Raw genomic sequence first — 54,781 nt, forward strand, 5'->3', positions numbered from 1 at the left:
CGCGTAGGTCCGAACTGCCGCAGCCGAACGCATCGGGCAAAATATCTGACTATCGCTATCGAAGGAGAAACGAGAGTGAGACTCGTGTTGTTAGGGCCCCCCGGGTCCGGGAAGGGAACTCAGGCGGTCCGCTTGGCGAAACAGTTGGACATTCCTGCATTGTCGACGGGGGACATGCTGCGCGCTGCTGTCTCGGCAGGGACACCGGTTGGCATGCAGGTGAAAGCGACCATGGAACGCGGTGAACTCGTTCCCGATAAGCTCGTCGTCGCCATAGTTGCCGAACGTATTCGCCGTCCCGACGCGAGATTCGGATTTATTCTGGATGGTTTTCCACGCACCGTTGCCCAGGCCGAAGCGCTGGACGATCTCTTGCAGGCGGACCGTCTTAGGCTTGACTGGGTATTGCAGTTGAAAGTCGACGAAGCATCGCTTCTGGGACGCATTCTCAACCGAGCAACCGAAGCGATGGCCAGCGGCAATGTGAGGGCGGATGATAACGAAGCCGCGCTGAGAGTTCGTTTGGCGGAATATCGTGCACAAACTGAACCGCTGATTACCTACTACCGCGCACAGGGAATTCTGAGGGACGTCGACGGCTTGCGATCGATGGACGAGGTGACGGCATCGCTCAACGAAGCGCTTGATGCGTGAATGGTATCAAGCGCGAACTAGATGAAGCGGGTCGGCGGGAACGGCCCGCGCCACATGAGACCGAGATACGTGATGGTTCCGGGGGAGCTGCCGCTTCAGCCGACGAGTTGCCTCATACAAATCATGCCGATGCGACGAGCTGACACGCTTCGTCGATCTGATCGTCTGGAACCATGCCGAACTTCCTGAGCACAGTGGTCTTGCGCTCTGGGTAGCCGGTGCTCACCAATGCGACGGCGCCGGCATGCCCGATAGTTTTCCAAAGATGCTTCGCGTGCTCTATCGCTGAGGAAGGAGTAGCGCACTTGAGCTGTTGACCCGCGACCAGCTCCTGATCGGCGCGATCATACGGTATAACAATAAAATGGGTGATTTCATCCATGGACGTTCCTCCGAGAATATTTTCCGCTGATCACGAAACGATCGAGAAGAGCAGGCGGTACTGCAAAACTCGCGTGCCGACAGATCTCGCCGTGATCACTCTTATGATTTTAATGCTATGAGCGAATTCGCGAGCAGATATTGACTTAACTCAACGACCCGGCTTCGGCGGCCAGCAGCCGATGCTGCGCGGAAAAGTTGGCCGGTGAGGCAGCGTCCTGGAGAGATCCAGGTAATAGCGGAGCGCCTCGATATTCTGCGGGATGCCGGATTCCGATAGGCGAGTTTACCGACCTTACATTTGAGCCAATAGATACTCCGCTTCATGGCACGCGCCTCGGATGCGCGCAGTCCCAGCGATACCATGCACGGCCAAAGCCGGGGCGCCTGATCAAATCTGGTGATACTGCAGAATGAAGCTAAGAATCTCTCTTGCACATCGCATATACGCGATCATTGGACTCAGCTTTTGCGGACTACTAGGCCTCGCCGTCACGCAGACAGGCAACCTGGCGACATCATTGCGCGAGCAACGTCAGAGCGAGCTGAAACATCTTGCAGAGGTCGCGTTGAGTATCGCCCGCGAGGAGCACGAGGCGGCGGCGCGGAACGTCGTATCCGACAGCAAGGCTCGCGAGAATGCCGCAGCCAGAATTGGAAAGCTGAGGTACGGGAATGGAGATTACTTCTGGATCAACGATCTCCGTCCTGCCATGATCATGCACCCAATCAAACCAGAGCTGGATGGGCAGGATCTGCGCGACATAAAGGATCCTGCAGGCAAGAGGCTTTTCGTCGAGTTCACTGAGGTCGTTAAGCTCAAAGGCCAAGGCTTTGTGGACTATCAGTGGCCGAAGCCTGGGAAGGATGCTCCTCAACCCAAGCTATCGTACGTCGCCGGCTTTCTGCCTTGGAATTGGGTCATTGGGACCGGTGTCTATATCGACGATCTCCAAGCTCAGATATGGGATCAAGTTCGGAGTGTGCTGATAGTTGCTGCAGTAATCCTGATCACTCTAGGCGCAGTGACGCTGTTGCTTGCCAGGCGCGTCTCTAGGGCGCTCCTGGCGATGACCAGCGGGCTGAATAGATTGGGTGAGGGCGACTTCGATATGAAGCTCCCTGGCATCGGCCGCGGAGACGAGCTGGGCGATATGGCGCGCTCGATCGATCAGTTCAGGGTCAAGGCTGCCGAAAAGGCGCGCCAAGAGATTGAGCAAGATCACGAAAGACGACACCTCGCTGAGATCGCCAAGGCCAGGGCACTGCAAGACATGGCGGAGAATGTCGAGAGTGCGACGAATGTTGCGGTCGGAGAGGTCGCTGCCGGCACGGATCGGATGGCGAGGAACGCATCAATGATGACCGACACGGCGATGACCCTGGAAAGAAACAGCAGCAGCGTCGCGGCGGCGGCTGAGGAGGCGTTGACCAACGCGCAGACCGTGGCGAGAGCTTCATCGCAGCTTGCTGCGTCTATTGCGCAGATCGCCGACCAGGTAGGAGCGTCACGATCATTGACGTTGGAGGCAGTGACCGCATCAACGAAAGCTCAGGCGACGATGAGCAAGTTGTCGGAGGCTGCGTCGAAGGTTGGCGTGGTAACAAATCTGATCAGCGAGATCGCTGGCCAGACGAACCTCCTGGCATTGAACGCGACGATCGAGGCCGCCAGGGCAGGCAGCGCAGGCCGGGGATTTGCCGTCGTCGCCGCGGAGGTCAAATCGCTTGCGGAGCAGACTGCAAGAGCGACCAGCGAAATTGCGCAGCAGATCTCCGAGATCCAGGAAGCGACCCACGCTTCCGTGATGTCGATGTCTACGATCGGCGAGGTCATTCGGAATGTCGAAACGGTGTCTTCGACGATCTCGTCGGCGATTGAAGAGCAGAACATAGTTACCGCGGATATCTCGCGAACGGTTGCGGAAACGTCGCATGCCGCGCGCGAGGTCGCGTCGCAAATTGCGTCCGTTTCGGCTGAGGCAACGGAAACGGGGCGCCGAGCTGCGGAGATCCGCGATGGCTCCATGACCATATCGGAAAAGGTAGACGAATTGCGCGCTACTCTCATCCGGGTCATTCGCACCTCCACTTCCGACGTGGATCGTCGGCATTCCTCCCGGCTGGAGCTGCATTGTCCTGGCAACCTGTTGCTTCGAGGTGAGAGAAAGCCAGTCCGTGTTCGAGACATTTCGCTCGAGGCAACGCTCATCGAATGTGCGTTACCAAATGCGGAGATCGGCGAACCAGTTCGACTAACAATTGATGGGATACCGGTCGAACTCGTCGGCGCCATTGCTCGTAAGGACCACGAGACCGCGCTCATTAGCCTCGATCTGGCTGGCGATGCGAAACAGAGGCTAAGTTCGTTACTTTCGACAAGGCAGCCTATGATGGCCGTGGCCTAAGCCAGTGGCCTTCGTGACCCACCGCGCTGCCGCCCACAAAGCATGTCTAGAGGCCCGCGGCGATGGCGATCCGCATGAGTTCCGACATGCTTCGGACATTGGTCTTGGCCATCAAGTTGGCCCGGTAGACCTCGACCGTCCGCGGGCTGATGCCGAGGTCGTGGGCGATCACCTTGTTGATCTTCCCTGCCAATAGCCCCCTGAGAACGTCGCGCTCGCGCGGCGTAAGGTCGACGAGACGAGCCTCGGCCTGGCGCTTGGCGGCGTCGTCCGCCGGTTTGGCCGGCTGCGTCTCCAGGGCATCGCGGATTGAGCGCAAGAGGACCTCATCCTCAAACGGCTTCTCGATAAAATCGACCGCGCCGGCCTTCATTGCCTCGACCGCGAGCGCGACATCGCCATGGCCCGTCATCAGGATAACGGGACACGCTACTGCGTCGGCCTTGAGCTTGCGGACCAGTTCGAGCCCGGTCATGCCGGGCATGCGGATATCGGATACGACGCAGTCGACCGCGCCGCTCCCCAATTGATCGAGAAAATCAGCCGCCGTCTCAAAAGCCGTCACGGCAAAGCCGTTGACGTCGAGGAGAAACGCGAGTGAATCCCGCATCGCGGGGTCATCGTCGATAACAAGGATTGTGCGACGCATCGTCATGCTTCTTCTCCATCCTCCGCAAACGGGAGGGTAAACTGAAAAACCGTGCCGCCGCCGGCATTCGGCGACGCAACGATGCGTCCACCGTGTGATTCGACAATCGTCCGGCAGATCGAGAGGCCTACGCCCATACCGTGTTCTTTCGTCGTGATGAATGGCTGAAACAAGCGGTCTGCAATATCAGGGCTGATACCAGGGCCCGTGTCGGCGACGATGAATGTCGCAACGCCATCCGTCTTGGTGACTCCGACCGTCAGCTCGCGGCGTGGACTGGAAGCCATCGCCTCGATCGCATTGCGAACCAGATTCAGCACCACCTGCTGAATCTGGATCTTGTCGACGATGATCGGCGGTATGTCACGGTCGCTGCGGATCGTCACCCGGACCCCTTGCTCCTTGGCACCAAGCAGCGCCAGCGCGACGGCCTCCTCGAGGAGCGTGACCGGGCTCTCCACGGAGTGCTGTGTTTCACCCTTGGCAACGAACTCGCGCAGGCGCTTGATAATGTCGCCGGCCCGCAGAGCCTGCTGTGCGGCGCGCTCGAGCGCGTCTCGAATTCGCGTCGCGTCCGGCATCTCCGGGACCAGTAGCGCCTTCGCGCCGCGCATGTAGTTGGTGATGGCTGACAGCGGCTGGTTGATCTCATGAGCGATGGACGATGCCATCTCGCCCATTGCGGTCAATCGCGATACGTGGACCAGCTCCGATTGCAGTTCCTGGAGCCGCCGCTCCTGCGCACGGCGTTCGGTGAGATCCCGGATAAAGCCGGTGAAGAAGCGCTCACCGCGTACTTTGGCCTCGCCGACGGCGAGTTCCATCGGAAAGGTCGAGCCGTCACTTCGCTCTCCGACCACGATGCGGCCGATGCCGATGATGCGTCGCTCGCCAGTTGTAAGGTAGCGTTCGAGATACCGGTCGTGCTCGCCGCGGTAAGGCTGCGGCATCAGGCTCGAAATGTTCTTTCCGATGACTTGGTCCGTTTTCCAGCCAAATAGACGCTCGGCCGCCGCGCTGAACGAACGAATGCTGCCGTGGTCGTCGATCACGATCATGGCGTCAGGGACCGTATCCAGGATCGACTGCAGATGGGCTTGGCGATTTCGGGCCTGATCGCTCTCCCTCATCAGCCGGTCACCCATGAAGCCAAGGATCGGACCAAGGATTGCAAAGCAACCGATATCGATCAGATTTCCGGGCTCGGTCACCAAATCTTTGCCCAGAAATTCGGCGCTGATGAGGAGGCAGAGAAGCGTGGTCAGGATCGCCGGACCGCGGCCACCGGCAAAAGCGGCAAACAGCACGGCAGGAACATAGATGATCGTGAAGGTGCGATCCTCGAAATAGTTATTCATGCCCGCGCGCATCGCAAATACGAGGGCGGCCGCTGCCGCGGCAGTGCCATAGCGGTACCAGATGCTATCGGACATATTCCCCCGGGCAAAGCCCTCGAACCGTTCGACATTACAACGTTCGAGCGCTGGAAGCCACTGGCCGCTCGGCCCAACGCGGTAGCGGCCTAACCTATCTGGCCCAAGGGCGCCAATGCGTCGGCTGCACCACGATGCGCTCAGCGGTCCCTGACTTTACCCAGCCACCCAAGGTGCGACGGCAGGGAAAGACGAGCTTGTGAATGGCGTTGCCTTCGATGACGGCGAGCTCAAGGTCTCGATCGAAGGGGGCGACGGCGACCCCCTCCCATGTCTCGCTGGCGCCGGCCTCCGGGCGCTCTGGAGCATCGCGTGCTGGCACGTCAGGCGACCTTCTGAGCCGTTTGGTCGGCGCCACCGGTCCGTCGTCCAAACAGGTTGAGCTCGATGATACCGAGCGAACGCGCGGTCTCGATCGCGTACGTTGCATCCTGTGCGGTGCGCGCCGTGACGCCTTTGGTCCAGTCCTGCAGAGCCGTGATCTTCTCTGCCACTGAGGCGGTGGAGTAGAACTTGCGGAACAGCTCCCAAGCTTCGTTTGATTCGATCTGGATCTGCTCGAACCAATGCTGGTTCGCCTCGATCAGCTTTTCCGAGAATTCCGACTGGACGGTCATCGCCCGATTTGCGGTGCTTTGGATGGCGTCGGCGATGGGACGGGTTTCGCTACGGTCTGTCATATTCGACGTCCTTCGTTGAGGGAGGTTCTGCTTCCCATGCCGACGGCGCTTGTGTGTTGATATGTGTCAACTCGATAAGCACCCAGCCTTCACCCGCTGGCCAACAACCTAAGCTCGCTTGGATCCGACAACCGCACCGGTTCTCAAGTTGATGAAATGGACACCGTCGCACGCTGCGCAGGAGATCGAATGCAGATCGTCCGCTGCGGCTTCGGATGCGTCGCCGGGAAGCAAGCCCTGAACTCGATCACCGGTATTTGGACACAAAAATAGAACTGGGCGCCACGCCCCTGAGTCTGCCATTTGCACGATCCCGACGAATGACAACTGTCTAGCGGCAGCGCACCGCTCCGCATTGATGCAGGTCAACCATTTCGGGTGGGCGGACCAGCCGGCACGCGCGGGCTAAAAGGGCCGGCGGCGACGGGATGGCAGGTTGCCTGATCTTGCAGGCTGCCTGAGCAGGGGGCGCCGTGCCTGCCGGGCCATTCGGGCGAAGGTCACGACAACGATCGCGACGACGCCGATCGAGGCAAGCAGGTTCTGCAGCATGATTTTCTTCTCCTGATGGCATGGTCATATCTCAGACCAGGAGTTGCTGTGCCTTGATCTCCGTCAACCGCAAGCGTTGAGGAAGATCAAAGCGAATGGATCGATTTGATGTCAGCTTGCTGCCCGGCCTTGAAGGGAGAACGGCAGATGCGCGCACATCAGATCATGGCGAGACATGTCATCACGGTCGGAACCGAAGCGTCGATTCTCGATGCCGCCAAGTTGATGATGGATCACCATATCAGCGGCTTGCCGGTGGTCGATGCGGCCGGAAAGTTGGTCGGCATCCTGTCGGAAACTGATTTCTTGCGCCGGAGCGAGATCGGTACGCAGCGCAGCCGTCCTCGCTGGCTTCGATTCCTTCTCGGCTCGGGGAGCGCAGCGACGGATTTCGTCCACGAGCGCGGGCGGAAGGTCGGAGAGATCATGTCGTATGATCCCATCACCGTGACCGAGCAAACGCCTCTGCCGGACCTGGTTGAACTCATGGAAAAGAAGAGCATCAAGCGGCTGCCTGTGATGCGCGATAGGCAGCTCGTGGGCATTGTTACACGTTCTGATCTGCTGCGGGCGGTTGCATCTGTCGCTCACGAGATCCCTGATCCCACGGCGGATGACAAGCACATCCATGATCGCATCGTGCGTGCGCTTGACGCGGCGAACTGGTGCCCGCTGGGACTGCAGGTCTCGGTGCGCAACGGCGTGGTGCATCTTCGCGGGATTATCATGGACGAGCGAGCAAGGCAGGCGGCCATCGTTGCCGCGGAGAATGCTGCCGGCGTCAAGGAAGTGCACGACCATCTGTGCTACGTCGACACCTATTCCGGGTTCTACATCCAGTCAGCCGAAGACGAGCGGGCGGCTGCCGCAAAAGCAACGCGCGAGACGGCAAGTTGACCATTCGCCTCGTATACGTGCTGATTCCCTTGGCTGTGATCACGGCAATCGGTGCGGATACCCTGGGGGTAGCTGCAACGCTGCTCACGATCTGCGTGATCGTGGGCTTTGCGGTTGCGGCGTCGGCATGGACCGTTAGCGGCGGTACGGCATGGCCGCCGTCAGCCCGACCGCCATCCCCCGACGAATAATCTCTCCGCAAATAGAGCAACCTGATCCGTCATACCCGTCGATCTCTCCCGCCTTCATCGCAATAGAACTATCTCGGCACTCATGGACGGGAGTTCCGCGGGGACGGCGCGTGATTTCGATGCGTTGCTCGCGATGCGAGATCTGCATTCCGTTGCGGCAGATCAATGCGGGATCCTCGCCTCAATAGCAGCATTAGCGATCAAAGGATCAGCCCGTATGCGAGGGTGCCATGCCATCATTTGACATTCGTTTCATCAAGACCGTTTGCGACGACACCGGCCATGAACATCGCGCCTGCCAGGCGGCGTTCAAAGTCGATGCTGCGTCGCTCTCCGCCGCGGCGCAGCTGGCCGAGGCCGACTTCTGCAGACAGAAGGGTATCCGCGATTGGACGATCTTCGCGGATTCCATGGAGCTTCGCATGCCGTCAGCATCAGCCACCGCGTGGGGCGGCTGATCATCCAGACGACACGTCAACCGGTCTGACGGCGCTTGATCCATGTCAATCAACGTTCGCGGCGATCCACTTAAAGCTTGGCCGAAAGAGGTGCGGAAATGGCCGATCGACCAGACAGCAACAGCTCGCCACAATTCGAGAGTCTCCTAAGCCGCTTGCGAGCGTTTCTCAGCCGACAACGCGAATTCGATCTGATGAGCGCGCGGGAAGTCGATGAGATTGCCCACGAGCTCAATCTTCCTACGTCGGATCTTCGAGCTCTCGCCCGCCGCGGGGGCTCTCCCGAGCTGCTGAAAAAGCGTCTCGAGCATGCAGGCTTGTCGGAAGAAGCGCTCGCATTATCGAACAGCGATGTGCTGCGCGACCTGCAGCGGGTGTGCGGCCTTTGCCGCGAAACGGCGCGCTGTGCCGCGGATATTGCGCGCGAAAGGCGAGCCAGTCCGGCCAAATACTGTCCGAACGAATTCACCCTGGTCGCGCTGACCCGCGACGTCAGCGTAGAGCGGCGTGGCGCGGGTATTGATGCCGATCAAGCGGCCGCCCGCGAGATCGTGATTTCCATGGCGTCATCGCCCCCAAAGAAAGCCTCCACATGACAAGTCCACCTTCTGTTGCAAAGTCCATGACGATGGGTGAGGCCGGCTTGGCGTCGGGGCTCGCGGTCTTTGCGTTCGTTAGCCTTCTCGGCGCGGCAATGGGGCACGACACGGCGTTCAGCTTCCATGCGGCGCTTGCTTGCGTCGCCAGTCTGGTTTCCGTGGTTGTGATCGGCAATCGCTATCTCGATCGTCCGGCCGAACTGCCGCCGGCGGAGATCGGTGGACGCCCCAACTATAATCTCGGACCGATCAAGTTTGCCTCCGCGATGGCGATGTTCTGGGGCATCGCCGGCTTCACCGTGGGTTTGATCATCGCAACGCAGCTAGCGTGGCCAGTGCTCAACCTCGATCTGCCGTGGACGACGTTCGGCCGGCTGCGGCCGCTGCACACGTCTGCCGTGATCTTCGCCTTCGGCGGCAATGTCCTGATCGCGACCTCGTTCTATGTCGTGCAGAAGACCTGCCGCACGCGCCTCGCCGGCGACCTCGCGCCCTGGTTCGTGGTGGTAGGCTACAACTTCTTCATTCTGATCGCTGGCACCGGCTATCTGTTGGGCGTCACGCAGTCGAAGGAATATGCCGAGCCGGAATGGTACGCCGATCTCTGGCTGACGATCGTCTGGGTGACCTATCTGCTCGTGTTCCTGATGACGCTGGTGAAGCGCAAGGAACCCCACATCTTCGTCGCCAACTGGTTCTATCTCGCGTTCATCCTCACCATCGCGGTGCTCCATCTCGGCAACAACCCCGCATTGCCGGTCTCCTTCCTCGGCTCGAAGTCCTATATCGCCTGGGGCGGCGTGCAGGACGCGATGTTCCAGTGGTGGTACGGCCACAATGCGGTCGGCTTCTTCCTGACCGCCGGCTTCCTCGCGATCATGTATTACTTCATCCCGAAGCGGGCTGAGCGTCCGGTCTATTCCTACCGGCTGTCGATCATCCATTTCTGGGCGCTGATCTTCCTCTACATCTGGGCCGGCCCGCATCATCTGCATTACACGGCGCTGCCGGACTGGGCGCAGACCCTCGGCATGACCTTCTCGATCATGCTCTGGATGCCGTCCTGGGGCGGCATGATCAACGGCCTGATGACGCTGTCGGGTGCCTGGGACAAGCTGCGCACCGACCCGGTGCTCAGAATGATGGTGGTGTCGGTCGCCTTCTACGGCATGTCGACCTTCGAAGGCCCGATGATGTCGATCAAGGTCGTCAATTCGCTCAGCCACTACACTGACTGGACCATCGGGCACGTGCATTCGGGTGCGCTTGGTTGGGTCGGCTTCGTCTCGTTCGGCGCGCTCTACTGCCTGGTGCCTTGGCTGTGGAATCGCCAGCTTTACAGCTTGAAGCTCGTCAACTGGCACTTCTGGATCTCGACCATCGGCATCGTGCTTTACATCTCCGCGATGTGGGTGTCGGGAATCCTGCAGGGCCTGATGTGGCGCGCCTACACCTCGCTCGGCTTCCTCGAATATTCCTTCATTGAATCCGTCGAGGCCATGCATCCCTTCTACATCATCCGTGCCGCCGGCGGCGCGCTGTTCCTGGTGGGGGCCCTGATCATGGCCTTCAATCTCTGGATGACGGTCAATGCCGGCCAAGCCAGCGAAACCGAGGGGGCCGGTGCCCTCCAGCCTGCCGAATAGGTTAGCCAATGTCCCTCTGGAATCGACACAAGGTCTTTGAGAAGAACTCGATCATCCTGATCGTGGGCATTCTCGTCGTCATTGCGATTGGCGGGCTCGTCGAGATCACGCCGCTGTTCTACCTGAAGAGCACGATCGAGGTGGTCGACGGTGTGCGGCCCTATACGCCGCTCGAGCTTGCCGGCCGCAACATCTATGTTCGCGAGGGTTGCTATCTCTGCCATTCGCAGATGATCCGTCCTCTGCGCGACGAGGTCGAGCGCTACGGCCATTATTCGCTCGCTGCGGAGAGCATGTACGACCACCCGTTCCAGTGGGGTTCGAAGCGCACCGGACCGGATTTGGCGCGCGTGGGCGGCAAGTATTCTGACGATTGGCACGTCACGCACCTGATCAATCCGCGGTCGATTGTCCCGCAATCGGTGATGCCCGGATATCCTTCGCTGGCAAAGACGGAACTCGATCCGTCCGATATCGTGGCCCATCTGCGGACGAGCCGCGCGGTCGGCGTGCCCTATACCGAGGACCAGATCGCCAACGCGGTGGCCGATCTGAAGGCGCAGACCGATCCTGACAACCCCGGCTCGGACGCGTTCCAGAAGCGCTATCCGAAGGCCCTGGTCCGCAACTTCGACGGCAAGGCCGGCAATCCGACCGAACTCGACGCGCTGATCGCCTATCTGCAGATGCTCGGCACGCTCGTCGACTTCAAGCTCTACAACGAAAAAGCCAATTTGCGCTGAGGTGACGAGCATGAAAGCGATCATTCAAATCGAGAGCTTGGCATCGAGCCTGATCAGCACGCTTTGGACGCCGATCTTCGTTGGAATCTTCATCGCCATCGTCGGCTACGCGCTTTGGCCCCGCAACAGAACCCAATTCGACGCCGCGGCCCGCATGCCGTTGCGTGAGGACTGACCGATCATGAGCGAGCACGACGAGATTGACCGCGTTTCCGGCCGCAGCACGACCGGCCATGAGTGGGATGGCATCAAGGAGCTCAATACGCCGCTGCCGCGGTGGTGGGTCCTGACGTTCTACGCCACGATCATCTGGGCGATTGGCTACTGGGTCGTCTATCCGGCTTGGCCGCTGGTCTCAGGCTACACCACCGGCCTGTTCCAGTATTCGACCCGCGCGAGTGTCGTCACCGACCTTGCCGATCTCGAGAAGCTGCGCGGCGAAAAGATGGCGGTGCTCGGCAACGCGTCGCTGGCCGACATCGAGAAGGATCCGGCCCTGCTGGCGTTGGCCCGCGCGCGTGGCAAGACCGTGTTTGCCGACAATTGCGCGCCCTGCCATGGCAGCGGCGGCGCCGGCGCGAAAGGGTATCCCAACCTGAACGATGACGACTGGCTGTGGGGCGGCTCGCTCGACCAGATCATGCAGACGATCCAGTTCGGTGCCCGCTCCGGACACGCAAAGACGCACGAAGGGCAGATGCTCGCGTTCGGTCGTGACGGGGTTCTGAAGAAGGACGAGATCGTCACCGTCGCCAATTATGTTCGCTCGCTTTCCGGCCTCTCCACCGCGCCGAAGTTCGACGCCGCTGCAGGAAAGAAGATCTTCACCGAGAACTGCACGAGCTGCCATGGTGACAACGCCAAGGGTAACCCGGAATTCGGTGCGCCGAACCTGACCGACAAGATCTGGCTTTATGGTTCCGATGAGGAGACGTTGGTCGAAACTATCACCAATGGACGTGCGGGCGTCATGCCGGCCTGGGTCGGCCGCCTCGACCCGGTCACCGTCAAGGCGCTGGCGGTCTATGTGCACTCGTTGGGTGGTGGCAAGTAGCCGACGCCGGAGTCCACCCGGGGACCGTTGATCGAGGTCAATTGGCCCCCGGCGCAGGGATGTAGGCTTCAATCGAAGCCTCATTCGAGCAGACCGATGAACAAGCCCGTGTTGCCTGATGATCTCATAACCGACGAAGACGGACCGCTCTACGCGCCCCGCAAGAAGGTGTACCCGCAGAGCGTCTCGGGACGGTTCCGCTCGATCAAATGGCGGCTGATGGCCGTTTGCCTCGGCGTCTATTACCTGTTGCCCTTCGTGCGTTGGCATCGCGGTCTCGGGGCACCTGACCAGGCGGTGCTGATCGATTTCCCCAACCGCCGTTTCTATTTCTTCTTCATCGAACTGTGGCCGCAGGAGGTCTACTACTTCACCGGCCTGTTGGTGCTGGCTGCGCTGACCCTGTTCCTGATGAACGCGCTGGGCGGCCGGATCTGGTGCGGCTATCTCTGCCCGCAGACCGTGTGGACCGATCTGTTCTATGCGGTCGAGCGCCTGGTTGAAGGCGACCGCCGCGCCCAGATCAAGGCCGATGCAGGCCCGATGACCGCAAAGCGTGCCGGTCGCCGCGTACTGAAGCACGCGATCTGGCTGATGATTGCCTGGTGGACCGGCGGAGCCTGGGTGCTCTATTTCGCCGATGCGCCGACGCTGGTTCGCGATTTGGCGACCTTTCACGCTCCGGTTATTGCCTATGTCTGGATCGCGATCCTGACCGCGTCGACTTACTTGTTGGCTGGCTACATGCGCGAGCAGGTCTGCGTCTACATGTGCCCATGGCCTCGAATTCAGGCGGCGTTGACCGACGAATGGGCGCTCAACGTCACCTACAAGTATGATCGCGGCGAGCCGCGCTGCTCGGTGAAGAAGGCGTTTGACATCCGCGCGCTCGGCGACAAGGCGGGCGACTGCATCGACTGCAACCAGTGCGTCGCGGTGTGTCCGACCGGGATCGACATCCGTCATGGTGCGCAACTCGGCTGCATCCAGTGCGGCCTGTGCATCGATGCCTGCGACGCCGTCATGACCAAGGTCAGTCGCAAGACCGGCCTCATCGGGTACGACAACGACATCAATGTTCAGCGCCGCGTCGCGGGCCAGGAGGAGATCTTCAAGCCGGTTCGGGCTCGAACGGTCGTCTATGCCGGCCTGATCGCCCTGGTCTGCGCATTGATGCTCTACGCCTTGATGTCGCGGACCTTGCTCGACGTTAATGTGCTGCACGACCGCAACCCGATCGCAGTGCGGCTCAGCGACGGCGGAATCCGCAACGGATATACGCTGCGCTTCCTCAACAAGCGCGGTTTTGATCGTGTGATCACGATCGATGTCGACGGCCCGGCGGATGCCAAGCTTCACGTCATTGGCGCGGATTCCGTGACGCCGGACCGGCCGATGATCGTCCTTGCGCGCGACACGACCACCGAGATGCGCGTGCTGGTGACGGCGCCGTTCGATGAAAAGGCGGAAAAATCCGTGCCGGTCACTTTCCGCGTCACAGACATCGGTCTCGGAGAAGTCGCGTCCGCAACCGACCACTTCGTTCTTCCATAACGGCGGAATTCGATCATGGCAGCCACAAGTCCAGCCGCGCGACCCATTACCGGGCGTTTTGTCCTGATCACGACGATCGCATTCTTCGCAGTCGTCATCACCGTGAATATGGTGATGATGCGCCTTGCCATTACGACGCTGCCGGGCACCGAGGTCGATAGCGCCTACAGCGCCAGCCTCGCCTATCAGCGCGAGATCGTGGCAGCGCGGCAGCAGAACGAGCGCGGCTGGCAGGTCCAGGCACATATCGACCGGCGGCCCGACGGCGCCGCCGCGGTCGCGATCGAGGCGCGCGACCATGCGGGCGCGCCCCTGACGGGAATGAACTTCCTTGCCCGTCTCGAACGTCCCACCGACCGCCGCGCTGACCGGACTATCGAGGTCACGGCAGCCGATCCTGGAAGCTTTCATGGCCACGCCGATGGCGTTCTCGCAGGGCAGTGGGATCTCGTGATCGAGGGCGATGCCGACGGCCGGCGCATGTTCCTGTCGAAGAACCGTATCGTCCTGAACTGAAGGTGCCCGCATGCAGGCGGAGATCGATTTTTCACACTATCTGAAGAGCGCGGGCTCCGGGCTCATCCATCTCGATCTCGCGGTCGAAGGCATCAACTGCGCGGGCTGCATGGCCAAGATCGAGCGCAATCTGTCGACCATACCCGACGTCACCTCGGCCCGCGTGAACCTGACCGACAGTCGTCTCGCACTGGAATGGAAGGCGGGCGCCGTTGATCCGGCGTTGTTCGTGAACAGGCTCGCCGAGCTCGGCTACAAGGCCTATCCATTCGAGCGGGATGATGCCGAAACGCTAGAAGCGCAGCGCGCGCAGGGTCTGTTGCGCCGGCTAGGCGTCGCCGCCTTCGCGGCCATGAACGTGATGATGTTGTCGATCCCGGTGTGGTCCGGCAACGTTTCGGACATGCTGCCGGAACAGCGCGACTTCTTCCACTGGCTGTCGGCGCTGATCGTGCTGCCGGCTGCCGCGTATTCGGCTCAGCCCTTCTTCTCGTCGGCGCTGTCAGCGCTGCGGGCGCGCGGTGTCAATATGGATGTGCCGATCAGCATCGGCATCGTGCTGGCGTTGGCGACCTCGGTGATTGAGACCGTCAATCATGCCGAGCATGCCTATTTTGACGCGGCGATCATGCTGATCGCATTCCTGCTTGCGGGCCGCTATCTCGATCAGAACATGCGGCGGCGTACGCGTGCGTTTGCCGGCAACCTTGCCGCGTTGAAGTCCGAGACAGCAACAAAGTTCATCAGCCCGACCGAGATCCGAACCGTCCCGGCGGCCGCGATCCAGCCGGGCGACATCGTGCTGCTGCGGCCCGGCGAGCGCTGCGCGGTCGATGGCAACGTGATCGAGGGGCGCTCGGAGGTCGATCAGAGCCTCATCACGGGCGAGACCTTGCCGGCGACCGTCACGCCCGGCAGCGCCGTGTTCGCGGGTACGCTGGTTCGTTCCGGCACGTTGCGCGTCCGTGCGTCCGCGGCCTCGGGCGGCACGCTGCTCGACGAGATCTCCAGGCTGCTCGATCACGCGCTGCAGGCACGCTCCCGCTACCTGCGCCTGGCCGAGCGTGCATCAAGGCTTTACGCGCCGGTCGTGCACGCCACCGCGTTTCTGACGATGCTTGGCTGGCTGGCCTGTGGCGCGAGCTTTCATGATTCGATCGTGACGGCGATTGCGGTCCTGATCATCACGTGTCCCTGCGCGCTGGGTCTTGCCATTCCGGCGGTACAGACCGTGGCCTCCGGCGCGCTGTTCGGTTCGGGCGTGCTGCTCAATGCCGGCGATGCGATCGAGCGAACCGCCGAGATCGACCGCGTGATCTTCGACAAGACCGGGACATTGACCTTGCCTGAGCTCGATGTCGCCAATCTCGCCGATATTCCCGGCGAAGTCGTCGGCCTTGCCGGCCGGCTCGCGTTGTCGAGCCGCCACCCGGTCGCTGCCGCCGTCGCACGCAAGGCGGGAGCGGCCTCGCCGCTGCCTAACATCCAGGAAGAGCCGGGGCAGGGCGTTTACGGCCTTCACGAAGGAAGCCCGATCCGCCTCGGCCGTCCATCCTTCTGCGGCGCCGACGATCTCGCCAACGAGATACTGTGTCGCGATCCTGAAGCCTCGGTGGTCGCTTTCAGGTATGGCGAGTTCAAATACGTCTTTGCGGTTCGGCAGCGGTTGCGGGCGGATGCGGCCGATGTGGTGGCCGAGCTGGCACGCATGGGCATCGCCGTCGAGATCGTGTCCGGTGATCGTGAGCCGGCGGTCAGGGTCGCGGCCGAGCAGCTCGGGGTGCATGAATGGCGAGCCGGGGTCTCGCCGGTCGACAAGATCGCCCGGATCGAGGAGCTGGCGCGTCAGGGATGCAAGGTGCTGATGGTCGGAGACGGCTTGAACGATGCACCGGCATTGGCCGCGGCGCACGCCTCGATGTCGCCCGTTACGGCCACGCATATGAGTCAGGCGGTCGCCGATGCTGTTTTCCTCGGCGAGCGCATTGCACCGGTGCTGGCTGCGGTCAAGGTGTCCCGCAAGGCGCTGCGTCTCATGAGGCAGAATCTCTGGCTGGCCGTGGTCTACAATGTGCTGGCCGTGCCGATCGCGATCGCCGGCCTGGTCACTCCTCTGATTGCCGCGGCGGCGATGTCGGGCTCGTCGATCATCGTGATGCTCAATGCGCTGAGGGCGCGAGCGCGGGAGGCGGTCTGATGGAAGTCTTGATCATCCTGGTGCCGCTTGCTCTCTCGCTCGGCTTTGTTGGCCTGCTCGGCTTCCTCTGGTCACTGAAGAGCGGACAGTATGACGATCTCGACGGCGCGGCCTGGCGAGCCATCGCTGATGACGAGCCGGCAAGCGATCACGGTCGATCCAAATAGTGAAAATACACCAGTGAGATCGCGGACGCGATAGTCAGCGCCGTGCTAGCGAGCGCCAGAATCAGCGTCCAGTCGTTTCGCCTGCCGGATCGTGCGGCATGCGACCGCATGTTCAAGACAGAAATCAGTTTGCTGATGGAGGCGAGCCGCGCCATGGTCAGCAACAGCACATCGGCAGCACGTCGGGCTGCCAATGGCGCCAGTGCGTCGGCGACGCCGACACGGCTTGCATTGTGCTTAAATTGAGCCACCCGTCCGCGCGCCGGATACAGGGGAAGCCCAACGGGTGTCGTTTGTCATCGATCACGGCGAGCTCGATCGCGCAGTCGAACGGGGCGGACGCAATGTCCCGCCACCCCAAAACACTGAACCAGCGTCGGACTGAGCTAAGGAACCGCTGCATTTCCCGGCTATCCTCTGAAGAACGGCGCGAACTTTGGCACGACGGATCGTCCGCGCGTTGATCTGGCGCAATCCGGAAGGAGCGTGGTTGACTGGATGGCGGCGCTTGACGTCGCTCAATTCCTCTCTCGGTGCGGCAGGCTATAGAAGCCGCGAGAGTTGGGAGCGGGCATGCAGCGTGCACGACGACGCGCGGACAGGCTAGGGACCATCGACGGAGGCAGGCCGAAGCTGCCCGCGAAGCGCGGCGCTATCGCAAGCCTGTCGGACCTGTTCCAGTCGGGCCGCGCGCAGCTCAAGGACCATCCGCTGGTTCGCCTGGGGCCCGGGCTGATTACCGGCGTCGCTGACGACGATCCCAGCGGTATCGCCACCTACTCCCAGGCGGGAGCGCAGTTCGGCACAGGCATGCTGTGGACGATGCCTGTGGCCTTTCCGCTCATGGCCGCAATTCAATCCATGTGTGGGCGGATCGGCCGGGTCACGGGCCGGGGCCTTGCCGCAAACATCAAGGCCGAATTCCCGCCGATCGTTCTCAAGGGCGTCGTTATCCTCCTGTTGATTGCAAACACGATCAATATCGGGGCCGACGTCGCGGCCATGGGAGAGGTCGGCGAACTCGTGACCGGGCGCGATGCGCATGCGATGGCCGTGGTATTTGTCGTCACGACACTGCTGCTTCAGGTCTTCGTTCCGTATCATCGCTACGTGTTCTTCCTGAAATGGCTAACCCTTTCGCTTCTTGCGTATGCGGGCGTCCTGTTCACCGTTCACGTGCCCTGGGGACAGGTGCTGCGGGATACGGTATGGCCGAGAATGCCATTCACGGCGGATAGTGCGGCTGTCGTTGTCGGAGTCTTCGGCACAACCATCAGCCCGTACCTGTTTTTCTGGCAGGCCTCGGAGGAGGTGGAGGATATGCTGGGACAAGGCAGAGCCGGGCTCGCGTCTGATCCCTCCGCCGCAACGAAAGAGTTGCGTCGTATCCAGTGGGATACCTGGAGCGGCATGTTCTATTCCGACATCACCGCCTATTTCATCATCCTGGCGACTGCCGTGACGCTGCACGTGGCGGGAATCACCAACATCGAGACCGCGGCGCAGGCGGCGAGCGCATTGCGGCCACTGGCCGGAAACTTTGCCTTCGGTCTGTTCGCAATAGGCATCGTCGGCGTCGGCCTGATCGGGGTGCCGGTGCTGGCAGGCTCTTCGGCCTATGCGCTCTCGGAAGCCATGGGATGGAATGAAGGGCTCGAGAAAGAGGCGCGAGACGCGCGGGCGTTCTATGGCGTGATTGCGTTCAGCGTCATCGCCGGATTGCTCATTCAATACTCGCCCTTCAGTCCGATGAAGGCGCTGTTCTGGAGTGCCGTGATCAACGGTGTCGTCGCGGTGCCGCTGATGGCCGTCATTATCCTTTTGGCATCGAAGCGTTCGGTGATGGGGCCATATGTCTCGGGTCGGGTAACGGTACTCCTCGGTTGGATCGCAACCGTCGTGATGGGCTTGGCCGCCATTCTGATGTTCGTGCTTCGTTGATCAGAGCATCGGTTGCGATTGCAGCGCCGATCGATGATCCATCGAGCAGTATTGCCGTCCACTGTTACGACAGCCCGGCAGGAGGTCTCCTGCCGGGCTGTGTCATCGGCGTTCCCAAGGGCAGGCCGGGCCGCTCAATGACTTGTGATCGCGCTCGCCTCCGCGGCCGCGCGCTGCATGCTTGAGGACATCTCGCTGGTCACGGTGCTTTGTTCCTCGACGGCTGCGGCGGTCGACGTGACATATTCGCTGACGTCCTGAATTGCCTTCTTGATCTGCTCGAGAGCCGTGACCACGTCCGCCGATATACCGTTGAGGCTGTTGATCTCGAGGCCGATCTTGTCCGTCGCCTGTTTCGCCTGGTTGGCCAGATTCTTGACCTCGGAGGCAACCACCGCAAAGCCGCGCCCGGCCTCGCCGGCGCGCGCCGATTCGATCGTCGCGTTGAGTGCAAGCAGGTTGATCTGTCCGGTGATGTCGCCGATCATTTGAACGATGCCGCTCATTGCCTGGGCCGCGTCGTTGAGACGTTTGGCCTGCATGTCTGCCGAGGCGACGCTGTCGACCGCGTTCATCGCTGTCTGCCTCGACTTCGTCATCGCTTCCGATATTTCCCGTACCGACGCATTGAGTTCCTCGGCGCCGGCTGCGACCGAATCCATCATGCTGCGGACACGCTCGTTGCCGATGCGGGCGAGAGCCTGCCGGGTGACGTCGCTGGCATACTTGACCACCTTGAACGGCTTGCCGTTGAGGTCGAGGATCGGGCTGTATGACGCCTGGATCCAGATTTCCCTGCCGCCCTTCCCGATGCGCTTGTACTCATCGGACTGGAATTCTCCGCGGTTGAGAGCGGCCCAGAAATCGCGATAGGCCGCGCTATCGCGCTCGGCCTGCTCGACGAACATGCTGTGATGGCGGCCCTGGATTTCGCCGAGCGAATAGCCAAGCGCTCGCTGAAAGTTTTCATTGGCATTGATGATCGTGCCGTCGAGGTTGAACTCGATCACCGCCTGCGAGCGGTTGATTGCGTCGATCTGTCCGGCGAAGTCGGCATTCCTGAGTTTTTGCCGCGTCACGTCGGTCGCGAACTTGACGACCTTGAGCGGTTTGCCCCTTTCGTCGAGAACCGGATTGTAGGAAGCCAGGATCCAGACTTCCCTGCCGCGATTGCCGATGCGTCGGTACTCGCCGGTCTGATATTCGCCGCGGTTGAGCGCAGCCCAGAATTCGTTGTAGCCGGCGCTGCCTTGCTCGGATGACTCGACGAACATGCTGTGCTTTTTGCCCCGGATGTCTTCCAGGGAATAGCCCATGGCATTGAGGAAATTGTCGTTCGCCGTGAGGATCGTGCCGTCGAGGGCAAACTCGATCACAGCCTGCGCCCGGCTCGCCGCGGCTGCCTGCGCAGCATAGCTCAGATTCTGCAGCCGGATCGACGCATCAGCCCATTCCACTACGGTTCCAACCCTTCGTCCGTCCCGCCCCGCGAGCGGGGTTGCGACGAGGTCGAAGGTCCGTTCGCCGATCTTGATGACGGCGCGGTACGAGGACGTGAGTCTCGCCAGCATCTGGCGCTGATGGCCGGGATTCCTGTGAAAGATGTCGATGTTGGTGCCGATCAGTTTGTCGACATCAAACTGCGGCAATTCCCGCTTCAGGTCCGCCTCGGCCTCGCGGAGCAACGCCATCACCGCTTCGTTCAAGTAGACGATGTTGAGGTTCTCATCGGCTACCATTACGTTAGCGGTGATCGTATTGGCCGCCAGTGCGGCATACCAATCGGGTTTCAACTTCCGTCGGAACATCGAATCTTCTCCGTTGAGGCGCCGACGATCGTCGGCGATGGGATGGCGGCTTGACATGCGCGCGCAGCGCATCGTGTCGAAAGCAGCGTCGGAAAGATGCTCAGATATCGCCGAGTCTGCACCAGGCGAGGTCGATCAAGGTGCCGATCCGCGCGGATTGAGACGTCAGCCTTTCACGGCTCTCTTTGTCATCGATGTTTTCGATCACGAGCGACGTTCGGGCGTGGCATATCTGGAGAGCGAAAATCGCTTCCTGAAGCGCTTCGCGCGCTTTCTGCCGCCGAGCACCTGAGAGTTCCGACGGGTCGATCGCCCTTGCGCGATATGTCAGTGGCCGTGCCGGCAGGAGACGCTTGCGTCGATCGAGGTTCACGATGTCCGGCATTTTGGCTTTCCCCTGGCGCGCGTTCGATGCTGATCTCGTTGCAGGGGTATATTGGCGAAGGTGTCTTAACTGCCGGATCAATCCGATTATCGGAATCCGGCAAATCATGGGAATTTCGTGCTTAACCGTTCAAAAACGGCATATACATATAAATTACAGGTATATGCATATAGATGGATGATCGATGAAGCTCGATGTCTCGCCGTCGCCCGAGGAACTGGCTGTCGTGGGCAGTTGCTGCGCCGCATTCAATGTCCGGAAGGCCAGCCGTGTGATCACCCGGCTCTATGCCGAGGCCTTCGCGCCGGTCGGGGTGGAGCCGACCCAGTTCATGCTGCTAGCCGCCTGCGCGCGGCAGGGGACCGTGGCCATGGGAGCACTCGCGGTGAGGATGTCGATGGATCCGAGTGCGCTGGCACGCAACGTCACGATCCTCGAGCGCCGCGGTCTGGTCAGGATCGTGCCGGGGGCGGACCGCCGTGTGCGCGACATCTCGATCTCCGCAAAGGGCCGGAAAACCCTGTCCCGCGCGCTGCCGCTCTGGAGAGAGGTTCAGGCGAAGCTCGCTGCACAGTTCGGCGAGGACAGCTTGCGGTCGGCGGTGGAATTGATGAAGGGAATTGCGCGCTCGGGCGAAGCGCTGCTCGATCATCCGATTTCCTAGGAGGTCACGATGCCCGTCCGCTGGATCGATCCGTCGCCGGTGCTGCGTGTCGAGCGCTTCAACAGCTTCGACGAATTCCGTCCCAACGATGTCATCGGTGGCATGAGAAGCACGCCGCTGGACTCGTCGCCGATCTCGGTTTCGCGGAGCATTCTGGCGCTTCCCGACTGCCTTCTCGTGCTGCAGCGATCGTTCGCGCGGCGAATGGAGGGAGACCTCGGTGCAAATCGCGGGGTTGGCGTCGTCATTCCCCTGGCCTTCCATGCAACGATGAACGGGGGCGAGGTTGGCGATTCCACGATCGGCGTCATCCGCGGTCGGGCGCCGGTCGATGTCGTCGAGCGGCACGCAAACACCTACCTCATGCTGCGATTCGGCTCCGATATGAGCAATCGTGGATGGGCCGACTTCGATCGAGGAATTGAGCTGTTCAGGCTGGCGCCGACGAAGATGCTCGCGGTGCGAGCGGCAATTCTGGACATGTTTTGCCTCGCATCCAGCTGCAGGGATCTCAGGGAATTCGAGTTGCTGAGTGGGCAGCTGCAGGAAACCCTGGTCGCCGGGCTCGACAGCGCGCTGGTCCAGGACAGCGTCAAGCAGGCGCTTCCCGGCTCGTTCGACAGGCATCGCAAGCTTGTCGAACGTCTGGACGAACTCGTGGCCGCCGTCGGGGAGGCCGACCTCTACAGCAGCAGTCTCGCGCAGACGCTCGGCGTTTCCGTTCGAACCCTGCAGACCGCCGTACAGCACATTTGCGGCGTTAGCCTGCATCAACACCTTCGGTCGAAGCGCATGTGGTCCGTCCGCAAGCTCCTCGTCAAAGGGGGCCCGCTTCTCACCGTAACCGCCGCTGCGCATGCCAACGGATTCTGGCATATGAGCGACTTCGCCAGATGTTATGGCCGTGCATATGGCGAGATGCCGTCGGAGACCCTCGCGCGCGCGCGCGAGGCCTAGCACATCCCGTCCATTGCTTTCTTTCCGGAGGAAATTGCTTTCTTCCGGAATGGACACTCAGGTGTCGATGGTGGCGCTGAGCGAGTTTTCCTGGATGAAGTCGCGGCGCGGTTCGACCACGTCGCCCATCAGCTTGGTGAAGATATCGTCGGCCTCGTCGACCTCCTTGACCTTCACCTGGAGCAGCGAGCGCGCCTCGGTGTCCAGCGTGGTCTCCCAGAGCTGCTCCGGGTTCATCTCGCCGAGACCTTTGTAGCGCTGCAGCGAAATGCCCTTGCGGGCGGCGTCGGTCACGGCTTCGAAGAGGTCGACCGGACCATGGATCATCTGCTCGGCATCCTTGCGCCGCAGCTTACCCGCCCGCACGTAGATCTCTTGCAGCTTGGTCGCGTATTCATCGAGCTTGCGTGCGTCAGCCGAGCCGAGGAACGCGTCGTCGATCACCGCCACTTCCTTGACGCCGCGCACGGTGCGCTCGAACTGGAAGCCGTGGCCTTCCGTGAAGGTGCCGACCCAGCCGCGCTCGACCTCTTCGGCCACAGCGTCCAGCCGCTTGGCGATGTATTCCGCCGCCGAGTTGGCGGTCGCGATCTCGTTGGTGATCCTGGGGCTCAGCACGCCCGCGATCGCGGCCTGCTCGATGACCGCCCGATTGTAACGGCTATGCAGGTTGCGCAGCACCGAGCGGATGATCCGGGCGTCCTCGACCAGCGACAGCAAATCGCGGCCCGAACGGTCGTCGCCGGAGGCCGGCTTGAAGACGCATTCGTCAAGCCCGGTCGAGATCAGATAATCCTCCAGCGCGCGCTCGTCCTTTAGGTACTGCTCGGACTTGCCGCGCGAGACCTTATAGAGCGGCGGCTGGGCGATGTAGAGATAGCCGCCATCGATGATCGAGCGCATCTGGCGATAGAAGAAGGTCAGCAGCAGCGTGCGGATATGGGCGCCGTCGACGTCGGCGTCGGTCATCACGATGATCTTGTGGTAGCGCAGCTTATCGACCGAGAAATCGTCGCTGATGCCGGTGCCGAGTGCGGTGATCAGCGTGCCGATCTGCTCGGACGACAGCATCTTGTCGGGGCGCACGCGCTCGACGTTGAGGATCTTGCCGCGCAGCGGCAGCACCGCCTGGAATTCGCGGTTGCGGCCCTGCTTGGCGCTGCCGCCTGCCGAGTCGCCCTCGACGATGAACAGTTCGGACTTGGCCGGATCCTTCTCCTGGCAGTCGGCGAGCTTGCCGGGCAGCGAGGAGACGCTAAGCGGGTTCTTGCGGGTCAGCTCGCGGGCCTTGCGCGCGGCCTCGCGGGCCGCGGCGGCCTGGATCACCTTGCCGACGATTTCCTTGGCTTCCTTCGGATTCTCCTCGAACCAGGCGGCGAGCGCCTCGTTCAGGACGTTCTCGACCACGGGCCGAACCTCCGAGGACACCAGCTTGTCCTTGGTCTGCGACGAGAATTTCGGATCGGGCACCTTCACCGACAGAACCGCGGTGAGGCCTTCGCGGCAATCGTCGCCGGTCAGCGCGATCTTTTCCTTCTTGGCATTGGCCTCGGCATAGCCGTTGACCTGGCGCGTCAGAGCGCCGCGGAAGCCGGCCAAATGGGTGCCGCCGTCGCGCTGCGGGATGTTGTTGGTGAAGCACAGCACGTTCTCGTGGTAGCTGTCGTTCCACCACAGCGCCGCCTCGACGCCGATGCCGTTGGCTTCCGAGCGCACCATGATCGGCGCCGGCACGATCGCCTTCTTGTTGCGGTCGAGATATTTGACGAATTCCTCGACGCCGCCCGAATAGTGCATCTCCTCGCGCTTCTCGACCGCGTGGCGCATGTCGGACAGCACGATGTGGACGCCGGAATTGAGGAAGGCGAGCTCGCGCAGCCGGTGCTCGAGCGTCGCGAAATCATATTCGATGTTCTTGAAGGTCTCGGTCGAGGCGAGGAAGGTGACTTCGGTGCCGCGTCTGCCCGGGGCATCGCCGACCACCTTGAGCGGCGCCACGGCATCGCCGTGCGCGAATTCGATGTAGTGTTCCTTGTCGTCGCGCCAGATCCGCAAGCCGAGCTTGCTGGACAGCGCATTGACGACGGAGACGCCGACGCCGTGCAGGCCGCCGGAGACCTTGTAGGAGTTCTGGTCGAACTTTCCGCCGGCATGCAGCTGGGTCATGATGACCTCGGCCGCCGAGACGCCTTCGCCCTTGTGGATGTCGACCGGAATGCCGCGGCCGTCGTCGAACACGGTGACGGAATTGTCGGCATTGAGGGTGACCAGCACGCGGCTCGCATGGCCCGCCAGCGCCTCGTCGATCGCGTTGTCGACGACCTCGTAGACCATGTGGTGCAGGCCGGACCCGTCGTCGGTGTCGCCGATATACATGCCGGGCCGCTTGCGGACGGCGTCGAGGCCCTTCAGCACCCGGATCGATTCCGCGCCATATTCGGCCGGAATGGGATGCTCAGATTCGGCAGGGGTCTGCCGCGCAGGTTCAGTCATGTGAGGCCTTCGAGGATGTCCCGAATCAGCTGCGCAATATGAGGCGCTGATTCCGCTATTTGTGCCATGAAAGAGGGGTTGCGCCTAGCGCAAAGTCTCTATCTACAAACTATTGAATAGATAGGATTTTTTAGGCCTTTTTCAAGGTCTCGGGAGGCCGATTCCAGAGGCTCTGAAAAGCCCGATTCGAAGGCAGATTCGAAGCCGTTCCGGAGGCGATTTCGCGTCCTCAGCCGCGCCGGGTGGCGCGGCCGGATTCGACGTCGAAAATCTCCCCGGTCGGGCCGATATCGACGAAGGCAGCGGGATCGGCGCCTGTCATCCAGACCTGCGCGCCGAGCTTGCCGAGCTCCTCGAACAGCGCCTTGCGGCGGTTCGGATCGAGATGGGCGACGACCTCGTCGAGCAGCAGCAGCGGCACGATGCCGGTCATCTGCGCAACCATCGTGGCATGCGCCAGCACCAATCCGATCAGGAGCGCCTTCTGCTCGCCGGTGGAAGCGTCGCGCGCCGGCATGTTCTTCGGCGCGTAGACCACCTGCAGATCGGTCAGATGCGGGCCGTCGAGCGTGCGTCCCGCGGCGGCGTCGCGCGGCCGGCTATTGCGCAGGATCTCGCGGTAGCGGTCCTCCACGGCCGTCGCAGGCTCCTGCAACAGCGCATTCTCCATCCAGCCGTCGAGCATGATCTCGGCGGATGGAAAGGCCGAGGCCGCGCCGCGTTCGCGCAACATCACGGCGAGCCTGGCCGCGGTCTGGCCGCGCGATGCGGCGACCGCGACCGCAAGCTCGGCGGTCTCGCGTTCGATCGCGTCACACCAATGGTCGTCATAGTTGCGCACCTCGAGCAGCCGGTTGCGCGAGCGCAACGAGCGCTCCAGCGCCGAGACGCGGCTGGAATGCTCGGAATCGATCGCCAGCACCAGGCGGTCGAAGAAGCGTCGGCGTTCCGATGCTGCGCCCATGAACAGGCCGTCCATCGCCGGCGTCAGCCACACGATGCGCAGATGGTCGCCGAACGCGGTCGCGGAACCCACCGGCTCGCGATCGATGCGGCAGCGCCTTGTGTTGCTTGCCTCGCCGGTCGGCGGATCGATGCCGGTGCCGAGCGTGGCGAGCCCCAGCGCGCCCTCGACTTCCGCCGACACCGCCCAGGAGCCGTCGCCCTGGTTGTCGGCGATGTCCTCCAGCGTCGCGCGGCGCAGGCCGCGGCCCGGCGACAGGAACGAGACCGCTTCCATGCAATTGGTCTTGCCGGCGCCGTTCGGCCCGACCAGCACCACCATGTCGCCCGCGACCTGCAGCGTCGCCGCCCGGTAATTGCGGAAATGGGTCAGCGACAGGCGATGAATGCGGGACGGGGTCATCTCAGCTCGTCATTGCCGGGCAGTCGTGCCCAGCCACGACGCAATCTAGTGCCGATGCGCGCGAAGAGAAGTGCTCACACCCGCATCGGCATCAGCACGTAGAGCGCGCCCTTGCTGTCGCGATCCTGCACCAGGGTCGGCGAGCCGGGATCGGCGAGCTTCAGCACCGCGACCTCGCCCTCGATCTGGGCAGCGATGTCGAGCAGATAGCGCGAGTTGAAGCCGATATCGAGCGCGTCGGAGGCGTACTCGACCTCGAGCTCCTCGGTAGCGCTACCGGAATCAGGGTTGGTGACCGAGAGCACGAGCTTGCCCGCGGACAGCGCGAGCTTCACCGCGCGGCCGCGTTCGCTCGAGATGGTCGAGACGCGGTCGACGGCGGCCTCGAAATCCTTCTTGTCGACCACCAGTTCCTTGTCGTTGTTCTGCGGAATGACGCGGCCGTAGTCCGGGAAGGTGCCGTCGATCAGCTTGGAGGTCAGCACCACATTGCCAAGCGTGAAGCGGATCTTGCCGTCCGACAGCTCGATCGAGATCTCGGCGTCGTCGCCCTCGATCAGGCGCTGTACCTCGCCGACCGTCTTGCGGGGAACGATCACGCCGGGCATGCCGGCTGCGCCGCTGGGCAGCGGAAGGTCGATCTGGGCCAGGCGGTGGCCGTCGGTCGCGACGCCGCGCAGGGTCGCTGCCTTGGCGCTGCCTGCGGCGTGCAGATAGATGCCGTTGAGGTAGTAACGGGTCTCTTCGGTCGAGATCGCAAACTGCGTGCGGTCGATCAGGCGCTTGAAGTCGGACGCGGGCAGCGAGAACGAATGCGTCATGTCGCCGGCGGCAAGGCCCGGGAAATCGCTCTCGGGCAGCGTCTGCAGCGTGAAGCGCGAGCGGCCGGCGCGCACCGCGAGCACCGAGCGGTCGCCATCGGCCTCGAGCACGATCTGCGAGCCGTCTGGCAGCTTGCGGACAATGTCGTAGAACATGTGCGCGGGCACCGTGGTCGAGCCGGCGGTTCCGGTCTCGGCCGCCAGGGTCTCGGTCACCTCGAGGTCGAGGTCGGTCGCCTTCAGCGACAATTTGGCGCCCTCGGCGCGGATCAACACGTTGCCGAGGATCGGGATGGTGTTGCGACGCTCGACCACGCGGTGAACGTGACCCAGCGATTTCAGGAGTTGCGCGCGCTCGACGGTGACCTTCATTGCAATACCCGCCAGATCCCTCAGATGGAAAAGCCGGGCAGCCGATCAGGCAGCATCGCGGCGTCGGAAACCCGAAAAGTCGGATCAATACCGGATTTGATCAAACCCACGGGGGGACCGCAAGGTGGCGCGGATGGGCGGCCGGTGCAAGGGAAACGGGCGTGAAACGGCCCCCGTTCCCCACGTTTTGGGTCGGAAAAAGTTTGGCCCTCCCCCGGTCGAGGGGAGGGCCATGGAACGAGCCGACCTGACGAGGCAGCCTTATTCCTGGAGCTGACGCTTCAGCGATTCGACTTCCTCCGACAGCGTCGTGTCCTTGGCGACCAGTGCCTCAATCTTGCGCACGGCGTGCAGCACCGTGGTGTGGTCGCGGCCGCCGAACCTGCGGCCGATCTCGGGCAGCGAGCGCAGGGTCAGGGTCTTGGCCAGATACATCGCAACCTGGCGCGGGCGCACCACGTTGGCGGTACGGCGGGACGACAGCAGGTCGGAGCGGCTGACATTGTACTGTCGGGCGACCACGCGCTGGATGTCCTCGATCTTGATCCGCTTCGGCTCCTGCGGGCGGATCAGGTCACGCACCTCGCGCTCGGCCATCTCCAGCGTCACCGGCTGGTTATTGAGCTTGGAGTGCGCCAGGAGGCGATTGATCGCGCCTTCGAGGTCGCGGCCATTATGGGTGATGGTGCGCGCCAGATAGTCGAGCACTTCCTCCGGCACGTCGAAGCTGGCGTGGTGGACGCGCGCCGCGGCGACACGCGACTTGAGGATGCCAAGCCGCAGTTCCTCGCCGAGCGAACCCATCTCGACCACGAGGCCGCCGGCGAGCCGCGAGCGCACGCGGTCGTCGAGGCTTTCGAGGTCCGACGGCGGACGGTCGGCCGCGATCACGACCTGGCGGCCGGCGTCGATCAGCGCGTTCAGCGTGTGGCAGAACTCGGCCTGCGTCGACTTGCCCTGCAGGAACTGGAGATCGTCGATGACCAGCACGTCGATGCCGCGCAGCGCTTCCTTGAAGGCCAGCGCCGTCTGCGTCTTCAGCGCCGCGACGAAGCCATACATGAACTTCTCGGCGGTCAGGTACAGCACCTTGCGCTCGCCGCCGGAATTGCCGGCCCAGGTCACTGCCTGCAGCAGATGCGTCTTGCCGAGGCCGACGCCGGCATGGATGTAGAGCGGGTTGAACATCACGGGATCGCCGCGGCGTCCTTCCGCGACCTGACGCGCAGCCGCATGGGCCAGCGTGTTGGAACGGCCGACGACGAAGCTTGCAAAGGTCAGGCGCGGATCGAGCGGCGAGCCGCCCAGCGCGTCATGGCTGGCCGACACCGGCGCGGTCGCAACCGAGCGCAGTTCAGGCGCGGGGCGGCCATCGGTGCGCTCGACGCGGCGCATCTCGACGGGTGCAACCGCCTCCTTCACTGGCGCCATCGCACGGATCGCCGAGCGCACGGTAAGGTCGATGCGATGCACTTCGGGCATCTCGGCCTGCCAGCAGGAGAGCACGCGTTCGGCGTAATGGGCCTGGATCCAGCTCTTGAGGAACCGGGTCGGAACCGACAGGTGCACGCTCTCATCGTGCACGCTTTCCAGATCCATTCGTGCGAACCAGCTCGTGTAGACGTCCTCGCCAACGCTCGTCCGCAAACGTCCCTTCACCCGCGACCAGCGATCCTGTTCCGTGTTCGTCATTGCCTTCGTACTTTTCCAAAACTGAGAGATGATGATTGCGAAAGCGCCGCGCAGAGTTGCTGCTACAACGCGACCTCTAGCGGGCGCGGTCTGCTCCGGACAAAGCTCTCCCGTGCGGCGGCCATGCGCCACGCGACAGATCAGCTGTTTGGAGAAGATGCGCCCCGCGAGGTCAGCGCATACTCGACGGTCTCTGCGGGTAAGAGCTAACGTCCGAGGGGTTGATTACGGCACCACTGGAAATCTGCGCTTCGGCTGTCGTACGTTCGACTGCAGTGATGATACCGTAAGGCATAAGTCCTCCCCCTCCCGCCGCGACGTATCGCGGCAAGTTGTCAGCTTGCTCGTGTCTTCAAATTCGAACTGCCGCTACCGAACACCGAAATGCCCGGCGCTTCGCCGCCGCGTGTCGTCGTCAACCCGTTCGCTTGCGCCGCGTTCCCGCTGCCGGATTCCGATGGACGTCCTCGCCTCTCTTGTTCGATCCCCCAAATTGCCGGGGACATCGCCGGAGAAATTTTGACACAGGCCGACCATCCTCATATCGCTATGAGCCGTCAATCCAGCTTCGCTTGGAGAGCGTCGCTAACGCACACACCGCCGCCGATTTGTGCGTCCGCCCTTGGGTCTCAAACCGCGCTGATCTGGAGAGCCGTGGGCGTCGCGAACAAGAAATAAATACACCAAGCGCATTTTCTGACAATCCGTGGATTCGACGGGGATCGAGACTCTTTGCGACTGTTGCGGCGTTGCTCATGCCGAGTTGCGAAAGCAAGTTTTTGAATCAGCGCACAGAATCACGCGTGTCACAAACGACGGTGCAATACCAAAAATTTTTCATAGAAAATTTACATTTGGTCTCGCGCCGGTCATTTTTCCAATCGCTGTCCAACGCTATGTGCATAAGTAATTCGCGAGACGTCATTTTTCTCGATTACTTTTGCAGGGTAACCCGCGCGTCGCGATTTCCAACGCGAAATATGCCCGCGCTATTCCATCTATCCAGCTTAGCGCAGAACAATCTCTGCGCGAGTGCAGTGCGTTAAGCATATTTGCCGGTAGAACTACGGACGCGCGACGAAACATGACACGCAGTTCGGTGCGCAGCAATGCGGATTGTTATCGGGCTATAAAAAACTGCACGACTAGAGTCGCGACAAAACAAAAAGCCCGGCGCGAGCCGGGCTTCGTGACAGATGTGTTTTTCAGTCAGCTCGATTGGCCAGCGTGCCGGCCGGCCTGTTACTTGGCGAGCTTGGCGATGCTCTGTGTGAGGCGCGACACCTTACGGCTCGCGAGGTTCTTGTGAATGATGTTGCGCTGCGCTGCCTTCATCAGTTCGGGCTCGGCCTTGCGCATCGCCTTGAGTGCCGCCTCGCGGTCGCCGCTCTTGATCGCTTCCTCGACCGTGCGCACCGCGCCGCGCATCTGGGTGCGACGCGACTTGTTGACGATGGTGCGGCGGGCAATCTTGCGGGTCGCCTTCTTGGCGGAGGTGGTGTTGGCCATGGTTCTCTAACTGTCCTTCGGCGGTGATCGCTCGGTGGTCGGGCTTCGCGCGCACCGGCCGGTTCAAATCTCAACTCTGATGCATTTGTCCAAGGTATTGACTTGGGTGTCCTTGAGGCGGCCATGCAAAGAGCGCAAAACTGCTGCCCCCGCATGCGGCACTGTCCAAAGAACAGCGGCGGCAGGATTGCGCCCGCCGCCATCGGCCGGTCTTATAGATGGCGCAGGCGGTAGCGTCAACGCTTTCGGGGGCGAAAAAGGGCCTGAAATCGGCCTCCGGGGGTCGGATAAGCCGCTGAAGAGGTTGAATTTCCGGGGGACGCCCGGTAAGGCCTGACGACGCGTGGGGCGCGACAGGGAGTTTGGGTGACGCATGATCCGCGGCTTTTTCCGTCTGATCGGCCTTTTGCTGCTGGCCGGCAGCTTCATCTTCATGGTCTATGACGGGGCTCGCTACGTCGCCGACCAGAGCCTGCGGTTCACCCAATTCGGCCAGTTCTGGAACGATATCCACCAGTCGAGCCAGCAGGCGTTCCATGCCTGGGTCGATCGCTCCGCGCCGTGGCTCTGGAACGATGTGATCAGGCTGCTGCTGGAGCAGCCGGTGTTCGCGGTGCTCGGCATCGTCGGCATCCTGCTGATGATCCTGTTCCGGCCGCGCAAGCCTCTGATCGGCTACGCGCGCGACTGAACTGGACGCAGCCATCAGTAACGGGGCTGCCATCATTTGCGTAAGGACATATATAGGTGACAGCCGGCCCGCAGGCCGCAGCCAGCGTTCGGCCGATGTCCCGCCTGGAGGTATTCATGTTGTTCATGCGCAAGACCACCGCGTTGCCAAGCGCTGCCGAGGCGCTGCCGGGCCGCGCGACGCCGATCCCGACCGCGACCACGCATTTCGTCAATGGCAGCAGATTGACGCCGCCCTATCCGCAAGGCCTCGAGCAGGCGGTGTTCGGGCTCGGCTGCTTCTGGGGTGCGGAACGCAAGTTCTGGGAACTCGGCGACGGGATCTACACCACAGCGGTCGGCTATGCCGGCGGCCACACCCCGAACCCGACCTATGAAGAGGTGTGCTCGGGGCGCACCGGCCATACCGAAGTCGTGCTGGTCGTGTTCGACCCGAAGAAGATTCCCTACGAGAAATTGCTGAAGACGTTCTGGGAGAATCACAACCCGACGCAGGGCATGCGTCAGGGCAACGACATCGGCACCCAGTATCGTTCCGCGATCTACACGTTCAGCGACGCGCAGCGCAAAGCCGCCGATGCATCGCAGGCGATGTATCAGAAGGCGCTTGCCGCCAAGGGTCTCGGCGCCATCACCACCGAGATCGCACCTTCGGGCGAGTTCTACTTCGCCGAGGACTATCATCAGCAGTATCTCGCCAAGAACCCGGCGGGCTATTGCGGGCTTGGCGGCACCGGCGTGTCCTGCCCGATCGGCGTCGGCGTCACCGCGGCCTGATCGCATCGGCCGGCGTCAAATCGATGGGGAGGCGGGTCTTCCGGCTCCCCAGTCGGGGTCGCGCAAACCCTTTATTAACCATAAGAGGTGCATGACTGGGCCTGTCTCGCCGTTGAGGGATAGGTCCGGTGCCGGTTGCACGCGCGTTACGATTGCCGATCACTGCCGTTGTGGCTGCGCTCGCGCTGTCTGGCTGCATGAGCACGTCCGGCCCTGTCGCGGTCGGCCCGCAAGGCGTCGATGCCGTTACTTATGGCCCGGCCTACGCGCCCGCTCCGGTCGCCGACGGAGGCGGTGGTGCCATCAGCGCATTGCGTTCCGCCTTCGCCAGCGCTTCCCCTGGTTATGGCTATGTCGCGCCGGTCGCCGCCCCGGTCGTCTATGCCGCCGCACCGGGTGGGCCCGTCGGTTACGACAACTCCTATCAACTCGGTCCGGGCGACAAGCTCCGCGTCGTGGTCTACGGCCAGGAGGGCCTGACCAACTCCTATGCGATCGACGCCGCGGGCGCGATCACCATGCCGTTGATCGGTTCGGTGCCCGCGCGCGGCCGTACGCCGGCAGGCCTCGCCGGTGAAATCTCGGCGCGGCTACGCAACGGCTTCATCCGCGAGCCGTCGGTGGCGGTCGAGATCGAGTCCTATCGGCCGTTCTTCATCCTCGGCGAAGTCCAGGCCCCCGGCCAATATCCCTATGTGCCGAACATGACCGTCGAGAGCGCAGTTGCGATCGCCGGCGGCTTCTCGCCGCGGGCCAAGCGCGACAGCGTGACGCTGACCCACACCGATGCATCAGGCGCCGGTCGCTTCGTGGTGCCGCTCGGCACGCCGATGAGCCCGGGCGATACGGTGTTCGTCGGCGAGCGCTGGTTTTAGTCAAGACGATCACTCATCATTCGTCATTCCGGGCCTGCGCCTTGCGGCGCATCCCGGAATGACGAGAGTCGCGTTCTATTTCCGCAGATGCTTCCCGAAAAATTCCATGCTGCGCGGCCAGGCGATGTCGGCGCTGGCCTTGTCGTAGCTTGCGCGCTCGTCGCAGTGGAAGCCGTGCTGCGCGCCGGGATAGATGAAGACCTCGACCTCGGGCCGCTTCGACTTGATGGTCTCGACATCGCTCAAGGGAATGCCGGCATCCTTCTCGCCGAAATGCAACTGCGTCGGCACGGCCGGCTTGTCGTCGGCGAAGCGGATGATGGCGCCGCCGTAATAGCCGATCGCGGCCGAGAGCCCGGAGAGCTTGGTCGCGGCCGCATAGGCGATGCTGCCGCCGAGGCAGAAGCCGATGATGCCGACCGGCCCGACCGATTTCACCGCGTCGATCGCCGCCTGGCTATCGCGCAGCATTGCGGGAAAGTCCGGATTGGCGACGAATTTGCGTGCCTCCGCGACCTCATCGGGTGAATAGCCGCTCTGGAAGTTCGGCGTGATGCGATCGAAGATCGAGGGCGCAATCGCGACATAGCCTTCCTTCGCCAGCCGGTCGCAGACCGAGCGGATGTGGTGGTTGACGCCAAAGATCTCCTGGATCACCACGACAGCGCCCTTCGGCGCACTGGTGGGCTCAGCGCGATAGGCGCCGAGTTCGAATCCGTCCGAAGCCTTCAGTTTGATGTCTTGTCCCATGGTCCATCCTTGTCATGTTGGGGGTTGCATGAAGTTCTTTGACGAGGGCTAGCGCCACATCCAGTTCTCGCCCCAGTCGGCCTTCCAGCCGGTCAGCCGGTGTTTGCGGAACTGGAGGAAGAGGCGGTCGTGGTGCGGGAACAGTCCGCTGCCGCCGAGGTCGCGGAAGGTCAGGAAGATCTCGTTGCCGGGCCGCCCGCTGACATAGGTGAAGGGCGTGCCGAGTGCGCGCTGCGCGTCCGCGACGCCCATGCCGAACGCCAGCGGCGTGTTGTTGGACAACGTCGCAGTGAAGGTCGGCGTCGCCGGGTCGGCGAACAGCCGTGGCTTCTGGGCCTTCGCGTTCGTCGCGGCCAGCGTCAGCAACAAGGCTGCGACAATCGTCTTCATGAGGCGGCCTTTCCGGGCGGGTTCGCGGCAAGACCGTCGAGGAACGGCAACACCGCATCGATGAAGGCCTGCGGCTGGTCGATGTTGACGGCATGGCCGGCATTCGGGATCACGACCTTCTGCGCGCCTGGGATCTTCGCCGCCATGTAGTCGGAGGCCGCCAGGAACGGCGTGTCGTCGGCGCCGACCACGACCAGCGACGGCACCTTGATATCTGGCAGTGACTCGATCACCCGGGCATCGCGCTGCGCCAGCATGCCGCGCGCGGCGAGGGCGAGGCCCCGGGCGTTGCGATGCGTGACCGATGCGCGCTCGGCGCTGAGCGACTTCAGCACCTCGAGCCCTTCGCGGTCGAAGCGGTCGCCGGTGTCGCGGGCGCGCTTGTTCCAGACCTCGCGGGCGTCGTCCTTCTTGAATCCCGGGCCGGTGTCGATGATCAGCAGCGCACGCACCCGCTCCGGATGGGCGCGGTGAAAGGCGAGCGACATGTAGCCGCCGAGCGACAGGCCGCCGACAACAGCCTGGTCGGCGCCCGCGGCGTCGAGCAGGGCGGCAATGTCGCCGACGGTCAGGGCTTCGCTATAGGCGTCCGGGTTATCGGGATAGTCGGACTGGCCGTGGCCGCGCATGTCCCACAGGATCAGCTTGTGCCGCTTCGACAGCGCCTCGATCTGGCCCTGCCACATTGCAGACGTCGACGAATAGCCATGGGTGAGGATCAAAGGCGGGCCACTGCCGTGAATCTCATAATAGATGTCGACGCCGCCTCGATTGAGCTTGGCCATTCACGGGCTCCTTGTGTTGTCGATGTCAGGTCCGACAGCGCTACCGACCTTGGTAGGAGTGATCGATACGGCATCACTACTGGCATTTCAAAAGCTTCATGCCGTTGCCGCATCGCACAACCGGCAGTCTCCGAAATTTATTCTTTTCGAGCAATTCCAAATTGGATTGCCTCCAGCCGGGAACCGGATCATTGTTTCGGCAACTGTTCGCTTACCCGGTGGGCGGCAGCCAAGACCCAACAGTGAGTTGCCGCCGTAAGCGGCTTCCTACACCGGAAGGGGAGAGAGATGCCAAATCTCAATATCAACGGACGGAATATGTCCGTCGAGGCGGCCAATGACACGCCGCTGCTTTGGGTCATCCGCGAGCAATTGCAGATGACGGGCACCAAATTCGGCTGCGGCGCCGGTCTCTGTGGCGCCTGCACGGTTCACCTCAACGGCGAAGCGGTGCGGTCCTGCCAGACCTCGGTCGCCGACGCCGTCGGCAAGAAGATCACCACCATCGAAGGCCTCTCCGCCAAGGGCGAACATCCCCTGCAGAAGGCCTGGGTCGCCGAGCAAGTGCCGCAATGCGGCTACTGCCAGTCCGGCCAGATCATGCAGGCGGCGGCGCTGCTGTCGAAGAACACCAACCCGACCAAGGAAGAAGTGGTCGCGCATATGGACGGCAATCTCTGCCGTTGCATGACCTATTCACGAATCCAGAAGGCGATCATGCGCGCTGCGTCCGACATGCGCACCGCATCGGCCACCGGATCCGAGCGGAGGGCCACATGAACAAGCACGTGAAGAACCTCGCTCCCGAGACGACCGACCTCAGCCGCCGTTCCTTCCTGGTCGGCACCGCTGCAACCGGCCTCGTGCTCGGTTATGCCGGGTCCGGCATCGACCAGGCGCTCGCGGCGCCCGCAGCCGCCAATTTCGAGCCGAGCGTCTGGTACGCGATTGCGCCCGACGGTCTCGTCACCGTGACCTGCGGCAAGGCCGACATGGGCCAGCACGTCGCCTCGACCATGGCGCAGATCGTGGCCGAAGAGCTCGGCGCGAACTGGAAGGACATGCGGGTTCAACTCGCCTCCAACGATCCGAAGTTCAACGACCCCGTGCTGGGCGCGCAGATCACCGGCGGCAGCTGGTCGACGATGATGAATTTCGACGCCATGAGCCGCGCCGGCGCTGCCGGCCGCATCGCATTGACCGAGGCCGCGGCCGCCTCGATGGGCGTGCCGGCCAGCGAACTGGTGGTGCGCGCATCCACGATCAGCCATCCGAAGTCGAAGAAGTCGATGTCGTTCGCCGAGGTGGTGAAGAGCGGCAAGGCGACCAAGACCTTCACGGCGGATGATCTGAAGGCGATTAAGCTGAAGTCGCCGGATCAGTACACCATGATCGGCGTCTCGGTGCCGCAGCTCGACATCCCGTTGAAAGTCAACGGCACGGCCAAGTACGGCATCGACGTGATGCTGCCGGGCATGGTCTACGGCGCGCTGGTCACTCCGCCGGTCCGCTACGGCGCCACCGTGAAGGCGGTCGACGATAGCGCGGCCAAGAAGGTGCCGGGCTTCATCAGGGCCGTCACGCTGGACGACAAGACCACGACCACGACTGGCTGGGTCGTCGCAGTCGCCAACACCTATGCCAACGCCAAGAAGGCGGCGGCGGCGCTGAAGATCGACTATGACGGCGGCCCCAACGCCAAGCTGTCGAGCGAATCGCTGCTCACCGAAGCCAAGCGGCTGCAGGGCCTGAGCGATTCCGGCCAGTTCTTCGTCAAGGACGGCGATCCGAACGCGGCCTTCGGCACGGCGGCCAAGGTGCTGGAGGCGGAATACACCACCAACATCAACATCCACGCCCCGATGGAGCCGATGAACGCCACTGCGGAGTTCAAGGGCGACATCCTGCACATCTATTCCGGCAACCAGTTCGCGACGCGCTCCGGCGCGATCGCGGCCGGCGCTGCCGGGATCGATCCGAAGTTCGTGGTGATGCACCAGATGTGGCTGGGCGGCGGCTTCGGCCGGCGTCTCGACGCCGACATGATGGTGCCCGCGGTGCAGGCGGCGAAGGCCGTCGGCAAGCCGGTCAAGGTCATCTACACGCGCGAGAACGACATGACGATGGATTTCTCGCGTCCGCTGACCTACCAGAAGGTGAAGGCCGGCGTGGACGGCGACGGCAAGCTCGTCGCATTGAGCCACGATGTCGTCTCGGCCTGGCCGACCCAGCGTTGGGGCATTCCCGACTTCCTGTCGCCCTCGGTCGACAAGAAGGGACCGCTCGACGCGTTCACCGTCAACGGCTCGGACTTTTTCTACACCGTACCCAACCACTATGTGCGGGCGATCAAGAACGAGATGGCGCACAACGCCACTCCTTCGGGTCAGCTCCGTTCGGTGGCGCCGGGCTGGACGTTCTGGGCGGTCGAAAGCATGGTCGATGAGATCGCGCATGCGACCGGCAAGGACCCGGCCCTGCTTCGCGTCGAGCTGCTCGACGGCAAGGGCAAGAATGACGGCGGCGCGCAGCGTCTCCGCAACACCTTGCTCGCGGCGATGGGTCTTGCCGGCTACGGCACCAAGCAACTGCCCAAGGGCGAAGGCATGGGCGTTGCCTGCGTGTCGTCGCAGGAGCGCGCCACGGCGAGCTGGACCGCCTGCGTCGCTCATGTCGCGGTCGCCCCGTCGGGCGAGGTGACGGTGAAGAAGCTGACGGTTGCGACCGACGTTGGTACGCAGGTGAATCCCGACGGCATCCGGGCCCAGGTCGAGGGCGCGGCGCTGTGGGGCATGTCACTGGCGCTGTTCGAGAAGGCGACGTTGAAGGACGGCGGCATCGAGCAGACCAACTTCGACAGCTACACGCCGCTGCGGATGAGCCAGCTGCCGGAAGTCGCGGTCAACGTCATCGCCAATGGCGAGAAGGCGACCGGCGTCGGCGAGCCCGCGGTGACGGTGGTGGCGCCGGCGATCGGCAATGCCGTCTTCAACGCCGTCGGCGCCCGTGTCCGCGGTCTGCCGATCACCGCGGAGGCCGTCAAGGCTGCGATGAAGGCTTAACCGCTTGAACCAATGCAGCGCCGGGGAGCGTATCGCTCTCCGGCGTTTTTTTGCGCCCGGGCGGCGGCAGGCCGTGGCCGGCACCAGCACCTTCGAACCTGCAAAAATTCATCATCCGGCCGTGACGCCCGCATCGGGGTTCATTTGCGGGCCGCCTGATCTTGCTGGCGGAATTTGCGGTCCATCAAATTGTATCCATTGCGCTTAACCGCCGTTCAGCATCCCCATTAAGCCGGAGGGAACGCATCGTCAGGTAGCGTCCGGTGTCGGTCGTTACCGCGACGGGGATCCCATGACTGCCTTGGCCAATAATCAGACTTCGAAGCGCCGTCTCCTGCTGGCGTCAGATCGAAGCGATCAAAGCAACGAACTCGCCAGCATCCTGCGCTCGGTCGGCGAGGTCGATACGGTTCTGACATCGGATATTCCCGAGCAGCCAGCCCACGATCTCTCCGGCATCGTCGTCGATATCAACCTGCGCTCGCCTGAAGCCGTGCAGCTGGTCCGCGCCAAGCTGCAGGGCGATGCCTATCGCGAGATGCCGCGGCTGTTCGTGCTGGCGGATGCGTTGCACCACGCCTCGATGCAGGCCTGGGCACTCGGCGCTACCGACACGATCTCGCGGCCGTTCGATGCGCGCGGCCTGCTGCAGCGTATCCGCGCCGCATTCCCCGATAACAGCGGCTATGACGAGACCGATCGCGGCAAGGCGCTCAACCGCGGCGTCGAGGCCGCGCATGCCGTGATGGTCAAGATGTTCGAGCGGATGCGCGCCGGCGAGCCGCTCAAGTTCGAGGACATCGTCGCCGCCGAAAACAAGATCCTCAAGGCGATCAAGCACAATTCGCTGCGCGAATGGCTGACCACGGTCGGCTGCCATCACCAGGAGACCTATCGCCATTGCCTGTTCGTGACCGGCTTTGCGGTTGCGTTCGCGCAGCATCTTGGCATGCGCGAGGACGACCAGCGGCGGCTCGCGCGCGCGGCGCTGCTGCACGATGTCGGCAAGGCCTTCATTCCGGTCGCGCTGCTCGACAAGCCCGGCGCACTGACGGTCGAGGAAATGGCCGAGATGCGCGAGCATCCGCGCCGCGGCTATGAGGCGCTGTCGGCGCAGGGCGGTTTCCCGCCGGAAATGCTCGACGTGATCCTGCATCACCACGAATTCCTCGACGGCACCGGCTATCCGAACGGCCTCAGCGGCAACCAGATCAGCGACATCGTTCGTGTCACCACCATCGTCGATGTCTATGCTGCCCTGGTCGAGAAGCGCGCCTACCGGCTGCAGTTCACCCATGCCAAGGCGTTCTCCATGATGGAGGAGATGGGCGGCAAGCTCGACCAGCAATTGCTGCAGGCGTTCCGCCCGGTCGCGTTCGGGCACTATTGAGGACGTCCTCCCCCGCCGTCATTGCGCCGTCACGCCTCGCAATAGCGTGTGCGGCGGGGTTTGTAGCCAATCAACGCAAGTCCTTTGTCCTTAACCCTGCCTAGATTTCGGCGATCATCGGCGCGACCCGATGCTGGGACAGGTGAGGACGAACATGGACACGGCAACGACCGGGGATCTCGACATCCCCGCCGACATCGCGGCGACCCTCGTTGATCCCGTCGCCTATGCCGACGATCGCATCCACGACAGCTATCGCTGGCTGCGCGCCAACAATCCGCTCGGCATCGCCCGTCCCGAGAAGTTCGATCCGTTCTGGGTGGTGACCAAGCACGCGCATATCCAGGCGATCAGCCGCCAGAACGACCTGTTCCACAATGCCGACCGGCCGACCACGCTGACCAACCGGGCGCTCGAGGAGCGCGTTCGCAAGATCACCGGCAGCCCCAATCTGGTGCGCTCGCTGGTGCAGATGGATGCGCCGGACCATCCGAAATACCGCGCGCTGACGCAGGGCTGGTTCATGCCGAATAATCTCGGCAAGTTCGAGGGTCGCGTCCGCGAGATCGCGCGCGCAACCGTGCGGCGCATGCTCGACCGCGGCGGCGCTTGCGATTTCGTCGAGGACGTCGCGCTCGGCTATCCCCTGCACGTCATCATGGAGATCCTCGGCGTGCCCGAGGCGGACGAGCCGCGCATGCTCAAGCTGACGCAAGAGCTGTTCGGCCCGCAGGATCCCGACACGGCACGGGTCCGCGACGCGCTGAGCGCAGAGCAGGTCTCGGTGATGTTGCAGGCGATCATCGCTGACTTCTCCGCCTATTTCCGCAAGATCACCGAGGATCGCCGCCAGAACCCGCGTGACGATCTCGCCACCGTCATTGCGAATGCGAAGATCGGCGGCGATTACATGCCGGAGCACGATCAGACCAGCTATTACATGATCGTCGCGACCGCCGGCCACGACACCACCTCGTCCTCGACCGCGGGCGCGATCTGGGCGCTGGCCAGGGATCCCGCGGAATTCGCCAAGGTGAAGGCCAACCCGGAACTGATCCCGGGACTGGTCGACGAGTCGATCCGCTGGATGACGCCGGTCAAGCACTTCATGCGCTCGGCCACCGCCGACACCGAGCTCGGTGGCCGCAAGATCGCCAAGGGCGATTGGCTGATGCTGTGCTACGCCTCGGGCAATCGCGACGAGGAGGTGTTCGAGGATCCGGATCGCTTCCGCAGCGACCGCAAGCCCAACCGCCACGTCGCGTTCGGCTATGGCGCGCATCTGTGCCTCGGGCAGTATCTCGCCAAGCTCGAGATGCGCATCCTGTTCGAGGAGCTGTTGCCGCACCTGAAGTCGCTGTCGCTCGACGGCGAGGTGAAGATGACGCAGGCCTATTTTGTCAATGGCCCGAAGAAGCTGCCGATCCGGTTCGAGGTGAATTGACGGTCATGGCTACAGGTTCGGACAAGGGATGGCGAATCGAGAATGCCCGTCACCTTGAAGGACTAGGGCTGCAGTTCCGGCCCTATGCCCGTTGGAGCGAAAGCTGGGACCACGACCACTGCGCTGCGTGTTGGGCGAAATTCGCCGAGCAAGATGGCTGCGAAATTCAACATGAGGGCTATGCCACCCGCGAGGACTACCCCAAAGGCGCTGGCTATGAATGGATTTGCAGGACCTGCTTTAACGATCTGAAAGACGACCTCCGGTGGTCCGCTGACAACGGGTGAGTCTGTGTCCTCGGTCGTCATTCCGGGATGGTCCGAAGGGACAGACCCGGAATCTCGAGGTTCCCCAATTGCGCGTCTGAGGTTCGATGCTGCGCATCGCCCCGGAACGATATCTCTCACTCAAGCATCTTCCTCAGCTCCGCCTTCGCGACCTTCTCCAGCGTCGAGCGCGGCATCTCGTCGACGAAGCGGATCTCGCGCGGCACCTTGAAGTCGGCGAGTGCGGAGCGGCAGGCGGTCATGACCTTGTCGTGCAAATCGGCCGGCAGCGCCGCAACGCCGGTTTGCGGGATGATGAAGACCACCGGCACTTCGTCCAGCATCGGATGCTTCTTCGCCACCACGGCGGCTTCGCGCACGCCCGGCACCACAGCGATCACCTGCTCGATCTCGGAGGCCGCGACGTTCTCGCCGCCGACCTTCAGCATGTCCTTGGAGCGGTCGCCGAACTTGATATAGCCGCGCTCCAGCATCGTGACGCGGTCGCCGGTGATGAAGTAGCCGTGCTCGTCAAAACTCTCGCGCGTCGCCTTCTCGTTGTGCAGATATTCGGCGAACAGCGACAGGCCGGGAATGCCTTTGATCAGCAGATTGCCGGTCTCGCCGACGCCAGTCGCGGTACCGTCATCATTGGTGATGCGAATTTCGTATTCCGGCGCGGCGCGGCCGATCGACATCGGCGGGTTCGGTTGGTCGACCTCGCCGATGATGCCGTGGGTGATGGTCTCGGTCATGCCCCACCAGCCGATGATCTTGATGCCGAACACGGCGAATGGCGGTGGCTCGTTCACGGCGGTGCCCCAGAGCCGGAACTTGTGACGCTTCGGCACCTCGTGCTCCAGCAGCGCCTTCATGCAGAACGGGATCGTCGAGGTCCAGGTCGAGCCGTGCTCGAGTGCCACCGGCCAGAACCGGCTCGCCGAGAAGCGCGGCTGGATCACGCAGGTTGCCCCGACCCACAGGCTCGCCAGCATCGAATAGGCCAGCGCGTTGGTGTGGAACAGCGGCAGATAGGTCTGGTGCACGTCGAAGCCATGCAGGTCCTGATGCACGGCGTTGATCTTGGCGCCCCACAGCGCGTTGGCATGCGTCCACAGCACCGCCTTCGGCCGCGACGTGGTGCCGGAGGTATATTGCACGCTGCACGGTGCGAGCGGATCGATCGGACGCTTCGGCCGGTCGGCGCTGTCGCCAAACAGCGCCTCAAAACTGTCGCCGCGCGCGGGCGGCTGGGCCGGCGCCTGTCCCGCGTCGTGCGAGGTGACGGCGATCCAGCGCAGCCCCTTGCAGTTGGCCGAAATCAGTTCGGTATAGGCCGGCTGGGTGATCGCGGCCACCGCGCCGCAATGGCCGGCGAAATATTCGATCTCGGCCGCCGCCGAGCGGGTGTTGGTGGTGACGGCAATGGCACCAAGCTCGACGCAGGCGAACCACGACATGATCGCCTCGATGCAATTGTCGAGATGGATCAGGACATAGTCGCCTTGCTTGATGCCGCGCTTGGCGAAGCCCGCGGCCAGCGCGCCGACGCGCTCGTGAAATTCGCCGTAGCTCCAGCGCCGTGCCGGCGCATCGAACGGTGCCCAGATCAGGAATGGATGATCGCGGCGCACCTCGGCGCGCATCCTGAGCAGCATGGCACGTCGAGCCCCGCAAATGGACCCACGACACCCGGCACTGCATTTGAACTGGCCATACGCCCTCCCGCGCAGCCTTGCCGGCCGCCATTGATCTTGGTTGGGAGCAGTTCTGCCATCGGCGTGCGCCGAGCGCAAATCGGAAGCGCCGCGCTGGCGCAATCTGTTCCGCGGCGCGGAAGGCCTGATTGCCTCGCGGGCCTGTCATCGGCCGCGCATCCGCGCGAGCCGCAGCACGCAACAAAAAACTACTTCGCGCCGTCTTCGTACGACGAAATCTCGATCAGGCTGCCGTCGGGATCGCGGCAATACACCGAGCGCAGCGTGCCGCGCGCCCCCTGCTTGGCCACCGGGCCTTCCTCGATCTTCACGCCGTTGGCCTTCAGATGCGCCACCACCTGCTCGGGCGTGCTCGAAGTGAGGAAGCAGAGATCGTCGCTGCCAGGCGCTTCGTGATCGGCGGTGAACCACTCCACCTTGTCGGCCTGGCGTGGCCGCACGTTGATCTTCTGGTTGCCGAACACCAGCGAGGTACGCGGTGCCTTGCCCTTGCCGGGATCGAACACCTTTACTTCCATGCCGAGGATCCTGCTGTACCAGGCAACCGAGCGCACGACATCGGTGACGTTGATCACGAGATGGTCGAGCCCATTCACCTTGACGGACATGATCGATCCTCTTCGGTCCAGTGCGTTTTCGAGCGAAGTGGACACCGGTTCGCGTGGAGAAAACGCGCCATCACAAGATTGCAGCTTAGTCTTTCGTCGCGGTCAGTGTCGCACGTGTCGCACTGGTCGCATCTGACATTGTTTGTTAAAACCGCGCCGCACGCAACGCAACAGAAACGGGCAGGGCGCCAAACCCTGCTGGATTGGGAGAGACTTCATGTTTTCACGCCGCGCCGCGCTGGGCCTGATCGGGTCGGGGATTTCGACATTCGCGATCGGCCGCGCATCCGCAGCCGACTATCCGGCGCGGCCGGTGCGCTGGATCGTGGGCTATCCGCCGGGCGGCGCCACCGACATCATCGCGCGCCTGATCGGGCAGCGGCTGTCGGAGAAGCTCGGGCAGCAATTCGTGATCGAGAACAAGCCGGGCGCCGGCAACAATATCGGCACCGAAGCTGCGATCAACGCCGAGCCGGACGGCTACACCGTCCTGCTGGTCATCCGGCGAACTACATCAACGCCTCGCTCTACACCAATCTGAAGTTCAACTTCGTGCGCGACGTCGCGCCGGTTGCCTCCTTCAACCGCGTGCCGAACGTGATGACCGTCAACAAGGATGTGCCGGCCAAGACGGTCGCCGAGTTCATCGAATATGTGAAGGCCAATCCAGGCAAGGTGAACATGGCCTCTTCCGGCAACGGCACCTCGGTGCATCTCTCGGGCGAGATGTTCATGTCGATGACCGGCTGCAAGATGCAGCACGTGCCGTATCGCGGCGCCGCGCCCGCGATCACCGACATGCTCGGCGGCCAGGTGCAGGTGATCTTCGACAACATGCCCTCGATCATCCAGCACATCCGCTCCGGTTCGCTGCGCGCGCTCGGCGTGACGACCACCGAGCGATCCTCGCAACTGCCCGACGTGCCCGCAATCGCCGAGACCGTGAAGGGCTATGAGGCGAGCGCGCTGTTCGGCATGGGCGCGCCGAAGAATACGCCGAAGGAGCTGATCGCCAAGCTGAACGCCGAGATCAACGCGGTTCTCGCCGAACCCGACATGAGGAAGCGCCTGGTCGAACTCGGCGGCGACTCGTTGATCCAGACCCCGGAGGCGTTCGGCAACGACATCAAGGCCGAAACCGACAAGTGGAAGAAAGTGGTCGAGTTCGCCGGCCTCAAGGTCGAGTAGACCGCGGACGTGAAGCGTTGCTGAACCGCGCGGACAGCTCTGATCCGCGCGGCGATGCCTGTCCTGCGCGGCAAATTGCGGGGCCTTGACGCGGAATAAAATGACCTTCAGGAACCTTACCCAAGATGCCACGCTTTGACTGCGGCATCTCAAGGAGGCGGATCGTGAGCACATCGCAAATGGCAATGCTTGTCCTGGGAGCGATGACGCTTGCCGGCGCAACGAGCATCTCGCCTGCTTCCGCCGATCCTTATGACTATCCGTGGTGTGCGCAGGGGCCGAGCCTGGGCTATCCCGGCGAATGCGCCTACCGAACCTACGAACAGTGCCTCGCGAGCGTATCGGGGCGCTTCCTCGCTTGCGGGGAGAATCCGCGCTTTCTGTTCAGCGAGCCGCCGCCGCCGCGCCGCCATCAACGCCGGCACCGGACGGTCTACCCAGACTAGCAAACTTCAAGCCGGCGCCGCGCGCGACGGCCTTGAGACGCTCCCGACGTTCGCCGTGGCGGTCCACCCGCCGTCGCGCGATCGTGAAGACGCGCGCTTGACGCCGTGCCGTTTGCGCTTATACTTAACCATATGGTTAAGTATCAGGACGAAACGCTGGACCGCACCTTCGCGGCGCTTTCCGATCCCACCCGCCGCGCGCTGCTGGCGCGGCTCGGCGAGCAGGAGAGCCTGTCGGTGAGCGAGCTGGCGCAGCCATTCTCGATGTCGTTGCCGGCGATCATGAAGCATCTCGACGTGCTCACGGATGCCGGTCTGGTCGCGCGCGAGAAGACCGGCCGCACGGTGGCGTGCCGGCTCACCGCACGGCCGATGGAGCAGGCGATGAACTGGCTCAATCGCTATGCGCAATTCTGGTCCGACAATCTCGACCGCCTTGCCGCTTTTGTGGAGGAGAACCCATGGCAGCCAACAAATCCGCAGTCGCAGCCGACGCCGGCCTTGCCGCGCGTCCCAGCCTCACCCTCACGCGGCGCCTCCGCGCCCGGCCGGAAAAAGTCTACGCCGCGTGGACCGAGCCGGAAAACCTAGTGCAGTGGTTCGGTCCGGGGCAAGTCAAGCCCGGCACGACGCAGGCCGAGCTCGATGTCCGCGTCGGCGGCCGCTACCGGATCAAGTTCACCGGCACCAATGGTGAGTATCACGAGGTCGGCGGCGTCTATCGCGAGGTGGTGCCGAACGAACGGCTGGTGTTCAGCTGGGCCTGGCATTCGACGCCGGAGCGCGTCTCCGAGGTGACGGTGTCGATCCGGCCCGACGGCGGCGGCACGTTGCTCACCTGCCACCACGCGCAGTTCGTCGACGAGACCGCGCGCGACAACCACCAGCGCGGCTGGACCGAGTTCCTCGGCAATCTCGAACAGTACGTCGACGCCTGAAACGAAGGAGCATCGCATGTCTCAGCACAAGATCGTCTCGCGCGAAGAATGGACCGCGGCCCGCAAGGCGCTGATGGTCGGCGAGAAGGAACTGACGCAAGCCCGCGAAGCGCTGAGCCGGCAGCGCCGCGAACTGCCATGGGTGAAGGTCGACAAGGACTATGTGTTCGACGGGCCCGGCGGCAAGGTGACGCTCGGCGATCTCTTCAAGGGCAGGCCGCAGCTCGTGGTGCAGCACGTGATGTTCGCACCGGAATGGGACGCGGCGTGCAAGAGCTGCTCGTTCTGGGTCGACGGATTCGAGCGCATGGTTCCGCATCTGGCCGCGCGCGACACCACGATGGTCGCGATCTCGCGCGCACCGCTGGCCAAGCTCGAGGCCTTCAAACAGCGAATGGGCTGGACCTTCGACTGGATCTCGTCCGGAGAGAATGACTTCAACTACGACTATGCGGTTTCGTTCACCCCCGAGCAGATCGATGCCGGGAACGCGCAATACAATTATGGAACGACCCCGCTCTACGGGCCCGAACTGCCCGGGATCAGCGTGTTCTTCCGCGATGACGCCGGCGCCGTGTTCCACACCTATTCCACATTCGCCCGCGGCCTCGACATGATGAATGCGGCCTATCACTATCTCGACCTGACGCCGCTCGGTCGCCACGAGGAGGGGCTGCCCTATCCGATGGATTGGGTGCGGCTACGTGACCAATACCAACCGGCGCCGGTTCAGGCATCCTGCTGTCACTCCTGACGCGTAGCGCGTCGCATGTCGTCATTGCGAGGAGCGCTAGCGACGAAGCAATCCACTTCTCAATGTCTGGAAAGATGGATTGCTTCGCTGACGCTCGCAATGATGGGGAAACAACAGCAGGAATCCTCCGATGCCTTACGTCGATGGTTTCGTCGTCGCCGTGCCGAAGAAGAAACTCAAGGCCTATGCGAAGCTCTCGAAGATGGCCGGCAAGGTCTGGCGCGAACATGGCGCGCTGGATTACCGGGAGTGGGTCGCCGACGACGTCAAGCCGGGCAAGCTGACCTCGTTTCCGCAGAGCGTGAAACTGAAGGCTGGCGAAACCGTCGTGTTCGCCTGGATCACCTACAAGTCGCGCGCCCAGCGCGACAGGATCAACGCCAAGGTGATGGCGGATCCGCGCTTCGCGTCGATGGATCCGAAAACCACGCCGTTTGATCTCGAGCGCATGATCTATGGCGGCTTTGCGAGCTTGGTGAAGGTCTGAGGCGTTACGGTTTCGCCGCAATCCGCGCAGTAACCGTCCGTTAAACATCACGCTCGGCAGGCGGCGCGATGCCGCTTGCGTTTACTTGGTGATCCCGTATACTTTGCAATACAAAGTGCGGGCAAACCATGCGCGACCTCGACAAGGCCTTGGCCGATATTCTCGCGATCCGCAGCCAGATTGCGGCGGGAACTGCGTTCCGCGGCTACGGCCCGGCGACCGTCGCCGCCACCAGCGGCATCGCGCTCGTCACCGCGCTTGCCCAATATCTCTGGCTCGACGATCCCACGGCTCATCCGATCGCGTTCCTTGCAGGCTGGGCGGCGGCCGCCCTGCTGTCGGCGGTACTGATCTGGATCGAGATGCAGGCGCGCTCGCGGCGGCATCATTCCGGTCTTGCCGATGCCATGGTGCAGCAGGCGATCGAGCAGTTCGTTCCCGCCGTCATCGCCGGCGTGTTGCTCGCAGTCCTGCAATGGAAATTCGCGCCGGAGACACTGTGGATGCTGCCGGGCCTGTGGCAGGTGCTCGTCAGCCTCGCTGTGTTCGCCTCGGTCCGCCTGCTGCCGCGCACGATCGCGCTCGGCGGCGCCTGGTATTTCCTGTCGGGCTTCACGGTGCTCCTGATCGCAAGCCAGAGCCACGCGCTGTCGCCTTGGACGATGGGACTGCCATTCGCCATCGGCCAGTTGCTGCTCGCAGCGCTGTTGTATTTCGCTTCCGGAGGCCATGATGCCGAAGACTGACGTGACCACCGCGCCATTCGCCTATGATGGCCTCGACCGCGTCATCCACGAGAAGGCGCGGCTCGGTCTGCTCACCTCGCTGATGGCGCATCCGAAGGGGCTCGCCTTCGCCGACCTCAAGCAGCTCTGCGGCCTGACCGACGGCAATCTCAGCCGGCATCTGCAGGTGCTGCAGGAGGCCGGCCTGGTCGACGTCATCAAGGGCTATGAAGGCAATCGCCCGCACACCACCTGCCGTTTGACCAGGAGCGGCCGCCGCCGCTTCCTCGATTATCTCGCCGTGCTCGAGCAATTGGTGCGCGACGCGGCCAAGGCGGCCGGCACGGCCGAGAGGGTAGGCAAGGCTGAAAAGTCCGCCGGCAAGGACGAAGGCGCGTCTGGCGGCCTTGGTATCCAGCCGGTTTGATCATCCCGTTTTTTGCCCGGAGACTTTGTGATGCAAAGCAATGTTGCGCTCAAGCCGGAAGCCGACGCCCGGTTGCATGTCGGCATCATCATGGACGGCAACGGCCGCTGGGCGACGCGGCGCGGCCTGTCGAGGCTGCGCGGACACGAAGCGGGCGTCGAGGCGATCCGCCGCATCGTCGAGGCCGCGCCGGACCAGGGCGTCGGCACGCTGACGCTCTATGCATTCTCGAGCGACAATTGGCGCCGCCCGAAAGCCGAAGTCACGGCGCTGATGGCACTGTTGCGGTTCTATCTCGCCAACGAGATCGCAGCGCTGGTGCGCAATGGCGTCCGCCTCACCGTGATCGGCCGCCGCGACCGGCTGCCCGACGGCATCGCCGCCGCGATCACCCGCGCCGAGGCTGAGACCTGCGACGGCACCACCCTGCACCTGCGCATCGCGATCGACTATTCGGCACGCGACGCGATCCTGAACGCGGCGGTGCGCGCCGCCGGCACAGGCCAGCTGAGCCGTGAGAGCTTCGCCGATCTCATCACCGGCGAAGCCGGTCTGCGCGACGTCGATCTGATCATCCGCACCTCGGGCGAGAAGCGGCTCTCGGACTTCCTGCTCTGGGAAGGCGCCTATGCCGAGCTGCATTTCACCGAGCGGATGTGGCCCGAATTCGATGCCGACGATCTCGCCGACGCGCTCGCCTCGTTCCATCGCCGCGAGCGCCGCTTCGGCGGGCTGACCGCGATCGCACCGGCGGAGGTCGCGAATCTCTAGAGCATGATCCGGAGAAGTGCGAAGCGGTTTTCCGAAAGGGTCATTCCCAAACAAGTAAAGAGCTTGCACTAGCTACACCAAAAAGCCCGGCCGGGGGGTTGGGCTCTCTCCTTCACAAGATGCGGGGACGAACGATCACGCCAACCAAAGCGGGAGCGATCATCCATGCGCATTCTTCTCATCAACGTGCCGCATCCGGCGATAGGCAGCCGGATTCCTGACGACCATCTGCCGCCGCTCGGCCTGCTGTCGATCGGCGGTCCCCTGATCGACGACGGACATCACGTTTGTCTGCTTGATGCCGAGTTTGGGCCGATGCCGCTCACCGCCATCGTGGCGGAGGCATCGCGGTTTTCGCCGGATGCCGTGCTGTTCGGCCATTCCGGTTCGACCTCGGGCCATCCCGTCATCACCGAGGTGGCGCAGGCCATCGTCAAGGCGGTGCCGAATGTCCGGATCGTCTATGGCGGGGTGTTTCCGACCTATCACTGGCGCGACATCCTGCGCGAGGAACGCTACGTCACCGCGATCGTGCGCGGTGAGGGCGAAGAGACCGCGCGGCGCCTGATGCGGGCGCTGGAGGCCGGCGACGATCTCTGCAGCATCAACGGTATTGCCTTCCGCGATGACTACGGGCCGCGCGTCACGCCGCCTGCGCCCGTCATCCGTGACCTCGATGCCTATCGCGTCGGCTGGGAGCTGATCGATCACGCGCGCTACAGCTATTGGGGCGGCTTGCGTGCCGTCGTGGTGCAGTTCTCGCGCGGTTGTCCGCATCTCTGCAATTATTGCGGCCAGCGCGGCTTCTGGACACGATGGCGGCACCGCGATCCCGTGCGTTTCGCCAAGGAGTTGGCGCGGCTGCATCGCCAGCACGGCGTCAAGGTGATCAATTTCGCCGACGAGAACCCAACGGTCTCGAAGAAGGCCTGGCGCACTTTCCTCGAGGCCCTGATCGCGGAGAATGTCGATTTGATCCTGGTCGGCTCGACCCGCGCCGACGACATCGTGCGCGATGCCGACATCCTGCATCTCTACAAGAAGGCCGGCTGGCAGCGCTTCCTGCTCGGCATGGAGAACACCGACGAGAAGACGCTGGAGCTGATCCGCAAGGGCGCGACCACCACGACCGACCGCGAGGCCATCCGTCTGATGCGCCGGCACGGCATCCTGTCGATGGCGACCTGGGTGGTCGGCTTCGAGGAGGAGACCGATCGCGATCACTGGCGCGGTTTGCGGCAGTTGTTGTCCTACGATCCCGATCAGATCCAGATGCTCTACGTCACGCCGCATCGCTGGACGCCGTATTTCCGTCTCGCGGCAGAGCGGCGGGTGATCCAGACCGATCGCAGGCTCTGGGACTACAAGCACCAGGTGCTCGCGACCCGGCACATGCCGCCATGGCGGGTGCTGCTTTGGTTCAAGTTCACCGAGATGGTGCTGCAATGCCGCCCAAAGGCCTTGCTCCGCGTGCTGTTTCATCGCGACGCCGGACTTCGTCACGCGATGCGCTGGTACACGCAGATGGGGCGCCGGGTCTGGCCGCACGAAATTCTCGGCTTCCTGCGCGATCGCAGGCTGAAGAACGGGCCGACAGTGCGGGAATTTTGGGGTGAGCCGCAGGATAGTGAAGAAGAAGCGATGTCATCGCAGCGGCCCGAGCGCAGCGTCGGCACATCGCGCGCTGCGTAAATCGATACCGTCGTGCCGGGTTCTGGATAACTGGCGCTGACGACTGGACGCCTGAGTCGTCAGCGCGATAATTTCCGGATCGACTGCGCAGAACAAAAAGAACCGTGGCGGTCGAGGCGGCGAGTTGAGCATACAGGTTGCGATTCTAAAAATATTGGCCAGTCACGTCAGCGGCAGAGCCACACTCGATTCCCTCAAGCATGACCTCGCTATACTCTCGTCGAGCGGCGACGATTGGCATGCGCGGATCAAGCGTCTGGCGTCGCGGGTTCCCGAACTCGACATCTTCAGCAATGGTTATGTGCTGCGTGACGTCGAAGGCTGGGAGATCACACCGGCCGGACGTGAGTTCCTGCGCGCGCTGGAAGCGGTTACGCAAGACAATCTGCCGGCTGAGCCAGTGGCCCAGGCCGCGGTCCGCGCCGAGGGCAGGTTGATCGTGGTCGGTCACCGCTTCAGGAACAGGACGCGGCCGCAACGTGATGCGGAACCGAGCGCATCAATGCGTCGCCGGCCGTCCCGCGAGCCGCGTTGAACCTCGCAGCGTTGCTGGCGACCTACCTTCGGGACGTGGTTCTGGAGGTCGCAAATGACTGCATTGGCTCAATCGATCGCACGGGTGTTTCCGGCCAATTCGATTCGGAGCAGCATCGCCCGGCATGTCCTGCTGTTCGGCTTCGCGGTTCTGTTCGTCGCGGTGCTCAGGGCGAGCTATGGCCTCGATCTCAGCGCGGGGTTCTTCTGATTTCTCCGGCTGCAAGTCATACTGGGTTAACCGGACCGGGATAGCTAAGCGCACGCTTTCCTTGCATCTCGAACCCGGGCCGATCTTCCATGGATAAGCCGATGCGCTGCCAGTGTGGCAGGACGCGAACCATTGTGCTCGACAAACATTTCCGGACCGCGCTGGTATGCCCCAAATGCGATGAGGCCCAGCTGCCCGCGTCGGCGCGGCCGGAGCAACGGGTGCTGACCGCGCGATAGCCGGTCGTTTTCGGAACCGAAACTGGCCGGCGCGACGGGATTGATTTGAAGCGTGATGGCGTTTTGGGGCGTTGTTCGAGCATGATCTTTTCGGAAAACCGCTTCGCACTTTTCCGGATCATGCTTTAGGTTCCGTCTGACGAAACGGTCCAAAGCGAAACCCGATGCCGCATCCATCCGATACCACCGCCGTACCGCCCGCCGGCGTCACGCCTGCCGATGTGCGCCGTGCCGCGGAAACCATCAGGGATTCGGTCATGGTCACGGCGTGCAACGAGAGCCGCACGCTGGGCGAGATTTGCGGCTGCCGCCTGTTCCTCAAATTCGAGAACCTGCAATTCACCTCGACCTTCAAGGAGCGGGGCGCATTGAACAGGCTGCGGGCGCTGTCCGCCGAAGAGCGCAAGCGCGGGGTGATCGCGATGTCGGCTGGCAATCATGCCCAGGGCGTCGCCTATCACGCCAAGCGGCTCGGCATCCCCGCCACCATCGTGATGCCAATCGGCACGCCGATGGTGAAGATCGAGAACACAAGGCGGCACGGCGCCGAGGTCATCATCACCGGGCAGACGCTGGAAGAATGCTTCGCCTTCGTCGGCACGCATGCCGCAGAGCGCGGCCTGATCCTGATCCATCCCTATGACGATCCGCTGATCGTCGCCGGCCAGGGCACGATCGGGCTCGAAATGCTCGAGGCTGTGCCGGAGCTCGATATCCTGGTGGTGCCGATCGGGGGCGGCGGGCTGATTTCAGGCATCGCGACCGCCGCGAAAGCGATCAAGCCGTCGGTGCAGGTCATCGGCGTGCAGGCCCAGCTCTACCCGTCGATGTACAATGCCGTCAAAGGCACGCAGCTGCCGATGCGCGGCGACACCCTCGCCGAAGGCATCGCAGTCAAGGCGCCCGGGCAGATCACCACGAAAATCGTCCGCGAACTCGTCGACGACATCGTGCTGGTCAGCGAGGATCAGATCGAGCGCGCGGTCGCGACCCTGATCTCGATCGAGAAGACGGTGGTCGAGGGTGCCGGCGCCGCCGGCCTTGCCGCGGTGCTCGCAGCGCCCGAGCGCTTTGCCGGCCGCAACGTCGGCCTGGTGCTGACCGGCGGCAATATCGACACCAGGCTGATCGCCTCGGTCCTGACCCGCGAGCTCGCGCGCGAGGGACGGTTGACGCAGCTGGCGCTCGACATCGTCGACCGGCCCGGACAGCTCGCGGCGGTGTCGATCCTGCTTGCCGATGCCGGCGCCAACATCATCGAGGTCTCGCACCAGCGCACCTTCTCCGATCTGCCGGCGAAGGCGACGCTGCTCGAGCTCGTGATCGAAACCCGCGACCGCGCCCATCTGGAGGATGTGCTGACGAGGCTCGGTGCCGAGGGATTTGTCGTGCACGAGCGCTAGCAATGTAGCACCCGTCCGCGGGCTTAGGTTCGCCGACTGGGCTTAATCCTCACCCGCCGCCAACTCGGCGAGCTTCGCGATGGTGTTGATGTTGCGTGCGGTGCCGCTCGCGGCGGCGGGGATCTTCAGCTTCGAGCGGCCCATGCCGCTGCCATAGGCGACATAGATCTCGCGCTTGCCGAGCCGCATCTGCTCGTCCTGCTGCCCCTTGACGTCTTTCAACGCGTCCTTGGGCGGCGGTTCGTCGAGGAAGATCGCAACTGTGAAGTTCGGCGGCGCTTTCGGAAACGGATTGGCCTTCAGCACCGCGGCGATCTCGTCTGCGCTCCTGATCGCAACGCCGACCGGCTTGCCGCCATAGGCCTGCAGCCGCTGCTCCAGCGCGGCCTTGACCTTGGCCGCGCCGAGCTTGGAGGAGAACACGACGTTGCCGCTGGCGATGTAGGTCTCGACGTCGGCAAACCCCGCATCGACGCACATCGCCTTCAATTCGGTCATCGGCAGCTTGCCGGTGCCGCCGACATTCACCGCGCGCAACAGGGCGACGTAGCGCGGCATCACGGCCTCACGTCAGCAGCAGCGCCATGCCCGGATCGCCCTTCTGCATCGCGCGCTGATAGGCCGGGCGTGCCGCGATGCGGCCGAGATAGTCCCTGATGTTGGGGCGGCCGCCGAGGTCATAGGGCAGGAAATAGCGCATCGTCGTCAGCGAGAAGCCGATCATGATGTCGGCGGTCGTGAACGTATCGCCCGCGAGATACTGGGCGTCGCGCACCCGCGCCTCGATCAGGTCGAACGAACGGTCGACCCTCGCTTTGGTCGCGGCCAGAATCGGGTTGTCGGCCGCGAGGTTGAGCCGGTGCAGGATCATGCTGCGGCCCATCTGTGCCTGCAGCGTGCCGTTGGCGAAGTGAAACCAGTACAGGAACCGGGCGAAGTCTGGATGATCTGATGTCAGCGTCAGCCGCCCATTGCCGTATCTGGCGACGATGTACTCGACAACGGCACCGGATTCGGCCAGCACCAGGTCACCGTCGGTGATGACGGGCGCGGCGCCGATCGGATGCAGCGCCTTGTAGTCGGCCGGCGCCAGCATCGTGACCGGATCGCGCGTGGTGCACTTCAGCTCGTAGGGAATCTCGAGCTCCTCGCACAGCCAGACGATCCGCTCCGATTGCGACTTGCCGAGATGATGAACGGTGAGCATGAAGGCTCCTGAAGCATGATCCGGAAACGCGGACACCTGTTTTCCGAAACGATCATGCGAAAATAATGATCATGATGCGCTTCCATGGAAGCGCATCATGCGTCCGCTTTCTTCTTCGCCGCCTTCTTCTCAGGCTTCTGCTCGGATTTCTTCTTGGATTCCGTGACCGGCGGCGGCTCTTCCATCGCCTTCTTCATGGCACGGGCATAGGCGTCGG

Annotated in this window: 55 protein-coding genes and 2 pseudogenes (1 of these 57 cut by a window edge); 36 read left to right on the forward strand and 21 right to left on the reverse strand. The window is 63.0% G+C overall.

Translation table 11 applies throughout. From position 1 onward, the window contains the following. The first annotated feature begins 75 nt into the window (after positions 1-75). Positions 76-654 (forward strand): adenylate kinase, encoded by a 579-nt coding sequence (locus ALC15_RS19735; protein WP_050628690.1) that lies wholly within the window; start codon positions 76-78, stop codon positions 652-654. A gap of 121 nt (positions 655-775) precedes the next feature. On the opposite strand, the gene ALC15_RS19740 is transcribed toward ALC15_RS19735, so the two are convergent. Beyond that, positions 776-1,036, reverse strand: coding sequence for a hypothetical protein (locus ALC15_RS19740; RefSeq protein ID WP_050628691.1), 261 nt, complete (start codon positions 1,034-1,036; stop codon positions 776-778). Positions 1,037-1,448: 412 nt separating this feature from the next. Between ALC15_RS19740 and ALC15_RS19745 the strand changes: the two genes are divergently transcribed. Further along, a complete protein-coding gene (locus ALC15_RS19745; RefSeq protein WP_050628692.1) occupies positions 1,449-3,443 on the forward strand; it encodes a cache domain-containing protein in 1,995 nt (664 codons plus the stop codon). Between the two features lie 46 nt (positions 3,444-3,489). On the opposite strand, the gene fixJ is transcribed toward ALC15_RS19745, so the two are convergent. From fixJ to ALC15_RS44185, 4 genes are all read right to left on the reverse strand, one after another. Next, on the reverse strand, positions 3,490-4,098 hold the full coding sequence (fixJ, locus tag ALC15_RS19750) for a response regulator FixJ (RefSeq protein WP_050628693.1): 609 nt from the start codon (positions 4,096-4,098) through the stop codon (positions 3,490-3,492). Continuing rightward, complete coding sequence (locus ALC15_RS19755) at positions 4,095-5,525, reverse strand: PAS domain-containing sensor histidine kinase (protein WP_050628694.1); 1,431 nt, start codon at positions 5,523-5,525, stop codon at positions 4,095-4,097. The genes fixJ and ALC15_RS19755 overlap by 4 nt, the downstream gene beginning before the upstream one ends. A gap of 323 nt (positions 5,526-5,848) precedes the next feature. Then, positions 5,849-6,205, reverse strand: a complete 357-nt coding sequence (locus tag ALC15_RS19760) for a hypothetical protein (RefSeq protein WP_094193976.1) — start codon at positions 6,203-6,205, stop codon at positions 5,849-5,851. A 405-nt stretch (positions 6,206-6,610) separates the two neighbouring features. Next, on the reverse strand, positions 6,611-6,757 hold the full coding sequence (locus ALC15_RS44185) for a hypothetical protein (RefSeq protein ID WP_157860918.1): 147 nt from the start codon (positions 6,755-6,757) through the stop codon (positions 6,611-6,613). A gap of 147 nt (positions 6,758-6,904) precedes the next feature. Here ALC15_RS44185 and ALC15_RS19765 point away from each other — a divergent pair, with 147 nt between their 5' ends. From ALC15_RS19765 to ccoS, 11 genes are all read left to right on the forward strand, one after another. After that, complete coding sequence (locus ALC15_RS19765) at positions 6,905-7,654, forward strand: CBS domain-containing protein (protein WP_050628696.1); 750 nt, start codon at positions 6,905-6,907, stop codon at positions 7,652-7,654. A gap of 421 nt (positions 7,655-8,075) precedes the next feature. Further along, positions 8,076-8,303: a hypothetical protein gene (locus tag ALC15_RS19770; protein WP_050628697.1), complete on the forward strand. Its 228-nt coding sequence runs from the start codon at positions 8,076-8,078 to the stop codon at positions 8,301-8,303. A 98-nt stretch (positions 8,304-8,401) separates the two neighbouring features. Further along, entirely contained in the window at positions 8,402-8,899 is a 498-nt protein-coding gene (locus ALC15_RS44190) for a hypothetical protein (RefSeq protein WP_157860919.1), read from the forward strand. A gap of 26 nt (positions 8,900-8,925) precedes the next feature. After that, positions 8,926-10,548 (forward strand): cytochrome-c oxidase, cbb3-type subunit I, encoded by a 1,623-nt coding sequence (gene ccoN, locus ALC15_RS19780; RefSeq protein WP_050628699.1) that lies wholly within the window; start codon positions 8,926-8,928, stop codon positions 10,546-10,548. 8 nt (positions 10,549-10,556) lie between these two features. Continuing rightward, a complete protein-coding gene (gene ccoO, locus ALC15_RS19785) occupies positions 10,557-11,291 on the forward strand; it encodes a cytochrome-c oxidase, cbb3-type subunit II (protein WP_050628700.1) in 735 nt (244 codons plus the stop codon). 10 nt (positions 11,292-11,301) lie between these two features. Next, complete coding sequence (locus tag ALC15_RS19790) at positions 11,302-11,466, forward strand: cbb3-type cytochrome c oxidase subunit 3 (protein ID WP_050628701.1); 165 nt, start codon at positions 11,302-11,304, stop codon at positions 11,464-11,466. A 6-nt stretch (positions 11,467-11,472) separates the two neighbouring features. Further along, complete coding sequence (gene ccoP, locus ALC15_RS19795; protein WP_050628702.1) at positions 11,473-12,345, forward strand: cytochrome-c oxidase, cbb3-type subunit III; 873 nt, start codon at positions 11,473-11,475, stop codon at positions 12,343-12,345. A gap of 96 nt (positions 12,346-12,441) precedes the next feature. Continuing rightward, the gene (gene ccoG, locus ALC15_RS19800; RefSeq protein WP_050628703.1) at positions 12,442-13,899 is read left to right on the forward strand and encodes a cytochrome c oxidase accessory protein CcoG; all 1,458 of its coding nucleotides are present in this window, start codon (positions 12,442-12,444) and stop codon (positions 13,897-13,899) included. 15 nt (positions 13,900-13,914) lie between these two features. After that, positions 13,915-14,415 carry a FixH family protein gene (locus ALC15_RS19805; RefSeq protein ID WP_050628704.1) on the forward strand — a complete coding sequence of 167 codons (501 nt, stop codon included), beginning with the start codon at positions 13,915-13,917 and terminating at the stop codon, positions 14,413-14,415. 10 nt (positions 14,416-14,425) lie between these two features. Further along, positions 14,426-16,612, forward strand: a complete 2,187-nt coding sequence (locus tag ALC15_RS19810; RefSeq protein WP_050628705.1) for a heavy metal translocating P-type ATPase — start codon at positions 14,426-14,428, stop codon at positions 16,610-16,612. Beyond that, entirely contained in the window at positions 16,612-16,779 is a 168-nt protein-coding gene (gene ccoS, locus ALC15_RS19815) for a cbb3-type cytochrome oxidase assembly protein CcoS (protein ID WP_050628706.1), read from the forward strand. Before ALC15_RS19810 ends, ccoS begins: the two co-directional genes overlap by 1 nt. Here ccoS and ALC15_RS42015 read toward each other — a convergent pair. Then, positions 16,761-17,030: a hypothetical protein gene (locus ALC15_RS42015; protein ID WP_244486175.1), complete on the reverse strand. Its 270-nt coding sequence runs from the start codon at positions 17,028-17,030 to the stop codon at positions 16,761-16,763. The two genes, ccoS and ALC15_RS42015, sit on opposite strands and share 19 nt — an antisense overlap. Before the next feature lie 322 nt (positions 17,031-17,352). Between ALC15_RS42015 and ALC15_RS19825 the strand changes: the two genes are divergently transcribed. After that, complete coding sequence (locus ALC15_RS19825; RefSeq protein WP_094193981.1) at positions 17,353-18,720, forward strand: NRAMP family divalent metal transporter; 1,368 nt, start codon at positions 17,353-17,355, stop codon at positions 18,718-18,720. A gap of 134 nt (positions 18,721-18,854) precedes the next feature. On the opposite strand, the gene ALC15_RS19830 is transcribed toward ALC15_RS19825, so the two are convergent. Together ALC15_RS19830 and ALC15_RS19835 are read right to left on the reverse strand one after the other, a co-directional pair. Beyond that, on the reverse strand, positions 18,855-20,528 hold the full coding sequence (locus tag ALC15_RS19830) for a methyl-accepting chemotaxis protein (protein ID WP_050628798.1): 1,674 nt from the start codon (positions 20,526-20,528) through the stop codon (positions 18,855-18,857). Between the two features lie 100 nt (positions 20,529-20,628). Further along, positions 20,629-20,913 carry a hypothetical protein gene (locus tag ALC15_RS19835; RefSeq protein WP_050628708.1) on the reverse strand — a complete coding sequence of 95 codons (285 nt, stop codon included), beginning with the start codon at positions 20,911-20,913 and terminating at the stop codon, positions 20,629-20,631. 184 nt (positions 20,914-21,097) lie between these two features. On the opposite strand from ALC15_RS19835, the gene ALC15_RS19840 reads away from it, so the two are divergent. After that, entirely contained in the window at positions 21,098-21,577 is a 480-nt protein-coding gene (locus ALC15_RS19840; protein WP_050628709.1) for a MarR family winged helix-turn-helix transcriptional regulator, read from the forward strand. Positions 21,578-21,586: 9 nt separating this feature from the next. Next, positions 21,587-22,534, forward strand: a complete 948-nt coding sequence (locus ALC15_RS19845; RefSeq protein ID WP_050628710.1) for an AraC family transcriptional regulator — start codon at positions 21,587-21,589, stop codon at positions 22,532-22,534. 57 nt (positions 22,535-22,591) lie between these two features. On the opposite strand, the gene gyrB is transcribed toward ALC15_RS19845, so the two are convergent. From gyrB to rpsT, 5 genes are all read right to left on the reverse strand, one after another. Next, complete coding sequence (gene gyrB / locus ALC15_RS19850; RefSeq protein ID WP_050628711.1) at positions 22,592-25,027, reverse strand: DNA topoisomerase (ATP-hydrolyzing) subunit B; 2,436 nt, start codon at positions 25,025-25,027, stop codon at positions 22,592-22,594. Positions 25,028-25,256: 229 nt separating this feature from the next. Beyond that, positions 25,257-26,393, reverse strand: a complete 1,137-nt coding sequence (gene recF / locus ALC15_RS19855) for a DNA replication/repair protein RecF (protein ID WP_050628712.1) — start codon at positions 26,391-26,393, stop codon at positions 25,257-25,259. Between the two features lie 74 nt (positions 26,394-26,467). Continuing rightward, positions 26,468-27,586: a DNA polymerase III subunit beta gene (gene dnaN, locus ALC15_RS19860; protein WP_050628713.1), complete on the reverse strand. Its 1,119-nt coding sequence runs from the start codon at positions 27,584-27,586 to the stop codon at positions 26,468-26,470. A gap of 261 nt (positions 27,587-27,847) precedes the next feature. After that, positions 27,848-29,278, reverse strand: a complete 1,431-nt coding sequence (gene dnaA / locus ALC15_RS19865) for a chromosomal replication initiator protein DnaA (protein ID WP_050628714.1) — start codon at positions 29,276-29,278, stop codon at positions 27,848-27,850. Positions 29,279-30,520: 1,242 nt separating this feature from the next. Then, positions 30,521-30,787, reverse strand: a complete 267-nt coding sequence (gene rpsT, locus ALC15_RS19870) for a 30S ribosomal protein S20 (protein WP_021077661.1) — start codon at positions 30,785-30,787, stop codon at positions 30,521-30,523. 373 nt (positions 30,788-31,160) lie between these two features. Here rpsT and ALC15_RS19875 point away from each other — a divergent pair, with 373 nt between their 5' ends. The 3 genes from ALC15_RS19875 (at position 31,161) to ALC15_RS19885 (ending at position 33,129) form a co-directional block, all read left to right on the forward strand. Next, on the forward strand, positions 31,161-31,478 hold the full coding sequence (locus tag ALC15_RS19875; protein ID WP_050628715.1) for a hypothetical protein: 318 nt from the start codon (positions 31,161-31,163) through the stop codon (positions 31,476-31,478). A gap of 116 nt (positions 31,479-31,594) precedes the next feature. After that, a complete protein-coding gene (gene msrA, locus ALC15_RS19880; protein WP_050628799.1) occupies positions 31,595-32,254 on the forward strand; it encodes a peptide-methionine (S)-S-oxide reductase MsrA in 660 nt (219 codons plus the stop codon). Positions 32,255-32,382: 128 nt separating this feature from the next. Continuing rightward, positions 32,383-33,129 (forward strand): polysaccharide biosynthesis/export family protein, encoded by a 747-nt coding sequence (locus ALC15_RS19885; protein ID WP_050628716.1) that lies wholly within the window; start codon positions 32,383-32,385, stop codon positions 33,127-33,129. 75 nt (positions 33,130-33,204) lie between these two features. Here the strand turns inward: ALC15_RS19885 and ALC15_RS19890 are convergent, their stop codons facing one another. The 3 genes from ALC15_RS19890 to ALC15_RS19900 are packed head-to-tail and all read right to left on the reverse strand — an operon-like array spanning position 33,205 to position 35,054. Beyond that, positions 33,205-33,879 carry a dienelactone hydrolase family protein gene (locus tag ALC15_RS19890; RefSeq protein WP_050628717.1) on the reverse strand — a complete coding sequence of 225 codons (675 nt, stop codon included), beginning with the start codon at positions 33,877-33,879 and terminating at the stop codon, positions 33,205-33,207. Positions 33,880-33,927: 48 nt separating this feature from the next. Continuing rightward, positions 33,928-34,269, reverse strand: a complete 342-nt coding sequence (locus ALC15_RS19895; RefSeq protein ID WP_050628718.1) for a hypothetical protein — start codon at positions 34,267-34,269, stop codon at positions 33,928-33,930. Continuing rightward, positions 34,266-35,054 (reverse strand): alpha/beta fold hydrolase, encoded by a 789-nt coding sequence (locus ALC15_RS19900; RefSeq protein WP_050628719.1) that lies wholly within the window; start codon positions 35,052-35,054, stop codon positions 34,266-34,268. The genes ALC15_RS19895 and ALC15_RS19900 overlap by 4 nt, the downstream gene beginning before the upstream one ends. A 288-nt stretch (positions 35,055-35,342) precedes the next feature. Between ALC15_RS19900 and ALC15_RS19905 the strand changes: the two genes are divergently transcribed. The 4 genes from ALC15_RS19905 to ALC15_RS19920 all read left to right on the forward strand — a co-directional run bounded on the left by ALC15_RS19905 (position 35,343) and on the right by ALC15_RS19920 (position 40,950). Next, positions 35,343-35,834 carry a (2Fe-2S)-binding protein gene (locus ALC15_RS19905; protein ID WP_050628720.1) on the forward strand — a complete coding sequence of 164 codons (492 nt, stop codon included), beginning with the start codon at positions 35,343-35,345 and terminating at the stop codon, positions 35,832-35,834. After that, positions 35,831-38,116: a xanthine dehydrogenase family protein molybdopterin-binding subunit gene (locus ALC15_RS19910; protein ID WP_050628721.1), complete on the forward strand. Its 2,286-nt coding sequence runs from the start codon at positions 35,831-35,833 to the stop codon at positions 38,114-38,116. The genes ALC15_RS19905 and ALC15_RS19910 overlap by 4 nt, the downstream gene beginning before the upstream one ends. Before the next feature lie 292 nt (positions 38,117-38,408). Continuing rightward, positions 38,409-39,506, forward strand: a complete 1,098-nt coding sequence (locus tag ALC15_RS19915; protein ID WP_050628722.1) for an HD domain-containing protein — start codon at positions 38,409-38,411, stop codon at positions 39,504-39,506. 154 nt (positions 39,507-39,660) lie between these two features. Continuing rightward, positions 39,661-40,950, forward strand: a complete 1,290-nt coding sequence (locus tag ALC15_RS19920) for a cytochrome P450 (RefSeq protein ID WP_050628800.1) — start codon at positions 39,661-39,663, stop codon at positions 40,948-40,950. A gap of 403 nt (positions 40,951-41,353) precedes the next feature. Here ALC15_RS19920 and ALC15_RS19930 read toward each other — a convergent pair. Both ALC15_RS19930 and ALC15_RS19935 read right to left on the reverse strand, forming a co-directional pair. Then, positions 41,354-42,933 (reverse strand): annotated as a pseudogene (locus ALC15_RS19930) (AMP-binding protein). A 189-nt stretch (positions 42,934-43,122) separates the two neighbouring features. Next, positions 43,123-43,542 carry a VOC family protein gene (locus ALC15_RS19935; RefSeq protein WP_050628724.1) on the reverse strand — a complete coding sequence of 140 codons (420 nt, stop codon included), beginning with the start codon at positions 43,540-43,542 and terminating at the stop codon, positions 43,123-43,125. Positions 43,543-43,759: 217 nt separating this feature from the next. On the opposite strand from ALC15_RS19935, the pseudogene ALC15_RS19940 reads away from it, so the two are divergent. The 13 genes and pseudogenes from ALC15_RS19940 (at position 43,760) to ALC15_RS20000 (ending at position 53,357) form a co-directional block, all read left to right on the forward strand. Beyond that, positions 43,760-44,730, forward strand: a pseudogene (locus ALC15_RS19940) (Bug family tripartite tricarboxylate transporter substrate binding protein). 203 nt (positions 44,731-44,933) lie between these two features. After that, positions 44,934-45,176 (forward strand): DUF3551 domain-containing protein, encoded by a 243-nt coding sequence (locus ALC15_RS19945; RefSeq protein WP_050628801.1) that lies wholly within the window; start codon positions 44,934-44,936, stop codon positions 45,174-45,176. A 132-nt stretch (positions 45,177-45,308) separates the two neighbouring features. After that, positions 45,309-45,767 (forward strand): ArsR/SmtB family transcription factor, encoded by a 459-nt coding sequence (locus ALC15_RS19950; protein ID WP_050628725.1) that lies wholly within the window; start codon positions 45,309-45,311, stop codon positions 45,765-45,767. Beyond that, the gene (locus ALC15_RS19955; protein WP_050628726.1) at positions 45,767-46,114 is read left to right on the forward strand and encodes an SRPBCC family protein; all 348 of its coding nucleotides are present in this window, start codon (positions 45,767-45,769) and stop codon (positions 46,112-46,114) included. Before ALC15_RS19950 ends, ALC15_RS19955 begins: the two co-directional genes overlap by 1 nt. Positions 46,115-46,130: 16 nt before the next feature. After that, complete coding sequence (locus ALC15_RS19960) at positions 46,131-46,868, forward strand: DUF899 domain-containing protein (RefSeq protein ID WP_050628727.1); 738 nt, start codon at positions 46,131-46,133, stop codon at positions 46,866-46,868. 130 nt (positions 46,869-46,998) lie between these two features. Then, entirely contained in the window at positions 46,999-47,355 is a 357-nt protein-coding gene (locus tag ALC15_RS19965) for a DUF1428 domain-containing protein (protein WP_050628728.1), read from the forward strand. 128 nt (positions 47,356-47,483) lie between these two features. Next, positions 47,484-48,101: a hypothetical protein gene (locus ALC15_RS19970; protein WP_050628729.1), complete on the forward strand. Its 618-nt coding sequence runs from the start codon at positions 47,484-47,486 to the stop codon at positions 48,099-48,101. Beyond that, positions 48,088-48,507 carry a transcriptional regulator gene (locus ALC15_RS19975; protein WP_162240496.1) on the forward strand — a complete coding sequence of 140 codons (420 nt, stop codon included), beginning with the start codon at positions 48,088-48,090 and terminating at the stop codon, positions 48,505-48,507. Before ALC15_RS19970 ends, ALC15_RS19975 begins: the two co-directional genes overlap by 14 nt. Before the next feature lie 30 nt (positions 48,508-48,537). Beyond that, complete coding sequence (locus ALC15_RS19980; protein WP_050628731.1) at positions 48,538-49,278, forward strand: di-trans,poly-cis-decaprenylcistransferase; 741 nt, start codon at positions 48,538-48,540, stop codon at positions 49,276-49,278. Positions 49,279-49,443: 165 nt separating this feature from the next. Beyond that, on the forward strand, positions 49,444-50,970 hold the full coding sequence (gene bchE / locus ALC15_RS19985; protein ID WP_050628732.1) for a magnesium-protoporphyrin IX monomethyl ester anaerobic oxidative cyclase: 1,527 nt from the start codon (positions 49,444-49,446) through the stop codon (positions 50,968-50,970). 124 nt (positions 50,971-51,094) lie between these two features. Next, the gene (locus tag ALC15_RS42020; RefSeq protein WP_244486166.1) at positions 51,095-51,505 is read left to right on the forward strand and encodes an aminoacyl-tRNA deacylase; all 411 of its coding nucleotides are present in this window, start codon (positions 51,095-51,097) and stop codon (positions 51,503-51,505) included. A 54-nt stretch (positions 51,506-51,559) separates the two neighbouring features. Further along, positions 51,560-51,715 carry a response regulator gene (locus ALC15_RS19995; protein ID WP_167350155.1) on the forward strand — a complete coding sequence of 52 codons (156 nt, stop codon included), beginning with the start codon at positions 51,560-51,562 and terminating at the stop codon, positions 51,713-51,715. Between the two features lie 403 nt (positions 51,716-52,118). Then, positions 52,119-53,357 (forward strand): threonine ammonia-lyase, encoded by a 1,239-nt coding sequence (locus tag ALC15_RS20000; protein WP_050628734.1) that lies wholly within the window; start codon positions 52,119-52,121, stop codon positions 53,355-53,357. 42 nt (positions 53,358-53,399) lie between these two features. Here the strand turns inward: ALC15_RS20000 and ALC15_RS20005 are convergent, their stop codons facing one another. The 3 genes from ALC15_RS20005 to ALC15_RS20015 all read right to left on the reverse strand — a co-directional run. After that, a complete protein-coding gene (locus ALC15_RS20005; protein WP_050628735.1) occupies positions 53,400-53,915 on the reverse strand; it encodes a DUF1697 domain-containing protein in 516 nt (171 codons plus the stop codon). A gap of 7 nt (positions 53,916-53,922) precedes the next feature. Next, positions 53,923-54,564, reverse strand: coding sequence for a glutathione S-transferase family protein (locus ALC15_RS20010; RefSeq protein WP_050628736.1), 642 nt, complete (start codon positions 54,562-54,564; stop codon positions 53,923-53,925). A 95-nt stretch (positions 54,565-54,659) separates the two neighbouring features. Beyond that, positions 54,660-54,781: the 3' portion of a hypothetical protein gene (locus tag ALC15_RS20015; protein ID WP_050628737.1), read on the reverse strand. The gene runs 220 nt beyond the window's last position; 122 of the gene's 342 nt are visible here — the last part of the coding sequence; its start codon lies off the right edge, out of view; it ends in the stop codon at positions 54,660-54,662.

It is taken from the genome of Bradyrhizobium viridifuturi, assembly GCF_001238275.1.
GTDB classification, from domain to species: domain Bacteria; phylum Pseudomonadota; class Alphaproteobacteria; order Rhizobiales; family Xanthobacteraceae; genus Bradyrhizobium; species Bradyrhizobium viridifuturi.

What these genes read in the sequence shown, in the direction of transcription:
- ALC15_RS19740 (WP_050628691.1), bottom strand. Translation starts at nt 1,036, where the DNA reads ATGGATGAAATCACCCATTTTATTGTTATACCGTATGATCGCGCCGAT.
- ALC15_RS19745 (WP_050628692.1), top strand. Translation starts at nt 1,449, where the DNA reads ATGAAGCTAAGAATCTCTCTTGCACATCGCATATACGCGATCATTGGA.
- fixJ (WP_050628693.1), bottom strand. Translation starts at nt 4,098, where the DNA reads ATGACGATGCGTCGCACAATCCTTGTTATCGACGATGACCCCGCGATG.
- ALC15_RS19755 (WP_050628694.1), bottom strand. Translation starts at nt 5,525, where the DNA reads ATGTCCGATAGCATCTGGTACCGCTATGGCACTGCCGCGGCAGCGGCC.
- ALC15_RS19760 (WP_094193976.1), bottom strand. Translation starts at nt 6,205, where the DNA reads ATGACAGACCGTAGCGAAACCCGTCCCATCGCCGACGCCATCCAAAGC.
- ALC15_RS44185 (WP_157860918.1), bottom strand. Translation starts at nt 6,757, where the DNA reads ATGCTGCAGAACCTGCTTGCCTCGATCGGCGTCGTCGCGATCGTTGTC.
- ALC15_RS19765 (WP_050628696.1), top strand. Translation starts at nt 6,905, where the DNA reads ATGCGCGCACATCAGATCATGGCGAGACATGTCATCACGGTCGGAACC.
- ALC15_RS19770 (WP_050628697.1), top strand. Translation starts at nt 8,076, where the DNA reads ATGCCATCATTTGACATTCGTTTCATCAAGACCGTTTGCGACGACACC.
- ALC15_RS44190 (WP_157860919.1), top strand. Translation starts at nt 8,402, where the DNA reads ATGGCCGATCGACCAGACAGCAACAGCTCGCCACAATTCGAGAGTCTC.
- ccoN (WP_050628699.1), top strand. Translation starts at nt 8,926, where the DNA reads ATGACGATGGGTGAGGCCGGCTTGGCGTCGGGGCTCGCGGTCTTTGCG.
- ccoO (WP_050628700.1), top strand. Translation starts at nt 10,557, where the DNA reads ATGTCCCTCTGGAATCGACACAAGGTCTTTGAGAAGAACTCGATCATC.
- ALC15_RS19790 (WP_050628701.1), top strand. Translation starts at nt 11,302, where the DNA reads ATGAAAGCGATCATTCAAATCGAGAGCTTGGCATCGAGCCTGATCAGC.
- ccoP (WP_050628702.1), top strand. Translation starts at nt 11,473, where the DNA reads ATGAGCGAGCACGACGAGATTGACCGCGTTTCCGGCCGCAGCACGACC.
- ccoG (WP_050628703.1), top strand. Translation starts at nt 12,442, where the DNA reads ATGAACAAGCCCGTGTTGCCTGATGATCTCATAACCGACGAAGACGGA.
- ALC15_RS19805 (WP_050628704.1), top strand. Translation starts at nt 13,915, where the DNA reads ATGGCAGCCACAAGTCCAGCCGCGCGACCCATTACCGGGCGTTTTGTC.
- ALC15_RS19810 (WP_050628705.1), top strand. Translation starts at nt 14,426, where the DNA reads ATGCAGGCGGAGATCGATTTTTCACACTATCTGAAGAGCGCGGGCTCC.
- ccoS (WP_050628706.1), top strand. Translation starts at nt 16,612, where the DNA reads ATGGAAGTCTTGATCATCCTGGTGCCGCTTGCTCTCTCGCTCGGCTTT.
- ALC15_RS19825 (WP_094193981.1), top strand. Translation starts at nt 17,353, where the DNA reads ATGCAGCGTGCACGACGACGCGCGGACAGGCTAGGGACCATCGACGGA.
- ALC15_RS19830 (WP_050628798.1), bottom strand. Translation starts at nt 20,528, where the DNA reads ATGTTCCGACGGAAGTTGAAACCCGATTGGTATGCCGCACTGGCGGCC.
- ALC15_RS19835 (WP_050628708.1), bottom strand. Translation starts at nt 20,913, where the DNA reads ATGCCGGACATCGTGAACCTCGATCGACGCAAGCGTCTCCTGCCGGCA.
- ALC15_RS19840 (WP_050628709.1), top strand. Translation starts at nt 21,098, where the DNA reads ATGAAGCTCGATGTCTCGCCGTCGCCCGAGGAACTGGCTGTCGTGGGC.
- ALC15_RS19845 (WP_050628710.1), top strand. Translation starts at nt 21,587, where the DNA reads ATGCCCGTCCGCTGGATCGATCCGTCGCCGGTGCTGCGTGTCGAGCGC.
- gyrB (WP_050628711.1), bottom strand. Translation starts at nt 25,027, where the DNA reads ATGACTGAACCTGCGCGGCAGACCCCTGCCGAATCTGAGCATCCCATT.
- recF (WP_050628712.1), bottom strand. Translation starts at nt 26,393, where the DNA reads ATGACCCCGTCCCGCATTCATCGCCTGTCGCTGACCCATTTCCGCAAT.
- dnaN (WP_050628713.1), bottom strand. Translation starts at nt 27,586, where the DNA reads ATGAAGGTCACCGTCGAGCGCGCGCAACTCCTGAAATCGCTGGGTCAC.
- dnaA (WP_050628714.1), bottom strand. Translation starts at nt 29,278, where the DNA reads ATGACGAACACGGAACAGGATCGCTGGTCGCGGGTGAAGGGACGTTTG.
- rpsT (WP_021077661.1), bottom strand. Translation starts at nt 30,787, where the DNA reads ATGGCCAACACCACCTCCGCCAAGAAGGCGACCCGCAAGATTGCCCGC.
- ALC15_RS19875 (WP_050628715.1), top strand. Translation starts at nt 31,161, where the DNA reads ATGATCCGCGGCTTTTTCCGTCTGATCGGCCTTTTGCTGCTGGCCGGC.
- msrA (WP_050628799.1), top strand. Translation starts at nt 31,595, where the DNA reads ATGTTGTTCATGCGCAAGACCACCGCGTTGCCAAGCGCTGCCGAGGCG.
- ALC15_RS19890 (WP_050628717.1), bottom strand. Translation starts at nt 33,879, where the DNA reads ATGGGACAAGACATCAAACTGAAGGCTTCGGACGGATTCGAACTCGGC.
- ALC15_RS19895 (WP_050628718.1), bottom strand. Translation starts at nt 34,269, where the DNA reads ATGAAGACGATTGTCGCAGCCTTGTTGCTGACGCTGGCCGCGACGAAC.
- ALC15_RS19900 (WP_050628719.1), bottom strand. Translation starts at nt 35,054, where the DNA reads ATGGCCAAGCTCAATCGAGGCGGCGTCGACATCTATTATGAGATTCAC.
- ALC15_RS19905 (WP_050628720.1), top strand. Translation starts at nt 35,343, where the DNA reads ATGCCAAATCTCAATATCAACGGACGGAATATGTCCGTCGAGGCGGCC.
- ALC15_RS19910 (WP_050628721.1), top strand. Translation starts at nt 35,831, where the DNA reads ATGAACAAGCACGTGAAGAACCTCGCTCCCGAGACGACCGACCTCAGC.
- ALC15_RS19915 (WP_050628722.1), top strand. Translation starts at nt 38,409, where the DNA reads ATGACTGCCTTGGCCAATAATCAGACTTCGAAGCGCCGTCTCCTGCTG.
- ALC15_RS19920 (WP_050628800.1), top strand. Translation starts at nt 39,661, where the DNA reads ATGGACACGGCAACGACCGGGGATCTCGACATCCCCGCCGACATCGCG.
- ALC15_RS19935 (WP_050628724.1), bottom strand. Translation starts at nt 43,542, where the DNA reads ATGTCCGTCAAGGTGAATGGGCTCGACCATCTCGTGATCAACGTCACC.
- ALC15_RS19945 (WP_050628801.1), top strand. Translation starts at nt 44,934, where the DNA reads ATGACGCTTGCCGGCGCAACGAGCATCTCGCCTGCTTCCGCCGATCCT.
- ALC15_RS19950 (WP_050628725.1), top strand. Translation starts at nt 45,309, where the DNA reads ATGGTTAAGTATCAGGACGAAACGCTGGACCGCACCTTCGCGGCGCTT.
- ALC15_RS19960 (WP_050628727.1), top strand. Translation starts at nt 46,131, where the DNA reads ATGTCTCAGCACAAGATCGTCTCGCGCGAAGAATGGACCGCGGCCCGC.
- ALC15_RS19965 (WP_050628728.1), top strand. Translation starts at nt 46,999, where the DNA reads ATGCCTTACGTCGATGGTTTCGTCGTCGCCGTGCCGAAGAAGAAACTC.
- ALC15_RS19970 (WP_050628729.1), top strand. Translation starts at nt 47,484, where the DNA reads ATGCGCGACCTCGACAAGGCCTTGGCCGATATTCTCGCGATCCGCAGC.
- ALC15_RS19975 (WP_162240496.1), top strand. Translation starts at nt 48,088, where the DNA reads ATGCCGAAGACTGACGTGACCACCGCGCCATTCGCCTATGATGGCCTC.
- ALC15_RS19980 (WP_050628731.1), top strand. Translation starts at nt 48,538, where the DNA reads ATGCAAAGCAATGTTGCGCTCAAGCCGGAAGCCGACGCCCGGTTGCAT.
- bchE (WP_050628732.1), top strand. Translation starts at nt 49,444, where the DNA reads ATGCGCATTCTTCTCATCAACGTGCCGCATCCGGCGATAGGCAGCCGG.
- ALC15_RS19995 (WP_167350155.1), top strand. Translation starts at nt 51,560, where the DNA reads ATGACTGCATTGGCTCAATCGATCGCACGGGTGTTTCCGGCCAATTCG.
- ALC15_RS20000 (WP_050628734.1), top strand. Translation starts at nt 52,119, where the DNA reads ATGCCGCATCCATCCGATACCACCGCCGTACCGCCCGCCGGCGTCACG.
- ALC15_RS20005 (WP_050628735.1), bottom strand. Translation starts at nt 53,915, where the DNA reads ATGCCGCGCTACGTCGCCCTGTTGCGCGCGGTGAATGTCGGCGGCACC.
- ALC15_RS20010 (WP_050628736.1), bottom strand. Translation starts at nt 54,564, where the DNA reads ATGCTCACCGTTCATCATCTCGGCAAGTCGCAATCGGAGCGGATCGTC.